This window comes from Nostoc sp. MS1 (genome assembly GCF_019976755.1).
Lineage (GTDB): Bacteria > Cyanobacteriota > Cyanobacteriia > Cyanobacteriales > Nostocaceae > Trichormus.
Window position 1 is genome coordinate 1,153,429 of sequence record NZ_AP023441.1, and the last position, 57,671, is coordinate 1,211,099.

Genomic DNA, 57,671 nt, shown 5'->3' on the forward strand with positions numbered 1-57,671 from the left:
GAAACTGCATTTATTACTTCACAAGTCTGTTCATTAGGTGGAGATTGTCAAAATGTTATAGGTAATGGTGGTAATATTATTCTGGAAACTGGACGGCTTTTACTAACAGATGGTGCAGGTATAGAAGTTTCTACATTTGGGGCAGGAAATACAGGAAATATCCTAATAAAAGCTACAGATTCCATCCATTTATTAGGAGAAAGTTTTGATGGTGATATTGCTAGTGGAATTGTTGCTCAAGTTACTAATGACGCTACGAACAATGCAGGTAATACCGGAACAATATCTTTAGAAACTAAACGATTGGAGATTCAAGGTGGCGCACAAATATTTAATGGGACTAGATATGGCGCACAAGGGGGCAATGTAAATATTAATGCCTCAGAAAGTATTCATGTAAGTGGTGCTTCTCAATTCGCTACAGCCTCACCTTTAGATATTTTTCGTAGTGGCATTTTTGTTAATACTCAACCAGGAACTACTAATAGTATCAATACACTAAATGTTGATACTAAATTATTAACTGTAGAAAATGGGGCAATAATTACAGCAGATAACTTAAATATTAGCGGCGATCGCCTAATTATTCAAAACGATGCAAAAGTTGCTGTCACCGGAGAGTCGGGTAACTTGGTAATTAACGCGCGATCGCTTAAACTTGATAATCAAGGTCAACTAATTACTCAAACCTACTCCGGTAATGGTGGTAACATCACCCTCAATCTCAAAGACACATTACAACTAAACCGCAATAGTCGAATTTCTACTTTTGTCGGTGGCAATGGTGGCAATATTGAAATTAACAGTCCTTTTATTGTTGCGACTCCTAACAAAAATAGCGATATCACCGCCAATGCTTTTACAGGCGTGGGGGGTAAAGTGAGAATTAATGCTAAAAGTGTATTGGGTTTTGTTGTCCGTAATCGAGCAGAACTAGAACAAATTCTCAACACTACTGATCCAAAAGAGCTTGACTCAGCACGCTTACCAAGCAACGATATCATTACTCTCTCACAGACCAACCCATCTTTAAAAGGAGTAATCACCTTTAACCCACCTGAAGTAAATTCAAGCCAAAGATTTGCCTTACTCCCCACCAACTCACTTAATACATCCAAGCAAATTACTCAAAATTGTAGTTCCGATAGTAGCCAAAAACCTATTCCTACTCCCCACCACTCTCATCATTTGTTACAAATAAGTAATTTTTCTGCTACTACTGTTGTGGAAAACGCTGATTCTCCTAAAATTGTGGAAGCACAGGGATGGATAATTGATAAAAATGGCAATATTACTTTAGTTGCTCAACCTCCTACTACGATTTATCAGCCTCCCTGGTATTCTTCCACCATCTGCCATGTTCATGAATAAAACTGCTAGGGACTGTTATCGTGATGTTATTAACAAAATGCCAAAGATAAAAAGTAAATTGGTCAAATTTTTACGTTTATCTTTGTGTTTTCTGTTGGCTTTGCTTTGCACAATTAATGTACCTGTGCTGGCTAAAGTTGCAACTTCAAATACACAAGTTACCTCCGCAGTCTCCTTAGTAGAACAGGGTAAAAGCTTGTATGATGCAGGCAGATTTGCCGAAGCAGTGCAGATATTACAGCAAGCGGTGCAAGAATATAGGCAAAATGGTGATAACCTGAGACTGGCTGCAACTTTGAGTAATTTGTCCTTAGCCTACCAGCAACTAGGCGCATGGAATCAAGCACAGCAAGCAATTACAGACAGTCTTAATTTACTTACAGGAAAAGAGCAGAACCCGCAAGTATTAGCCCCAGCTTTAGACATTCAAGGGCGTTTGCAACTGGCAATGGGTAAACCAGAGGCGGCTTTAAGCACTTGGGAACGTGCAGCAGAAATTTATCGGCAGACGAAAAATTATCATGGTGAAGTGCGATCGCAAATCAATCAAGCCCAAGCATGGCGCACACAAGGTTTTTATCGTCGGGCTGTGAAAATATTACTAGAAGTCGGGCAGAAATTGCAATCACAACCAGACTCATTAGAAAAAGCAGTAGGATTGCGATCGCTCGGTGATGCCTTGATGGTAGCAGGAAATTTAACCGACTCCAGGAAAACTTTAGAACAAAGTTTAGCAGTTGCCCAACGCTTACAAATACCCGCACAAATCGCCGCCAGCTTTTTCAGTTTGGGAAATAATGCACGCGCTAAACTGCAACTAACTCAAGCCATCAATTACTATCAACAAGCAGTAGCCATATCCCCCTCACCCCTAACAAAAATTCAAGCTCAACTTAACCACCTCAGCTTACTTTTAGAAAATCAACAATTAACCCCAGCACAAACTTTAATATCAGCAATTCCAGAGCAAATTAATCAACTCCCTCCCAGCCGTGCTACTATCTACGCCCAAATTAACTTTGCTCAAAGTCTCATCAAACTTTTCAATACTGATTACTTGGTGCTGAATAAAAATGTTCCCTCAATACCCAGCACTCAGGAATTAGCAAAGTTACTGGCAAAAACTATCCAACAAGCTCGGAGTTTGGGTGATAATCGCTCAGAGGCTTATGCAACATTAAGCTTAGGAAATTTGTATGAACAAAGTCAGCAATGGCAAGAAGCCAAAAGCCTGACACAACAAGCATTAGTATTAGCCCAAGGTAGTAATGCACCAGATATTATTTATCGCTTAGAGTGGCAATTAGGTAGATTGTTGTGGGCAGAAAAAGATATTTCTGGTGCGATCGCCGCTTATGATGCAGCAGTAGAAACCTTAAAATCTTTGCGCAGTGACTTAGTAGCCGTCAATCAAGATGTGCAGTTTAACTTCCGCGACAGTGTAGAACCAATCTATCGGCAATCAGTAGAATTGCTGTTACAATCCCAACCAGATAAGCTTGATGAAAAAACCCTCGATAAAGCCCGTCAACGGATTGAAGCCTTACAACTAGCAGAATTAGATAACTTCTTTCGGGAGGCTTGTCTGCAAGGCCAAGCTGTGCAACTCGATCAAGTAGTAGACCAAGACAACCCCACGGCTGCAATTTTATACCCGATTATTCTGCCGCAACAAATCCAGGTAATCGTCAAAATTCCTAACAAACCTTTGCAGTTACACAGCGTTAATATTGAACAACCAGAAGTAGACCAAGTTCTGAGCGAACTGAGAAGAAATCTCGTCAATCCCACAGCTAGTAAAGCCATCAAAGCACAGGCACAACAGGTTTATAACTGGCTGATTAAACCTATAGAATCAGAACTGGTAGCCAGTGGAGTTAACACTTTAGTATTTGTCCCAGATGGGTTGTTACGGAATTTACCACTAGGGGTATTATATGATGGCAAACAATATTTAGTAGAAAAATATGCGATCGCCCTCAGCGTCGGTTTGCAACTCCTCGACCCCAAACCCCTACAACGAGGACAACTCAGAGCCTTAACAGCCGGGTTAACTCAACCCCCACCAAACTTTCCCAACTTTTCCCCCTTACCCGCCATCAAGGCAGAAGTAGACTTAATTGCTAGTGCTGGAGTTGCTATTACCAGCTTATTAGACAAACAATTCACCCGCGAAGCCCTAGAAAAAGAGGTGAATAACGTCTCATTTAACGTAGTGCATTTAGCAACCCACGGTCAATTTAGTTCCCGTGCCGAAAATACCTTCATTTTGGCAGCCGACGGGCCAATCAACGTCATCCAATTCGACACACTACTCCGTGGTAGAGAGCAAATTAGACCCCGTGCAGTCGAACTATTAGTCTTAAGCGCTTGCCAAACCGCAGCCGGAGATAACCGCGCCGCCCTTGGTTTAGCAGGAGCAGCCGTCCGCGCTGGCGCACGTAGTACAGTCGCGTCCCTATGGCAAATTGATGATGAATCAACAGCTTTACTAGTCGGGGAATTTTATAAAGAACTCAAAGGTAGTAACATTTCCAAAGCCGAAGCTCTGCGCCGCGCCCAGCTAAAGTTATTAAACCATCCCAACTACAACGCCCCTAGTTATTGGTCAGCCTATGTCATGATTGGAAATTGGTTGTAATTTAGTTATGGGTCAACAGTACGCTTATGTTTAAGACACAACCAGTAGCTATTGATTTGTTTGCTGGGGCTGGCGGCTTTAGCTTAGGTTTTGAGATGGCAGGTTTTAATGTTCCTCTGTCAGTTGAGATTGATGTTTGGGCTTGTGATACACTGCGCTATAATCACCCAAAAATGACGGTTATTCAACAAGACATATGTGAATTTAACTGTGCAAGTAGTATTGAAGATATATGCAGTTTTCAACCAGATGTCATTATTGGTGGGCCTCCCTGTCAAGGTTTTAGCATTGCTGGCCCAGCCAAAAAAGATCCTAAAGATCCTAGAAATAGTCTATTCCTTAATTTTGCTCAGTGGATAGATGCTCTTGCGCCTAAAGCATTCGTTATAGAGAATGTTAAAGGTTTACTTTCACGCAAAAATACAGAAGGCATAAAGGTAATAGATATTATTAGAAAGACCTTTGAAAATATTGGTTATTTTGTAGAAATATGGGTGCTGAATGCTGCTGAATATGGCGTACCACAAATTAGGGAGCGTATCTTTATTGTAGGAAATAGAGCAGGAAGACAGTTAGGCATTCCTCCAAAAACACATTCATTAAATTTATTAGATGTTTCTTGCTCTCAACTATCAGTATTTGAAACTAAGGGTCTACTTTGTCCTCTTAGTTTGTGGGATGCAGTATCAGATTTACCACTATTAAATGCTTGTGAAGGTAAAGAAGAACAACCTTATGTCTTAGAACCTCAGAATAACTATCAAAGATGGAGTAGAAATGACAGCGCAATTCTTTATAACCATGTGGCAATGGAGCATTCTAGTAGGCTTGTAGAACGTTTTAAACATATAAAATGGGGTGAGTCAAGTTCAGATGCACCAAAGGAACATAGAGCTAGACGACGTAGTGGTAATGGGGAATTATCCGAGAAGAGTTACGATCAAAACAACCGCCGCTTAAATCCTTATAGACCATCACACACGATAGCAGCGTCATTTTATGCTAATTTTATTCATCCTTTTCAGCATCGTAATTTGACAGCGCGTGAGGGCGCACGCATCCAATCCTTTCCTGACACTTATCGTTTTTTAGGAAAAAAAACAGTTGTATCTCATAAGTTATTACATCGAGAGAAGAGATTTGACGAAAAATTCCTTTGTCAGTACAATCAAATCGGCAACGCCGTACCGCCTCTTCTTGCTAAGGCCATTGCATTGCATATTCAAGAAAAATTAGAACTATGTCCCCAATTAGTAGAAACCCTTTAGTGCATGGCTCTAATCTTGAGCAGAAGGAAAAGCACCGCACAAAATATAGAGACGCTGAAAGTAAGAACTATCTTATTGAGATTCGACGTGAATATGATAAGTGGCACGCAGCAAATATTGAATTGTTTGGGCCAACATCAAATTCTACAGATCAAGATAATACCATTATTACTAAAAGAGTAGAACTACTCGCCACATACAAAAATTTTATAGATCAGCAACAGTATGCTGAGAAGTTTGACTCTAGATCCAATCTTCACTCTAGTGTATTAGAAGAATTTCTTTATTATCTTTTTAGAGATTTAGCAAAAGATTTTGGAGAGAATGCTCTAATTGGCAAGTCACATACCTTTAAAGATATCTTCTTTGTACCGCCGAACTACTCGGAAATGCTCAAACGCCCATATGCTCGCATTGAGAGAAAAGATCATGATTTTGTCATTGGAGCAACTGTTCAAGCGTCATTAGAAGCATCAGTTCCTCCAGAACAAGATAAAAATCCCGGTGAAGTACTTTCATTATTTAAGGAAGAACCAGAACAATACTCAGAAGTTACAGTTACAGGTAATACCGAAACTCACATTTTCGATATTCCAGTTGTAGCAATTGAATGTAAGACTTATCTTGATAAAACTATGCTTGAAGGCTCATCAAGAGCAGCAGAGGATTTAAAAGCGAGGAATCCGAATAGTTTATATATTGTAGTTATGGAGTGGATTAAGCTGACTAGTGATGTCAATCTCCGCAAGTATAAGGTTGATCAAATTTATGTACTACGTCAGCAGAAAAATACTGATAGAGAATTTAGATATGAAGAAAGCTATATCAAAAATCCAATTAATTCAACCGTGATTCAACATTTATTCTATAAAGTACGAAAGCATCTTACAACGGACTGGACAGGCGGAATCGAGTACGGCATACAACGTGGATGGTTAATTGATGAGTAGAGATAGCTTTGAAGTATAAGCTTGGCTAGAGAGTTAATAGCTAGAACACGGCAGGAAATTAACACTCTAACCCAACAAAAACAGCTATTAGAATTGATAGAGACTATCTTGCTGTACAAATTCCCATCTATGAGTCGAGAGGAGATTGAAAGTATGTTTAGTTTAAGCGATTTGAAGCAGACGAAAGTTTATCAAGAAGCTAAACAGGAAGGTAAACAGGAAGGGATACAGCAAGGTGTGCGTCAAGAAAAGTTGAGGTTAATACCTTTGCTGGTGAAATTAGGGCTGAGTGTAGAGCAAACAGCACAAGAATTAAATTTGCAGTTAGAGGAAGTGCAGCAAGAATTACACAAACAATCCTTAAATCAAGGTCAGTAAAGTTATGCTATGTTAAACGAACGCTAACAAGTTTAGGCGAAATATTTTACACATAGCCATCAGGTTTAAGCTGTAAATACAACTGTGGCGATCGCCAGTTCGGAAAATTTGGCGGAAATTTCTCAATTTTGTGGCATAAATTTAATCAATGCGGGCGATATGTACATAGCAGCATTGATTAACTTGGGATTCACTATGACTAACACCACCAACAAGCTAGACGATTTCGCTATTATCCTACCGATTTCTCAAGCAGCTCGTACTACTGCCCAGCAATTCGCTAACAATCAGCCTAATTCCCAAAAAGCCGAGCAAGTCAGGCTCAATACTTTGGCTGTGTCAGTAGTCAACGACTATCTGCAAATGATGGAAGTTCCCACTAATTTAACAGCTAGTGATAGTTGGAATCCAATCATGCAGCTTTGTGCGGATGTGGCTGATCTAGAAATTCCCTCACTTGGTCGTTTGGAGTGCCGTCCTGTAAAGTTACAAGAGCAAGTCTGTTCTGTTCCTCCAGAAACATGGGAGGAAAGAGTGGGTTATGTAATTGTGCAAGTTGATGAAAGCAACTCAGAAGCTAAGTTATTAGGTTTTATTAAAAAAGTTACAACCGAAACATTAAGCTTAAATCAACTACAACCGATAGAAGCATTAATTGATCGTCTAGAGCAACTCAAAAGTTCTCCTATTGATGCTTTGGTCAATTTGAGTCAGTGGTTTGTTGGTCAATGTGAAGCAGGTTGGCAAACTATAGAAGATTTGTGGAACTCTTTGGAAGCTAGACCAGCTTATGCTTTTCGTAGTCCGGTAAGTACTTCAGAAACAGCTTCTCAACAACAAACAGTTACCAGACGAGCCAAATTAATTGATTTGGGTATCCAAATTGTCAATCAACCAGTAATGTTGATTGTCGAAATTGCGCCTGAAACCAATGGAAAAACCAGCGTCCGCTTACAACTTCACGCTATAGGTAATCAAATATACCTACCAACAGGGGTAGAACTTAAGGTGTTAGATACATCTGGATCAGTATTTATAGAAGCTCAAGCTAGAAGCTCTGACAACTATCTCCAGTTACAATTCCGTGGGGAACTTGAGGAGCAATTTAGTGTTCAGGTATCATTGGATGATATGAATGTTACAGAAAACTTTGTAATTTAAGGTATCAAAATTTTTCATCATGTAATTGGTAATTGATACATCAAAATGGGTAATAAATTACAAGATGTACAAAATTCAAGCGATCGCTGGAATTGTGTATTTATCTTTAAATCTGAGTGACTCAGAACTCCAGTGATTGGGAAGCAAGGCGGGGCGACGGTCATGGCAAAGTTGGTGGTGCTAAAATTCGGAGATGGTGGTTTTGACCAAGGGTTTACCGTGACTCTCCAGATTGGCGAAGAAAGCGATCGCCCTTCGACAGAAATCACAGGTAAGCTCCCACCATGTCCTGATATGCTGCTGTATTACACTCGCTGGCAGTCCACCTATCTACAATTGGGTAACGGTTATCGCTTAGATGCTGACAAAATCCAAGTTACCAATGTATCAATTACCCAAGATTGCCACGAATTAGCTCATACCTTGCGGTTACGCTTTAATCATTGGTTACAAGCACAAGAGTTTCGCCCCTTACGAGAAAAATGGCTAGAAAAATTACAACCAACTGACGAAATTCGCGTAATTTTACAGTCAGAAAATAGCCACTTACAAAGATTACCTTGGCACATCTGGGACTTATTAGAACGCTATCCCAAAGCAGAAATCGCTCTGTCCTCACCAAGCTACGAGCTAATTCATAAGCGTCGCACCCCTAACCCCATTGTTAATATTCTGGCGATCGTTGGTAATAGTCAGGGAATTAATACCCAAGCTGACCAAGCAATGCTGCAAAATTTTCCTAATGCCGATGTCAGCCTTTTAGTAGAACCACAACGTAAAGAATTAACAGATTATCTTTGGGGTAAAAACTGCGATATTTTATTTTTCGCTGGACACAGTTCTAGTCAAGGACATGACGGTATAGGTAGAATCTACCTCAACAAAACTGATAGCCTCAGCATTGGTGAATTAAAGTATGCTCTCAAACAAGCCATAGAAAGAGGCTTACAGTTAGCAATTTTCAACTCCTGTGATGGACTGGGACTGGCAAAGGAACTGGCGGATTTAAACATTCCCCAAATCATTGTCATGCGCGAACCTGTTCCCGATCAGGTCGCTCAAGAATTTTTAAAGTATTTTATTCAAAGCTTTGCTAGTGGTGAATCTTTATACCAAGCAGTCCGACACGCCAGAGAACGCCTGCAAGGTTTAGAAGATAGATTTCCCTGTGCAACTTGGCTACCAGTAATTTGTCAAAATCCTGCCCAAAGACCGCTTACTTGGAACGAATTAGCCGAACCTGTAACACAACCTATATTTAATGATGTTCCAGCCGTTCCTAAACAACGTGGGTTAAAGAAGGTGGCTTTGTCAAGCTTGCTGGTAACGGCTGTAGTTTGTGGCTTAAGGTTTTTGGGAGTATTACAGACAGCCGAACTACTAGCCTATGACCAAATGATGCGATCGCGCCCCGACGAAGGCCCCGATCCCCGCATACTTGTAGTCACAATCGATGATGAAGATTTAGCTAATCAACGTCGTAACGGAGAGTCATTAAAAGGAACATCAGTTTCCGAAAAATCCCTTAGCCAACTATTAACAAAACTCTCCCAATATCAACCTAAAGCTATTGGTTTAGATATTTATCGTGACTTCCCCGCCGAACAACCAGACTTAATTTCTCGACTCAAACAGACTGACAATTTAATTGGTGTGTGTAAGGGAAGTGATACAACTGCCAATATCAAAGGCATTGAACCACCACCAGAAATCCCTAGAGAACGTCAAGGCTTTAGCGACTTCGTTCATGATGCTGATGGCGTAGTGCGGCGACATCTCCTATTTATGAATCAGGAAACCGCATCATTATGTTCTGCGCCCTATGCCTTCAGTACACAATTAGCATTTCTTTATCTCTCATCTTTAGGGATTGAATCAAAATTCACCTCAGAAGCAGCCACTAAGAATTTACAGATAGGCAATACAGTGCTTCATCGCCTCTCATCTCGCACAGGAGCTTACCAGGGTATTGATGCTAATGGTGGTCAAATTCTCCTCAATTACCGCGCTTCCCGAAAAATCGCTGAACAGGTGACACTCACCCAAATTTTAAATAGTCCCATTAATCCCAATGCCATTAAAGATCGGATTATACTGATTGGTGTAGTAGCGAAAGGAGACTTTCCCGACTATTGGGGAACACCTTACGGTAGTCGTTTAGACGAGCAAATGCCAGGAATAATGGTACAGGCTCACATGGTTAGCCAGATTATTAGTGCTGTTCTCGATAGGCGCTCATTGTTAACGGTGTGGATGCCTGGATTAGAAATACTCTGGATTGGCACTTGGGCTACTCTAGGCGGCTTCCTCGCTTGGCGATGGCGTTTATTCTCCAAGTTAGCATTAGCCGTTGGTGTAAGTTCTAGTGTTTTGTATTTGATGAGTCTCAGCCTACTAGTTTGGGGCTTTTGGGTTCCCTTTGTCCCAGCCGCCTTATCCTTAGTGTCAAGTGTGGCTGTAGTGACAATTCAAAATAGGGGAGTAGGGAGTAGGGAGTAGGGAGTAGGGAGTAAGGAGTGGGGGGAGCAGAGGTGCAGAGGTGCAGAGGAGAATAACTGTGGACTGTGGACTGTGGACTGTTGACTAATGACCAATGACCAATGACCAATGACCAATAAATAATATGTCTAATTTAAAACCTATTAAACTATTAGTTGCGATCGCTGTAGGCTATACCAGCTTATTAGGTGGAAATTCCTGGGTATTAGCAAGCAGGCCTAATGTTAGTGCTGCTAAACCAAATAACACAAATAACTTACCTTTAATTACTCCTACTAAAAAAACTCACTTTGCTCAAGTACCTCTACCAAGCTCAGAACGTCGTCCTGGAGGGCGTGTTCGTGGTGGTGCTAAACGGGGTTCTTGTCCCTCAGTGGAACCGCAATTAACTGCTTTAGTACCATTTACCCAAACTGCTCCCACCGTCACTGATGTTTGGGGATTTACAACACAGGCACATCCGACACTTTTATTCTATGTGCCGTACTCTAAAGATTCTGGCTATCCGATGGAATTTGTCTTGCAAGACCAGGATGCGAATATTATTTACCAAAAAGCGATCGCTCTCCCAGAAAAACCAGGAATCATCAGCGTTTCCCTACCTACTGACGCTGCTGCTTTAGCTCTAGATAAGCAATACCGTTGGTTTTTCACCGTAGAATGTGACCCACAAAAATCCTCACCCCCCATCTATGTTGAAGGAGTAATTCAGCGAGTCCAACTCAAACCCGCAACTATCAAGCAGTTAGAAACAAGCTCACCATTACAGAAAGTTGACATTTACACTGAAAATGGCATTTGGTTCGATTCTGCCGAAATCCTATTTCAACTCCGTCAACAAAATCCTCAAGATGCCACACTTGCCGAGAAATGGAGAAGTTTACTGACCAGCATCAAGTTAGACGACATTATACCCAAACCTCTAGTTTCTTCTAAACCATAATGAGTGCTGAGTGCTGAGTACTGAGTGTTGAGCAAAAGTATTTAACCTCCTGCCTCCTACTCCTTCAACCTGGAATGCTGAGGACGGCAAGGACTACCCCAGCAAACTTGCCCTGCCGGCATACTACTAAAAACGCTACTACGAGCGCCAATTACAGTATTAGCGCCAATTTGTACCCCTGGCGCTATAAAACAATCTGTAGCTACCCAAGCACCATTACCGACGGTGATACCTGCTATTTTTAACCCAAATGCTGGGTCTTGGATATCATGGCTACCAGTACATAGATAACTTTTCTGTGAAATTACGCAATGCTGACCGATGTTAATTTCATCTAAGCTATAGAGAACTACATCGTCACCAATCCAACTGTAATCTCCGATAGTAACTTTCCAAGGAAATGTAAAACGGGCAGTAGGACGGACAACCACGCCTTTACCAATTCGCGCCCCGAATAGACGTAATATCCAACAACGTATGTTACTAAAAGGATGAGGAGTGAGAGGAAAGGCGATCGCTTGCACTAACCACCATAACAAAATATACCAATTTGCCCGTCCTCGATTAAACCAAGATTGGTTGTACTGGCGTAAATCTACAAAAGGTTTGTCGTTAGTCATTGGTCATTGGTCATTGGTCATTGGTCATTAGTCATTAGTCATTAGTCATTAGTCATTAGTCCATAGTCATTAGTCCATAGTCAACAGTCAACAGTTTTTCTCCTCTGTCCTCTGCTTCCCCACTCCCCAATTTTTAGGTTGTAGACTTTTCGACTTCTTGAACTAGAGATGGTGGGAGGGAGGGAGAAGTATTTGCAGTGTTCAATTGACCGCCACAATTGCTTAATTCGTAGAGTTTAACGCCAATTTGATATTCGTATTGACTTAACAACCGCCCATAAATATATCCAGCTTTGCCATCGAGAAAGCCTAGCCGAATAATGTAGAACAAAATAAACCTTAAAAGCGGTTTAAATGGCAGGCGTACCCAGACTTTTTTGAGAAAGCGTTTGCGTTGTACGGCTTCACCAAATAAATTAGCTCCAATGGTATCGCTTTGATCTTCACCTGTAATCAGGTTGTAATAAACGCGGGCTTCCCAATTAGAATAACGATTGTGTCTTTCTAGCCAGTGGTAAATATCACGGAAATCTTCATGGAGCATATCCTGTTTGAGATACCCGACTTTACCCTGCAAGACAACGTGTTCATGAACTTCGTTATCGCCTGTGTTTGGTACGTCTTCGGTATGTAAATTTTCGTAGCGTCCTAACTTATGCTTAAATAAGCGCAAGTTCCAATCGGGATATTTGCCACCGTAGCGAATCCATTTACCCAAGAAAAATACGCGACGGTTGAGATAGTAGCCTGTATATTCTTCTTGTTTAATAACTTGAGCGATTTCATCCCACAATTCATTAGGAATGCGTTCATCACAATCTACAATCAGTACCCACTCGTTACGAAATGGTAGGTTATCTAAAGACCAATTCTTCTTTTTCGGCCAACGTCCATTAAAGTGAAACTGAACTAGATTTACACCGTAATTTTTGGCAATCTCAGGACTTCTATCTGTACTTTGAGAATCTACAATAAATATTTCATCTGCTCTTTGTAGGCTGTCCAAGCAGGCTGGTAGATTTGCCTCTTCATTTTTGGCGGGGATGAGTACAGAAACGGGAACTTTAGATGACATACTATATAAATTACTTTAAAGGACTATTGACTACTTTTATTATTAGCTGTAAACAGTAAACCTTGAAGCACTGCATTTAAGTAACCTATTTGGCCATAGGCATATACAAGGTTATCAAAACGCACGGCTGGATTGGAAAAATATCGGGCAGCTTTATACAAACCACGCGCTAACCTCTCGCCACCCCTGGATAATTGCCCAATTCCTGCCCTCCCTGCTACTTGTTCTCGATAGCACTCACTGATTCCTTGCCACCATCCCCGGTTTAAAAACCAGGAGCGATTGAGGCGTTCTGGGGCAACGTTATGAGCAACTAAGGCTTCTGGTAGATAGGCAACTTGCCAACCCCCTTTGAGTGCGAGTTCTGTCATTTGTAGTTCCTCATTAGATAGGAGGTTTTTTCCTACACGACCAAGATGAGGGTCAAAACCACCGATTTCTGCTAAAAAAGTGCGGCGGATAGAATAATTCAAGCCTCTTGGTGTTAACCCTGGTTGCTGAATATAAACCACATCCTCACCTAAATCATAGGCTCCCAAATTTCCTGCTAACTCAGAGGATAGCCAAGCTGGTGCTTCGATGTTTGGAGGCCAAAGGAGGGTGACTTTACCGCCAGCGATCGCTAGTTGCGGATTTTGTTGATAAGCAGCATACAATACCTGTAGCCAATGCTTACTAGCGACTGCATCATCATCTAAATAAGCCAGAATTTCGGCATTAGCGATTTTAGCACCAGTATTTCGCGCTACAGATAAACCAATGGTGGGTTCAAATACATATTTTAAACGTGAATCACTAGCCCTCTGCTCAACAACTTCACGGGTGCGATCGCTAGATCCGTTATCTACTACCACAACTTCAAACTCACCAGTGAAATCTTGCCCTAATAGGCTATCAATCGCCGCACCTAAATAGGTATCCCGATTATGAGTACAGATAATGGCAGAGATTTGAGTATCTGGCATAATACCAATTTTGGATTTTGGATTTTGGATTAACCATCTTAACCATGAGACAATTTTAGAAATCCCAAACAATACAAACCATCATAATTTGGCAATATCATTAATTGGGAATTTCCTGTTCAGCTTGTAATCCGTAATTCATTTTGAATTTTACATTTATTCGCTGAGATTTAATCTATACTTTGATTTACCTCCTAACCATCAGCGTTTTTGCGGAAATCGTGCTAATATTTTACGATTGTTGAATGTGACTATGTAAAACTACGAGGCTTTCGGCTAGTTGGCTAAGGCGAGTTTCTAGATATTGTTTACGCCCCAACAATTGACGTAGTTTTTGGTAACGCGCGATCGCCATACTCACACTGACTAACTGATCAGGTGGACAAGGGCGTGACCAAACTTTACCAGAATTATCTAGTCCACAGAGATTATAACCAGTACGATAAGTTTGACCAGGAACTTTACCATCGTTAGCACAAATTTCTTCTACATAATTCATTAGCTGGTCAACTTCTGCGTGCCGTAATGTGGCAGTACCATTTGTTTCCGGTTCGCTAGGATTGGACTCTAACCAACCATTGACAATAGGCCCTTCTAAATAAATATCCTGAACTTGTTGTAATATATGTTGCAGTTCTTTCTGCCAGCTAGCAACTGTTTGTTGAATATCTTGCAATATATTCATCGCTAGTGCTGGATTTGCACCGTGACGATGACTACTAAATGTAGGCGTTTTAAATTTAGGCAGGATTGGTGTTTTACCTACTCCTTCTTCGGTAGGGAAAGTTTGTACAGAACCATGATGAGGAAACAAATCCTGTGCCACAGAAGGCTCATCTTGGCTGTCTATCTCCAAGTCTTGTGTCTGTTCTAGACTTTGGTTTTCACTTTCAGTTTCTGTTGGCTCTTTTGCTGTAACACTGATTCTAAAAGATAAGGGACGTTTGGTAGCATCACTTACTTCTGTGGTAGCAGTGTCCTTATTCCCCAAATCATGTAAAGTTGCTTCGATGCGTTTTATGCCTGCTTTCATATATTTACCCTGAAATCTAGGTTCCCCAAAGTTGTTGATAATTCACGATGGGGGTATTAAGATTTTTTAGCTTGTGCCAATTTTGGCATAAATAATGCTGGTGTTAATTTTATCTCTTAAAAGTTATTTATTGTCACGAAAATTTTAAATAAAAGAGATAAGGGAGATAGGGGAGATAAGGAAGTGGGGGAGATGAGGGAGATGAGGGAGAACAACTATGGACTATTGACTATGGACTAATGACTAATGACTAATGACTAATGACTAATGACCAATAAAAATGAGGAGCCAGCTTTGGGACAAGTCATCTTAATTACGGGGCCTGCTAGGTCTGGAAAAAGTGAATGGGCGGAAACTTTGGCAAGACAGTCAGGGAAATCAGTTATCTATGTAGCTACAGCAACTACTATTCCTGATGATGCCGAATGGCAAGAACGCATTCAACAACATCAAAACCGCCGTCCTCCAGATTGGATAACCTTAGAAGTGCCAATTACACTGTCTGCAACTCTGGCAAATATCAAACCAAGCAATTGTGTTTTAGTGGACTCCTTGGGTACTTGGGTCGCTAATTTTTTAGAAGATGATGAAGTCAGTTGGGCAAATACTGTGACAGAATTTTTGGTTACGGTACAGCTAGTTGCTGCTGATATGCTATTTGTTGCCGAAGAAACAGGTTGGGGTGTAGTGCCAGCATATCCTTTAGGGCGCACATTCCGCGATCGCCTGGGGTCTTTAGTCCGTCAATTAGGGGGAATTTGCGAAACGGTTTATTTAGTTACTGGTGGATATGCCCTCAATCTCAGCACACTTGGGACAAGATTACCAGACTCAGCAGATTATGAATGATTAAGCAATGATTGAGAAATGTTGAGAGAACTTGATTATTATGCTGATGTGCAAAACTAGAGGTTTTCTTAAGAGAAAATTAATCCAATCGGTATATCAATTTCCCTAGTACCGATTGTAAGATCGTGCTATGGCAACTAAAGAAGAAGTTAAAAGATATCTTGCCTACTGGTTTCAGTTAGGTAAGAAAGTAGTGATCACTGATGAGGGAACACACTTGTTGCCTCAACCTATATTCCAAGGCGATCGCTATAGTCAAGAATTTGAAGCGTGTTGGCAAAAGATTCTATCATCATCTGATGAGTCTTATCTAGATGGAACGGAAGAAAGCATTGCCGAACTGTTAACACCACAATGGGATATGGTAGATTGCAGTCGTTGTGCCATGCCAGTTCCTCTGCGAAATGTTGGTATGCCTCCAGTATCATGTCCCTGTTCTAACTTACCAGGATGGCCAAATACTGAGTTACCAGGGCCAAGATGTCCAATTGATAACCAAGAGCAACTAAAAGCTATTCGTAATCGGCTTACAGGAAATTTAACTCCGGTTACTAATTCGTAATGGGCTAACCCCATTACGAATTATTTTGACTGTAGCGTGACTGATAGGTACAAGAGCGCTTACCAAATATGGTGTAACGGTTATCACGGATTTGGGTGTAAATGCGATCGCCTACCCATTTCGCACCCGGTAAAGTTCGATAAGCGTCTACAAAAATACTACCCAGTGGCAATAAACGACCGATTTCTTCGGCGGCATCGCTGCCTTGCCAGCGCCGTTGCGGTTCGTTGGCATCAATTAAAATCATCCCTAGTTCACAACCTTGAGGCGTAATCTCCCATTGAGCAATTGCCTGCTCATCCTGCATGGGAATATAACGGAAAATCTTGCCTTGGTCTAAGGTTTCCAGTAATTGTACTAGCGTGACGCAGAGATTACAATTACCATCATAAATAACGTAGTAATGTATTGAACTCATAATATTTCTGTATTTATCGATATACTTAGCACACAAAGTATTTTAAGATAGATGTATTCAGAAAATTTCAGTTAAATTACAAATTAGTTTTACCAACTCAATTCTACTCAACCTAGTTTGTCAAAAAATGAACTAAGATGTCTGAAATACTGAATATATTGTTACATCAAAACCCAAAACTTTGGGATAAGAATAATGTCGGAAGAGAAAATCTTAACCGTTGATTTTACTCAAGAAGATGCCTGTTTAGAAATTCTACCGCGATCGCCCCTAATTTCTAGTTATCATGCACAGTGGGAAGGATTGCGATTAGATGTTCACCAACAGCCTGCCCATGAAACGCCAGAACACACTCCTTCCCAACACGTTGTTACCGTTAGCTTAGAACCCCAAGTAGTGCAATCTGAGCGGATACTTGATGGACAATTGCAGCATGAGAACATAGCTAAGGGAGATGTAGCAATTATTCCTGCACATATTCATCACGTATCACGCTGGCAATCAGAAGCAAAGTTTCTCGTCTTGAGTATGGAACCGGCTTTTCTGACACGCATAGCGATAGAAGCTGGCAATTTAGACAAAATTGAAATAAAACCCCGTTTTGCAGCCCCAGATCCCTTGATTCAACAAATTGGATTGGCCTTGCAAACTGAACTGAGATCGGAGAATGGGGTTAGTAGTATTTATGTTGAATCTCTAACGACAACATTGTGTATTCACTTACTCAAACATTATTGTGTAACAAGTGACGCAAAACTTGACAAGCATGAGCATAAAGGACTGTCACAATGGAAGCTCAGACAAGCGATCGCTTACATTCATGAAAATCTCGACAAAGATTTGAGTTTGGTAGATATTTCTGCGATCGTGGGAATGAGTATGTATTACTTTTCTCGTCAATTTAAAGAATCAACTGGCATGGCTCCCCACCAATATGTCATGAGTTGCCGAATTGACAGAGCTAAAAAATTACTAAGTAGCACAAACCAAACTATAGAGCAAATTAGCTCCCAAGTCGGCTTCCAAAGCCAGAGCCATTTTACAAATGTCTTTCGTAAACTCACAGGAATAACGCCCAGAGTATACAGGGAACAGGTGAAGATTTAGTTGGGAATTGGGGGAGATGGGGGAGTGGGGGGAGATGAGGAAGACAACTGTCAACTGTCAACTGACTATAGCGTGTTCAGCCGTATTTGGCATCCATCGCTGGACTTCATGTAGAAAATATTGGCAATCTACCGTTGGAGAGTTACGCTCAAGTGGCGATTAATCCTACTATCTAAAGAGTTAATTCGTACAAGCCATTAGGTAGAATCATGAGTGATAATACTCTGTCATCACGCCTCTATCCCAGCCGTATTGATCTTCCTGCTGAAAAACGGGTGCAAATCATCGGTATCCTCAATCAAACTTTAGCCGCTACTTTGGACTTGAAAACTCAGACAAAACAAGCCCACTGGAATGTTAAAGGTATTGATTTTTATCAATTACACGAATTATTTGACGAACTAGCAGGGGAATTAGAAGAGTATGTTGACCTTGTTGCAGAAAGGGTAACTGCTTTGGGTGGGTACGCTGTAGGGACAGCACGCGCCGCCGCTCAAAATTCCATTCTTCCTGAATTTCCCTTTGATATTTTAGAGGGTAGAGAGTATGTAGCAGCTTTGGCCGATCGCTTTGCACCTTACGCTAAACACTTGCGGGAAGCGATCGCTAAAACTGATGATTTAGGTGATGCTGATACAGCAGACCTTTATACTGAAGTCTCTCGCACTATTGACAAGCGCCTGTGGTTCCTAGACGCGCATCTACAAGCCGCAGCCGTCAAGGGAGAAAATGGTACATCTGCTAGCAAAACTCAACAGCCAGCTAGTGTTAGATAAACTTTTTTAGGGAATCTCTATTGTTGTAATTTAATAGTATCTTTTTGGTAAGTACGCCACTTTTTAGTGCGTACTTTTCATTTTTATTGCCATACTTTACTATTTAGATAGTTGAAATTAATTCGTAATTCGTAGTTCGTAATTCGTAATTAAGAATTTAATAGAAGTAAGCATAATTGAACGCAGATAAACACAGATAAATTTGCAACTCAGCAAACTAGAAAATGCTATATAATTTTACATTTAATTATTATTGTGATTACAGATTTTACCTATAGATAGCAGTTTTAAAAGCTTATTTTTTTCTAATTGAATTAGATTTGTTCGCTTTCTTAATTACGAATTACGAACTACGAATTACAAATTATAAAATACAAGGAGTTGTCTTATGTCTCAAAATACAATTAATTATCTAGTTCATGACAGAAATGCACGCGGTCGTAGTCAAACTGGTTGGCTTGATAGTTATCACACATTTTCCTTCAGCAGCTTTTACGATCCTAATCGGATGGGATTTCGCGCGTTACGAGTAATTAACGACGATCGCATTGCCCCAGGCGCAGGATTCCCTACTCATGGGCATCGTGACATGGAAATTCTTACTTATGTACTCTCTGGTGCAGTAGAACATAAAGACAGCTTGGGTACAGGTTCGGTGATTCGTCCTGGTGATGTGCAGATTATGAGTGCTGGTACGGGGATTCAACATAGTGAATTTAATCACTCTGGTACTGAAGCACTGCATTTACTGCAAATCTGGATTTTACCTGATGAAGCAGGGTTAGCACCAAGGTATGAACAGAAAGCTTTCACAGCAGAAGAAAAGCGTGGTCAACTGCGGTTAGTTGCGGCTAAAGACGGGCGTGATGGTGCTGTGACTATTCACCAAAATGTTGATATATATGCTTCTGTTTTGGAAGCGGGTGATGTGGTTAATTATCAAGTAAAAGGCGATCGCTATGCTTGGTTGCAAATCGCTCACGGTGTCGCCATCTTAAATGGTGAGGAACTGAGAGCAGGCGACGGTGTACAAATCAATGGTGAAGAGAAACTACAAATTAGCTCTGAAATCGGTACAGAATTATTACTGTTTGATTTAGGTTAATTTGCTGATTTTGAGGGGCTTAGATTCATCAGCCCCAACTCCATCTTTTGGTGCTGTCAATAATAGAAAAACTTGAGTAGGGGTGTACAGTTAGCTGTGCGCCCCTATTCAGCCATTAGGTAGATTCAGAGAATGCAGAGTCGTTTCGTTAGTCAGAGGATATTTTATTTGAAAATTTTTACAATCAACTCAGCCACTAAAGCCTATTTGGAGGAATTATGCAGCACGATGAGTTTATCGCACAGGTGAGACATCGCGCCAATTTGAGAACAACTGGTGATGCTGAACTTGCAACTCGTGCTACTTTAGAAACACTAGCAGAACGTTTAGCTGGAAACGAAGCTAACAATGCTGCTGCACAATTGCCTAAAGGTATTGCTCAATATCTACAACATCAATATGCAGGTGCAGGCGTTCGTTTATCTTTGGATGAATTTTATCAGCGAATCAGTCTCCGAGAAGGCGTAGAATTACAGCAGGCAGTTAATCATGCCCATGCTGTAATTGAGGTATTGAGCGAGGCTATTAGCTCAGGAGAAATGGAGGATATTCGTACTCAACTGCCCCCAGAATATGAGCCATTATTTGGGTTAGCAAGACAAGGAAAGATGCACGTTAAGACTTAAAAAAGGATTTAAGTGAATTACCAGGAGTGTAACACCATGCTATTTAAAGATAGGACAGCAGCAGGCCAAATTTTGGCTAAAAAGTTAGCAGATTACGCCAATCGTCCTCATGTGCTGGTGTTAGCTTTACCTAGAGGTGGTGTTCCTGTCGGTTTTGAGGTAGCTAAAGCCTTAAATGCTCCCTTAGATGTGCTGATAGTACGCAAACTTGGTGTGCCTAAGAATGAAGAATTAGCGATGGGAGCCATAGCTTCTGGTGATGTACGTATCCTCAATCAAGGTATCATCAATCAGATTCAAATATCTGATGAGGTAATAGCCAAAGTTACTGCCCAAGAACAAAGGGAACTGGAAAGACGAGAAAGGATGTATCGGGGCGATCGCCCTTTTCCCGATTTAAAGGAAAAAATTGTAATTTTGGTGGATGATGGTTTAGCAACTGGTGCAACTATGTGGGCTGCTGTACTTGCTGTTAAACAGAAGCAACCCAAAGAAGTTGTCATTGCTGTACCAGTTGCTGCACCAGAAACCTATGAAGAGATGCACAACAATGTAGAAAAAATGATCTGTGCAAATACACCTACTCCATTTTGTAGTGTTGGTCTGTGGTATGAGAAGTTTCCCCAAACTACGGATGATGAAGTCCGTGAGTTATTAAAGAAAGCGAGTAATAACCATCAGCCATTACTGTTTGGGAAATAGAAAATATATAGGTTATATTAACCTACAGCAAAATCTGTAAACTGCCTTTTATAAGGTGAGTGAAATCCTAATACAATATCTTGTTTAGGAACACCTAAAGCAACTAACTCATCAGCAATATTGCCTTCTGTACCATTATGCTGAATCCAAATTTTCTCATTTTTAATATCTAAATGTAATACACAACCATAGACACGCCTTTGATTATTCCAGCCAACGTATACTAGCTGGTAATGGTCATTTTCACTATCAAATATAGTTTGTGCTTCTACTTCACTATCTGATTTGCTATACTGACTGTATAATTTCAATAGTTGCTTGATATACTGCCGATAATTATCTAATTTATCCATCTGACAATTACCTCATTAATAACATCATCTATCCCGATCGCGTTCTAAATCCTCGATTACTTTCTGCATATACCACTCCTCAGACATCCCCAGATAGTAATCTTTTTTCTGGTTAATTAATCTTTGGGCAAGTTCCCAATGTCCACCAACCAATCGTAGGAGTTTTTGACGTAATAAATTAGACTTCTGTTTTTTATATTCAGGAACAGATGTTTGAATTTGTTTGAGACTATCTTGCGTTTGTTGGTAATTTTCCCAATCTTGTTGTTCACAAAAAATACTAGCCGCTTTTTGATAGTCTTCTACGGCGTTTTGCATTTCTTCTAAGAAAGTATAAGCAAGACCGCGATTATAGTAAGCTTGGGCATCATTGGGGTTAAGTTGCAGTGCTTTACCATAGTCTTGAATTGCACCGAGATAATTACCCATTGCCCGGTAGGTATTACCTCTGGCAACATAGCCTAAGCTGTCTTCTGGCTTGATCTGGATGGCTTGGTTAAAATCGGCGATCGCACCTTGATAATCACCTAAAAAGGAACGTGCTTTTCCTCGGTTGCGATAAACGGCTGCATCGTGAAAATTTAATTGTAGTGCTTGGTTAAAATCGGCGATCGCTTCTCGATAATTCCCCATTTTGCAACGTACCACGCCCCGACAGCAATAGGCTTGTGCATCTTGGGGATCGGCTTGTAATATCCAGTTTAAATCAGCTATGGCTTCTCTTGTGTCTCCCTTTTCGGCTTTGTCTAGTAGCTGGGTGAAATATTCGTTAACGGATTTGATAGATGCAATAGGTGAGCTTTTTTGCTGTGTGGCAGGTTTTTCTGGTGGCTGTAACTGTTGAATTTTCTCCAGACACAGGCGACAGTTTTCTTTATCTTTCTGCTGTAAATATAATTCTGCGGCTTTTTTGAAACTAGCGATCGCATCTTGAATATATCCCTGTTTGCGTCGCACAGTACCCCGCAAGCTATGAGCCGCAGCATAATTAATATTAAGCCGAATAGCCTGTTCTACATCCTCCAGCGCCCCTGGTAAATTTTTCAACGCCAGCCGCGCCAATGCACGACAGTAATAAGCTTCTACGCTTTCCGGGTTCAGCTTGATGACTTCAGTGTAATCTGACACGGCCGGAAGTATTGCTCCTGAGTCATAATAGGCTAAACCCCTTTGTAGGTAAGCTTCAGCGAAGTAAGGAGTAGCTTTTAAAGCACGGCTAAATTCCTCAATGGCTCCAGCGTAATCTTTTTGTTGAGCTTTTTCTAGCCCCTGGTTGTAAAACTCGTTATTCATAGCATTTTATATATTTCCAGCTTGTGGAAGGCAGAACTATGAAAATTAGAACTATCACTACTGGTATATCACTTGATTCACCAAAAGAAACAGCAAAAATCAAAATGGCTGCTAATTTTAATAAAAAAGCACAAATGATTTTTGCAGAGCAAGGTTATGAAGTGCAAACAACGAGAATTTCTACAAATACTTGGGAAGAATATCTAGCCGGTTTATCTTTAGCTGCAATTATTCATGAGGTGCAAGTTTTAGAAGAATTATGCCAAAGTTTGGATGTTAGCTTTTTTAATATTGGCTATGCTAGTAGTCCTGAGACGATAGACATCATTCCTGAACTGAATAAAAATACATCTGTAATTTACTGCTCTAGTAAAATTGGTAGTAAATTGAAGAACGCAACTAAATCAGCACAAGCTATTAAACGCATTTCTGAGGAAAGCGATAATGGCTTTGGTAATTTTCGCTTTTGTGCCTGGGCTAACTGTCCTCCAAATATTCCATTTTTTCCTACATCTTATCACGTTGGTGCAATATCTTTCACTATTGGTTTAGAGCTTGGTGAGTTCGTAATGCAGGTATTTTCCCAAGCTCAAGATTTAGAAGATGCTGAAAGTAAGCTGCAAAATATTTTAACGTTAGAAGTTGGTAAAGTAGTAGCGATCGCTGAACAAATATCCACTCAATATGACATTAAATTTCATGGTGTAGATACCTCGCTAACGCCATCGCTAGATCAAGAAAACAGTATTGCTTTTGCCTATGAAAAATTGCTAAATGGTAAGTTCGGTAATCCTGGAACTCTGGCAATTTCTGGAATGTTAACGCGGGTGTTGAAAAACGTATCAAATAAAAATTGTGGCTATTCTGGACTGATGTTGCCAGTATGTGAAGATATTGGTTTAGCAACAAGAGCTAATGAGCAGACTTATGATATTACTAACCTATTATTATATTCAGCCGTGTGTGGTTGTGGATTAGATACTGTACCAATTCCCGGCGATATCAAAATCGAAAAGATTACCGCAATTTTAAACGATATGGCAACATTAGCCTTTAAACTCAATAAACCCCTATCAGCCAGATTATTTCCCATTCCTCATAAAAATGCTGGGGAAATGACATCATTTAATTCGCCTTATTTAGTAGATTGTCAAATATTTTCAGTTAATTAAATAATATCTGTTGTCATTTGGATCTAATGTTGTTCTTTTATTGATACGCTGATCCACAGCATTTGCAATGCTTAAGAAGCAAATGATTGTAGTGCTTACAAAAAAGTATATAAAAAATTTATAACTTTTTCTCTTTATGGCTATATTTCTAAAAATTAAATATTTTTGACAATTCATTTATTTTCAGAAAAATAAGTATTCATGTTATCTTATAGTGTAGTATTTAAAAGCTAGGTATAAATTAAATTAAGAAAAGTTAAATTTATATTAAGACATCTCTTACTCATATGCAGCAAGAAATTGATCAATACGAAAAGCTGTTTCAAGTTTTAGATCGAGTAGTCATACTCAGTAAACAACAGCAGGAAAATGTTCGTAAATTTTTCAAGTACCGGGAGTTCTCAAAAGACTATCAACTCCTGAAGCAAGGTGAAATATCAAACTATTTGTATTTTCTGGTTAAAGGGGTAGTTCGGCAATTTTACTGTGTTGAAGACAAGGAGATCACGTCAAGATTTGCATTTGAAGATGATTTTATTTACTCACCTCATAGCTTTATTTTGAGAAAACCAAGTAAAGAAAGTATTAAATCAGTTTCAAATTGCCAGTTTTTTGTGACAACTTATGAGGGGTTGCAATATCTTTACGACAACGATCCTGCATGGAATAAGATTGGACGATTATTGATAGAACATTATTATATTGAGTTAGCAGAATGGGCTTTTCTAATGAAAACTCAAACCGCTTTTGAACGATATGAGGATCTCGTTCAGAGACACCCTGATATTCTTGATCGCGTCAAGCTAGGACATCTTGCCTCCTATTTGGGAATAACCCAAGAAACCCTCAGTCGTATCCGCGCCAGATATCGAAATCAGCAACGCCGCCGTCATCTAGCCCAGGAAATTTGATATTGATCAAATTTGACTTATATCAAAAAAAGCTCCTGTTGCTTACCTGTGGAGTCACCGTAAGATGCAGTTGTCGAAAACAAAGAACGCACCGCGAGGTAACAATCATGGGATTCAAATATATCAACGAACTAGCAACTCCTGAAAATGTTGATAAACTGCTGTCTTTAGTTGACATGGTTGCTGGGGGGAGAGTTGACACGCAGAACATCTTCGATATTGAGGATGCTTTGACTGATAGTGAGCAAATGAAAAGATGTTTGCAGGTTGTCCGTCAAAATCCAGACTCAGCACAATTAGTTGATGAGCGTTATATGGGCCCAGAGTTTGATCTGGAAACTTTGCTGAAGCTGCCGGAAGGCTCATTGGGTTGGACTTATGCTCGTGTTCTCAGTGCCATGAACTATGATCCACGGTTCTATCGCCTCCGAAAAATTGAATCAGATGTCGATTACATTACCCATCGCGTTCGCAAAACTCATGATCTGCATCATATTTTGACGGGCTTTAGCTTTGATGACTACGGTGAACTGGGAGTGATTTCAGTGACGGTTGGGCAAATTAGCTATCCCGCGTTCACGTTCATTGATTTGGTTGGTTCGTTGCTAGCGTTCATGGCTAATCAGGCACGGGAAGGCATCGATTCTCCTCTGAGATATAATTTTGACCTAGTTTCTCAAGGCATCGGCATTGCACGGCAAGCAAAACCCTTGTTTCCGGTGAAGTTTGAAGAAGGACTGGAACGTCCTATAGACGAGTGGCGTGCCGAATTAAACATTGTGCCAGTGACCGAAGGACTCTGGAGTTGGTATAGCCGTCCTTATCTGCGGGATGCGATCGCCCTCCCAGTGCAGCGCCCATTGGTCGACTGTTGAGGACATCATCTCCCGTTGATCAGGCTTTGAAGGGTATCCAACAGGCTCAGATGCCCTTCAAGTTTGACGCAATTCTGATAAATCGATTGGAGACATAAATTGTATGATTGGCAATCAATTGGTAAATTGCGCTGTGCTATCACCAGATGAACTAGAGCGCGCGATCGCAAGACTAAATCATTGGAAGATTGTAGACGGTAAACTCTACCGCCACTTTGAATTCACCTCATTTATCGCAGCATTTGGCTTTATGACTCGCGTTGCACTGATTGCAGAAACCCAAGGCCATCATCCAGAGTGGTTCAATGTTTATAACCAGGTTACAGTTCAACTGACAACACACGATGCAGGTGGAATTACCATGAATGATGTTAATCTTGCCCAAAGCATTGATACGTTAACCTGAGTTCGGGATAAGAAAAGGGACAGGTAGTAAGCCCAAAAGTAACGAAAAATCCAGCAACCTGTCCTATGTATAGTTTAGAAGCTTTGTTCTTTGAGCCTTTGTTCTACCCTTTAGGCAAAAGGTTTAGTTTGATTTTAGCAAGAAAGGAAAAAACCGAAGGAATAATATTTCTTTCGGTTATTAGCCCTTATTAATTAGTGAATTAAGAGGTAGTAGTTGTTACTTACTACCTTTAATCAGTCAACAAACTAGGAGAAGTCAGTACAAAAACATCTCTAATTCCTTGAGCTTCAGTTTGTGGTTTTATGGGCGTAGTAAAGTGATAAAAGTCGTGATCATTAACTAATAATAACTCCCCAGGATGAAGGATTTTACTAAATACAGGCTTCTCTTTTTTGGCAGTATATAAGTGTGTCTCTCCACCTTGAATATTATCCCTATCTACAGAAAAGATACCGATAAAATCAGTACCATCTTGATGGATACCTTCAGGTGCAGGATTGCCAAAATTGTCTGGAGAACAAGTAGTTCTAATTTGATGTACTCCAATTTCTGCTTCTGGATGGAGTTTACAAGAATCGCTAAATGCTAGTACTAAATTTCTAAAGCTATTGAGTTTTATAAGTGCATCATCTAATTCTGCAAACTCTCTTTTAATATCTCCCAATAATGGATTGTAATCTTTACTTTGCAATAGATAACCATGAGGTAGTTTAATCAACTGATCCTCTGCAACTATAAACCGAGATAATCTTCTCGAACGATACTTGCCTTTAATATAGGGATCAACTGGTAAATTGTTAAAAAATGGCTTGAAATCTACTGTCTGAATTGAATTTACCTTTCTGAGTGTGAACAAAAAGGCATATTCTAACTCCGTCATTCCCCCGACTATTTGCATAGGATATTTCTCCTTGCAGGTTGCAACCCTCTCCATTTTTCTCTGTGGGAGGCTTATAACACCGAGTATATGCGTCTTTTTATTAAAATGTCGTCAATTTAACTACAAAAATTGACAAATTGTGATAAAGGCATGACAAAACTTTATTGACGGGATTTATTTGGTTCGCGCTTGGGTGTATAGTGTCTTAGTCATTAGTCATTAGTCATTAGTCATTAGTCATTAGTCCATAGTTATTCTCCTCTGCTTCCTTGTCTTCTCCCTCATCTCCCCCCACTTCCTCATCTCCCCCTACTCCCAACTCCCAACTCCCCACTCCCTCAAAAAATGATTGATTGGCTATACCGTTACCCATCCCTATACCCTGGTGTTCTGCTGAAGCGCTACAAGCGCTTTTTTGCTGATGTGCAATTGGCTTCTGGTGAAGTCGTGACAGCACATTGTCCTAATACGGGGCCGATGACTGGAGTATCAACTGTTGGTAGTGCGGTACAACTTTCTAAAAGTGCTAATCCGAAGCGCAAATTGGCTTATACTTTGGAACTGATTCAAGTTCACGATAATGAACCGACTTGGGTGGGGGTGAATACAGCTTTACCTAATCAGATAGTCAAGTTGGCTTTGGCAAAATACTTGTTTCCAGAATTGGGTAATTATAACCACATTAAAGGCGAGGTAGTTTACGGAGCGGATAAGAAAAGTCGAGTAGATTTCTTCTTGACAGGGAATGATATAGAACGCCCAATTTATTTAGAAGTGAAAAATACGACTTGGGCAAATGGTACTTTGGCCTTATTTCCTGATACGGAAACCACAAGAGGACAAAAGCATCTGCGCGAATTAATGGCACTATTGCCGCAAATGCGGGCGGTGATGTTGTATTTTATCAATCGAGGCGATTGTACAGAGTTTGCCCCTGGTGATAGTACAGATCCTATATATGGTAAGTTGTTACGAGAAGCGATCGCATTAGGTTTAGAAGTCCTACCTTGCCGTTTTGATGTTACCCCTGAAGGTATTCGTTATTTAGGTTTAGCAAAGTTGGCAATTTAATTAGGGGATAGGTAACAGGGAATTGGAGAGATGACTAATTACTTTCGGTCTAATGTTGAAGCAATGGCTAGTTATGTACCCGGTGAACAGCCACCACGGGGTACACAGGTAATTAAACTCAACAGTAATGAAAACCCTTACCCGCCTTCGTCTGCGGCGTTAGCAGCACTAAAAGATATTGATGGCGAATGGTTGCGGCGATATCCAGAACCATATGCAGGGGAGTTTAGACAAGCTGCAAGTAAAGTTTTAGGTGTTCCTAGTGATTGGATTATTGTTGGTAATGGTAGTGATGAAATCTTAAGTATAGTCATTCGCGCCTGCGCTGAACCGGGACGGAAGGTGGTTTATCCCATGCCTACCTATGTGCTATATCGTACATTAACCGAGATGCAGGCGGCGGATATTTTAGAAATTCCCTACAAAGAAGACAATGTTTTGCCTGTGGCGGAATTGCTGGCGGCTGATGGTTGTGTGACATTTATTGCCTCACCCAATAGTCCTTCTGGCCATGTTGTTCCCAGTGAAGACTTACGCAAATTAGCTAGTGAATTATCTGGGGTGTTAGTTATAGATGAGGCTTATGTAGACTTTGCCCAAGCCAGTGCCTTAGATTTAGTTCAGGAATATGAAAATGTGATTTTAATTCGCACCCTTTCTAAAGGTTATTCTTTGGCAGGGTTGCGTTTGGGGTTTGGGATAGGCAATCCTAAGTTACTAGACGGATTGTTTAAAGTGAAAGATAGCTATAACATTGATGCGATCGCCTGCAAAGTTGCCACAGCCGCCATCAATGATCAAGCCTATAAAAATGTTTGTGTAGCCAAGGTTAAGGCATCAAGGACTCAGCTTGCAACAGACTTAAAACAATTAGGCTTTCGTGTTTGGGACTCCCACGGCAATTTTCTACTCACCCAACCCCCTGCAGGAAACGCCGAATACCTCTATCAACAACTCAAAGAACAAAAAATTCTCATCCGCTACTTCAAGCAACCAGGACTAGAAGATAAGCTACGCATCACCGTAGGAACAGATGAGCAAAATCAAATTTTAGTAGAAGCATTAAGAAACTCAATTGCATCAGCTAAAATCTAAATCTTAGTTATCAATTGAAAATTGTCAATTGTTTCATTCAAGGTTTAAGACCTCTCCTTTCAAGGAGAAAAAATCAAAAAATAAATCCTTTTCTCCAATCCTCTCACTTCTAGGGAGAGGGAAAAAGTCAATTGTTAATTGTCCATTGTTGAACGGCGCTTGTCGTTTATATGGGCGGTTAATTTTTTCACTTTTACCGTAATATATAAGACAAGTAGCTGGTTTGCTTGTTTAATCCGACATTTGAGCAGAGTACTTGGCTACAGCAGGAACCATCACCTTTGTTGCCCATTGCCGTAAAGTCGTGGAAGTTGTCGTTTCTAATGTGCGAGGTTCAGCCTGGTAGATACCTTTTGCAACTTCTGCGAATAAATCAACCAAACCTTGAGCAAACGCTGGACTTGAACCGTGCTTCAGCATTAACTCATAGTAAACTTCAGGTGGGATTTGTTGAAACTGAATAGTTTTACCGAGAACATCACTGAAAACCTCGGCAGATTGATTTAGCGATAACTCTTCAGCACCATGTACTGCAACCCCCTGAACTCCTTTCCAATCCTGCTTCATAAGCCATTGAGCAGCAATTGTTCCAATGTCAAAGGTTGACACCATTGGAATTGAGTAGTCACCGGGTAGTGGATAAAAGAATTTTCCTTGATGCGCGATCGCGCCTGCTTGCCACAGAAAATTTTCCATAAAGCTACCACAGCGCAAATGCCGCATAGCTACACTTGTCTCATTCAGCAAATCTTCCATTGCATGTAAGGCAGAAATCGCACCTGCATTTTTAGCAAGGCCTTTACCACCACTAGAAACCGAAACAACACGGGGGATTTGAGTTTGATCAATGGCGATGGCGGCAGCTTTCGTAAATCGCATGTAATAGTCTAGTAAATTTTCCAGAGTATGGCTTTGCGGAACACACCAAAACATTGCCTCAGCCCCATCAAATGCTCGAATAAGTACTTCAGCATCATCAGTTGATCCTTGAATTACCTCAGCTTGAGCGCGAACAGCATCGGTCAACTTGTCAGGATGACGGGTAATGACACGTAGAAACTTCCCGGCATCTAACAATTCGCGCACGACCTGATGGCCAATGTTTCCAGTTGGAGTTGTGACAACAATCGGCATAAGTTTGGCTTTCTCTGAACGTAATGAAGTTGCTCAAAAACTAGAATAACCAGAGACCCTCTGGATAGAGAATGGCTAAAAATCCAGATTTCATAATCAATCGTCCAACTTGAAGCAATGCTAATTCCAGATTTGTTGACCGATATTTTACAAACGATGCGCCTAGAACACACGATTTTGTGTCGCTGTGAGCTAAATGCACCTTGGGGAATCCGCTTTCCCGTACAAGTAGGACAAGCGGCGTTTCACATTGTTACACAAGGGCAATGCTGGCTTCGGATTAACGACCATGCAAAACCTCTATTTCTAGCCACTGGGGATTTTGTCATGTTTCCCCACGGACATGAACATATCATTTGCGATACGCTCTCTAGCCCGATTACCGATTTTGAAGATACGTCGATCATGCGACCGAATCATGGCTATAAAAGCATTTGTTTTGGTGGAAATGGCTTACCGATTGAGCTGCTAGCAGGTTGTTTTCAAGTCAAAGGCGATCGCCGTAATCCCTTGTTGGCCTCGCTGCCTAGTGTGATTCACGTCCGTAGCGATCATGGACAGCTAGTTCCTTGGTTAGAAACAACGTTGCACTACATTACAGCCGAACTTGCTATAAGTCACCTTGGCTTTCAAACTGTAATTGCACGACTCGTTGATGTCCTTTTCATACAAGCTGTTCGTGCCTATGTTGCCAGCACTTCTAATGATCAGCCCAACTTGTTACACGCCCTAACAGATGCACAGATGGTAATTGCTTTATCGTTAATACATCGATCCCCTGAAAAGCCTTGGACTGTGGCATCCCTGGCAGAACAATTACCAATGTCTCGATCTGCGTTTTCAGCTCGTTTTACTCAACTGGTTGGACAACCGCCAATGCAATATCTCACAACTTGGCGCATGGTCAAAGCAACAGAATTATTGCGCGAAAGCCGATTAAGGCTAAAAGATGTGGCTACTCTGGTGGGTTATGAATCCGAAATATCTTTTAGCAAAGCATTTAAGCGGTGGTCTGGCGTTGCCCCCAGTTTTTATCGTCAGAATTACTCTGCATAAGAGCTTTCAGCATCATCTCTGGCTTGATGAGATTACTTAACTTGGGAAGTGTTGAGCATGGTTAAAAAGTAGGTTTCGTAAACAATTACACAATTGGGACAATTTACGTGATGCTATCGAATTGGTTCTCAAGCAAGTAGTGTCTAATACAAGTGGCTATAGCTATACTAGCAGATAAAAAAGTGGCTCTGTATAAAACAGAACCACCTAATAGTTTACGAAAATTTTAGAACTTAACGAGCTGCGCCTTGGGCAGAAACAGCATCAATTGGCTTCATGAAGTACAGGCGTAATAATTGCCAGCCAGTAGAAGCCAATACTGGTAATTTTTGGAATAATTGCAGGAATTTGGGTGTTTTGGAGTTAGCGATCGCTTCCAGCTTTTCGTTATTCTCAACACATTTATCCAAACGTTCGTAAAACTCTGGACTATCTACATCCAGCATTACGGGGAAGACTCTACCTGCGGTTTCATTGGTTTTCTTAATTACGTAGATGTCGTATTCCCGTGCATCTAGACCAAGGGTAGCGTAGAAGTCCTTACGTTGGATATCGTTGAGATACATGGTGGCAAACACCGACAACAAGAAGAAGCGACTCCATAGCTTCGCCTTCCAGTCATTCAGCATTTGCGGCTGGGATTTCATAATCGCATCAAAGAAATCGCCGTGACGGTTTTCATCCTGACACCAATTTTCAAAGAAACGGAAAATTGGATAAATTCTGTCTTCAGGATGCGCTTCTAAGTGGCGATAAATGGTGATATAGCGCCAGTAACCAATCTTTTCTGAAAGATAGGTCGCGTAGAAAATGAATTTTGGCTTAAAGAAGGTATAATTGCGGCTCTTGGTTAAAAATCCTAAATCAAGAGACAGGTTAAAATCTGACATCGCTTTGTTCAAGAAGCCAGCGTGGCGTGCTTCATCCCGTGACATCAGGTTAAAGCATTCAGCCAAAACGGGGCTTTTATCTTTTAAACGGCGACCGAGTTCCTTGTAGAGTAAAAAGCCGGAGAACTCTGCCGTACAAGACCGTTCTAAAAATTCTACGAACAAGCGGCGAGTATCCCCGTCAATGTGATCCCAGGATTGTTCAAACTCGGCATCCCGTACAAAGTGATGACGGTTATAGTCAACACGGAACTCTTCGAGAATGGCTCTCAACTCGTCTTCGTTGACGGATATGTCCATCCGTGCCATCTCATCAAAATCAGTGGTATAAAACCGGGGTGTTAATAGAGTTTCCTTGGCCGGGACTTTAATTCCGGGCCGTATTTCTTCAAAGCCTGGCTTTTTTAGGGAATCTACCATGTCCTAACTGCTCTTTTGTTTTTATTATCTTGACTACGCCCTGAAAGCTAAAGGTTATGCCCCCAAAAGGCGCAACAGCCGACAATATTGAATTTGTATAAATCTCAGTCTACCAAGGTGTAGAGGCAAACTGGTAGACAAAACGTTAAGAGTTGCAACAATTGGAGGCAGAAGGTAGTTGACAGTTGACAGTTGACAGTTGACAGTTGACAGTTAACAGGTTAGTCACTGTCCATTGTCCACTGTCCATTGTCAACTCAGTACTCCTTTAATTCCTACCTAACCATTTTTGACCATTCAAGCGGTAGACAAGACGAGATACCAACATATCAAGGGTAATTTTGCGCTCGTCGATTAAAAATGATTCTAGAGTGCTAGGTCTTCTGCCTTCATTGCAGGAAAAACCTTTTTTGCCCTGAATATCTTCATCGGGGAAATACACATTAAACTGGCGCTGGCCACCTTGCCAACTACCAATTACTTGCCAACATTCTTCAGAGGATGACAAACCAGCGACAGGAAGCTTCTGCTTGGCGAAAGAAAGCTGTAAATCTTTTACGCCCTCAGAGGCGATCGCTTTTTGCAAAGCTGGCAAATAATCTTGCTCCATGAACTCGACAAATGGCTTGTCTTCCACAGATGGGGCTTTCTCTTTCTTTGCGGCTTTGGCTGCGGCTGGGGCAGGTTTTTCTGCGGGTTTAGCCGCGTTGGGGTTAGTCTCCGGGTTCGCAGATGCCGGATCTGGCGTGTTGGCAGTAGGAATATTTGTCGCTACTGCTTCGCTAGTGCTGGGGGCGTTTTCTTCAGAGACAGAGGGCGCTTTCTGTTCAACGGTACTGGGGATCGCGTCTGCTTGATTTTGATTTGTTGGGTCTGCCATTGCTCAGGTCTATCCTTTGTCTAGCTTGAAAATAGGGGTTAGAGGTTAGAGCTAGAGACTGGGGAAGAGATACTTTTATCACTTCGTTGTGTATTTTATTACATGGTCATCTAGCTTGTAGAGCGCTTGCTTACCTCTAGATAATAAATTACCTTTATTTTGACATAGGTTTGGCAGTCAATAGTTAATCATCAAATTTCTCACAAAGCTAGAAAAAAGATGATTTAAAAGCTGTTAAAAAATATATACAAACTAATGGTAATTATAGGAAAGATAAGGTGTATTTATATGCCAAATACTTACCTATCTGATATTCGGCAAGTATCTTGCAAAAGTACCTAAAGCATCTGAGACTAAATTCTGGAACTAAATATAAAATTCCCAGTAGGGATTTATTCATGACTGATAATAACGATATTTTATTGCTAAAGGCTGCGAAAAGCGGTGATATCAAAGGTTTGGGTGTACTGCTGGCGGGTGGCGCTAAGGTAGATGCGTGCGATCGCGATGGTACTACAGCATTAATGTTTGCTGCTAATCTAGGGTACACAGAAATAGTGCGATCGCTTCTAGATGCTGGGGCAAGTGTAAATTTATCCAGAAAGCGCTATGGTTTAACAGCTTTGATGTTGGCTGCTAGTGCAAATCAAGTTGATATTGTGCAACTTTTAATATCTAGGGGTGCTGATGTCAATGCTACCAATGAAGATGGTAGTACAGCTTTAATGGCCGCAGCCCTAAAAGGTTATGTAGAAGTGGTGCGGCTTTTGTTAGCTGCTAGTGCTGATGTCAATATTACAGATAAAGATGATGATACTGCTTTAAAACTGGCACTGAAGCAAGGACAGGGGGCTGTGGTGCAGTTAATTTTACAAAGCGGTGCAGATGCTAGTACCCCAGACGAAGCAGGAGATACGCTGTTGATGTTAGCAGCAGATTTAGGACATTTGCATGTGGTACAAGTGTTACTGGAAGCGGGAGTTGATGTTAATCAAGCAAATAAAGACGGTAGTACAGCATTATTAGCAGCTGTAGCCGCAGGTAATCAAGCGATCGTAGAAACTTTACTAGATAGAGGCGCACAGATAAATCATCAAGACCAAGATGGAGAAACCGCCCTACATATTGCCACAGTAGAGGGGTATAGTGATGTGCTACAAATGTTACTCAACAGAGGTGCAAATATCCAAATTAAAAACAACTTGGGCGATACACCATTATTAGTAGCAGCATTGCAGGGACATCATGAGATAGTCGAAACACTACTAAATTCTGGCGCAAGTTTAAATGACAAAAATCTAGGTGAAACATCTTTAACCTTAGCCGTATCTCAAGGTCACACCGAGACAGTGAGGATATTGTTAAACTACGGTGCTGATGCCAATATTCCCGCAGGTGATGGTAAAAGCCCTTTAATTAAAGCTACAGAACGAAATCATCCAGGAATCATTCAGTTATTACTGGCGAAAGGTGCTAATATCAATTACCAAGACACTGTGGGCGCTACCGCTTTAATTTGGGCTGCTGCTGGTGGTTACAACAAAGCGGTGCAAATCTTGCTAGAAAGTGGGGCTGATACAAATTTAAAAAATCGTGGTGGCTATACAGCTTTGATGATTGCCGAATTTAATGGCTTTAGGAGTATAGTCCAAAGTTTAAAGCAAGCTGGAGCGCAGGAGTGAGACTAATTATTAGCTATGCCTGATGTGGCTAAAAAAGAAGATGCAGGCTGTGTAAAGCAGCCCTAATACTATTAAAAAAGGGCTTGAAAGCCCTGTAATACTTGTGTTTTCTAAAGGCGGCACCCAGATTTGAACTGGGGAGTGGAGGTTTTGCAGACCTCTGCCTTACCACTTGGCTATGCCGCCATGCCTGCTTTCTGGCGTTTTCCTTATCGACAACTGAACAACAGGAGCCAGATAGGAGCCAAAACACTAGCTTAACTAATATAACCCAACGAAAGTCTAATGACAACAACAGTAAAAGAAAACCTAAGTTGTGTTCTAACGTGGCTATTGTAGGCTAGTAGTGGTGAAAATTGGGAATACTGAGTAATTAGACACAACCACTACAAACAACCGATGAGCAACGACACGAAAAAGTCTACACCATTGTGGGCAAAGGTTTTGGTAGCTTGGATATTTACACCGATTGGTTTTCAGGTGTTACTGGTAGTTACTGGTGTTTCCTTAGACAACAACCTAGAGAACAACATCTCTGCTGGTCTTACGCTGGCAGCAATAACAGGTGTAGTCGTAGAACACGATATAAGACGCAGAGGTGAGAAGTAATCTGTGAACATCGATGAGAAAGCGTTTGTAATCTTTATAGTTGTCAACCTACTGATATCTATCTTCTTCCCCAGTTGTGAGGCAGACTTAGACAACAGAAACCCAGATAATGACTATAACTATCAGCCGCACCAATCACAACCAACAATAGTCCCTACAAAAGTAAAGTGATGTTAGCTGTAAGTTGGGTGTCCTAATGTGGACTCACATAGAAAACTAGGATAGGTATGTCCACTAAGGTATGTCCACCCTAGAAAGCTTACCATGCTTACGCTCTAACCCAAGTGTACATACCTGACATACCTGGACATACTATTTATAAGATTATTTTGGGGTATTAGTAACGTTAGTCAGTTTGCAACAGCACACAGATATTTTAATAGATTTCTGCAAAATAGAGTGTCAGGTGTGTCCAGGTGTGTACTTTCCTTGTGAGGCAAGGCTTTCAGGTGTGTCACACCCTAGTAGACATAGGTGTGTCCAGGGTAAAGGTGTGTCCATCTAAGCAAAAGAAAAACTCAGCTAACACAGGCAAGTTAGCTGAGGTTAGTCTAGTTCTATTAGACTTAGTACACTTCTTCGTAAGTCTCAGTGGTCTTTACGTCTTCACTGGTTAGCATGTCAAGTGTTGGCAGTGACCAGTAGGTAACTTTCTTCTGACCTACCCTTCGTTTTGTTGCTCCCAGTTTAGACAACACCGCGCCGACTTCCATTTGTGCTTTCTTATCGTTTAGTCTGCTAGTGTCGAAACCTAAAGCATTTTCCATAATGTCAGCAAGGGTACATGGGTTATGGTGTGTTATGTAGGTTGCTATACGTTCAGTCCAGGGATTCTCTTGTTCATATTGGGCTGTGTCTTCAGCAGACATTAGTTTTTCAGCGTTGGTTAGCTCCCATTGTTCACCGTCTAAGTACAGCTTTAGAATCGCGCTCCATAAGTCGTCTCTCATCTCTTGTACTGCTTTCCTGTCTACTTGCTGAGTTATGTTAACTACCCAGAACCGTCTGTTGCCTGTAGTGTCCTTAAGAAACTCAGTCTTATTTGTTGTACCAGCGACTACAAAAGAGCGTGAATAACGTTGGCTTGCTTTACCGTATGGTCGTCTAAAGAGGTCGTCTTCTTTACTTAGGAATGCTTTAATGCTGGCGATATCTTTCTGGCTTAATGCGTTCTCTATCTCTCCGTACTCACAGCACCAACTATTGTGCATACTCAGGATTTCGTCTACTTGGCTCTTATGTTCGCCTACGGTTTGGAAGAATTGTTTACCGAAGATGTCTTGTAGTAGTGTTGTCTTACCAATGCCTTGTCCACCTTGTAACACCAAAGCATTATCAGCCTTACAACCTGGAGACAACGCACGTGCAACAGCAGAAATTAGCCAACGTCGCCAGTAGATTCTGTGTAGCTTTTTGTCAACTCCGATAGCTTGGAAGAAAGCACTAAGGATAGGTTCAGCATCGTTGGCAACAGTTAAGCTCTGCAAGTAAGCACGAACTGGGTGATATGAGCGTTGTTCAGCGTAAACTACAGAGAATCTCTCGAACTTGCTGTCAGGGTAGTCTCTGTCTAGTTCTTGCTCTGCCAACTCTTGTAGTCTTTCGATGCTCATGTGAACACCGCGAAACCTTAATTGGTTTTCCATCTCGTCCCATTGCAAATCTTCTCCAAAGAACTCAGAAAGCTCTTGTCTCATCTGATTGCCTTTGCTTCTGCTGCCACCATTGTTCATTAGTGTAATCGGCTTTTCTGTCCCTTTGCTGGCACTGGCTAACGTGCATCTAGTTTCTTCTTCAGACAGACCTAAGTAGTCGGTAGCGATAGTAAACAGACACTCGTCGATAGCTTCTAGTTTGTCTGGGAACAAGCCAGCTAAGGTGTACTTGCTTATGTTCAGTGTGCTGTTACGTTCGCCTTCCTTCGCTTGCTTTAGTTTGTTGGCGAAGTTTTCTAATGTCTCTCTGAAGTTGGTGTTAGCGGGAACATCAGAGTAGTTGGGCTTGCTTACCTCTGCTTTGGTTTGCTTAGGTTTGGCTGGTGTTAGCTCTGGTAGTCCTTCTAGTATTTGGTCTACTGTGTAACGTATGCCTGAAGCTTCGCTGATAGATACCAGAGTAGGCGTTTGTTTGTTGTGCAGTAGTCCTGGCAGTCTCATCACTCGCGCCAAGTCTTTAATAGCCTTATCAGATTCATAGTGAGTAATTAGTCTCTCCTGACAACTTCTGAACACTTCAGCCGACATGATTACAGGTTCACTCAGGAGCCAATAAGCATGACATTTGTTAGTGCTGGTGTTTACTATGATGGATGGCTGCAAGTGCCAACTGTCAGGAATACCGTTGTCACAGTCGATAAAGAGAGCGCGAACGCGAGTAATGTTATCTGTTGTACGCTTGCCTGTGCCGTCTGTCTCCTGAATAGTGACAAACACGCCTGCGCCTTGGTCATTTAGTCGCTGTAGTTTGTTCCAAGAACTTACTAAGGTATCATGCCAGCATTGGGTTAACGCTTTGTCTTTGTTCTCGCTATCGTCGAAGGTCTGCCAAGTGACAGCAGAACCACCCACAATTGCATTTATGAAGGCTTCAGCTTGCGAGTAGTCAGAGGTTTGGGTTAGAATAGGGTTAATAGATTTCATTAGTTAGACCCTCCACGGTCTGCTTATGTTTGGTTTACTAGAGCCGTCATGTGTTCGCTGCACTGGCGGCTCTTTGGTTTGCGGTCGGTTTACTTGGACTCAGACATTGTTTGGTGCAGAAGGATAAGTTTGTCTATCGTGTCTGAAACCACTGTTAACGCTTGCGCTTTGGTTAGTTCATTCCACTGAATACACCAGCCCAACCATTGCACATATGCTTCGGTTGCTGTCGTAGGCTTTGGATTTGCAGCGAGTAGATAGGTTAGTTCTAGGCGTGCGACTTCAGTTAACTGTGGGTTGGTCTTTTGTTTACGCTGCATACTCGTTTACCTCAGCAACTAAGTCAGCAATAGTTCTCATGTATCGGCGTGGACACTGGAAAGCGTTGTATCGAGTGCGTTTGTAGGGGTTGTAAGCTTCGTCTATGTTCCAGTGTTGTCTAAGGTTGGCTGGTAGGTAGATTGCGCCGTAAACCGTCTCATGCTCGTCAGACCAATTGCCAATAGGAGCTAACACAACACACCCGATTAACTGTTGTTCTCGTTGTCTGTGGGTTCTTTCTTTGGCTCTCCAGGCTTTCACACTGTCAACCCACAACCACCGAGGTAAACTATCGAACCCGTTAGCACCTGCTATTGTGTCGTCTATTGGTTCGCCCAAGATAGCCCCTCTATACTTAGCTGTTTTCACTTCTAGAGCCAACATACTACCAGCAGTAGATATTAAGATGTCAGCTTCCTTGTCGTTTGTATACCCGTCAGCGACGTTTGGAATCACTGATGCAGTCAACCCAAGGGAACACAACGCAGTAGTAACATAGGATTCCATGCGGTGAGTCTTTATGCTGCTGTTGGCTATTTTCTGAATGTACTTGTAAGTCATGTAATCTGGGAGTTCCAGTTTGTCTTGTCTGTACTGCTGTCTAGAAACAATGCTGCTGTGGGTGTTAGACCACAGAATTTCAGGTAACGGGGTTTCATTAGTTTTCATTGGTTTTCATCCTTCGTTTTGTTTACTTGCCTGCCTTCTTCGCACGTTGGCAGGTGTTTTGTTTGGGTGAGTTCTGTTGTCTTTAGATATGAGAGCGACAACAGAAGATTACAGAACAAGAGTGTGCTAACTAGCGTTGTCATTGGTCTTTCTCCAGTCGGCTAACGCTAGCTTGCACAACGTTGGAATGCTCATTTCTCGTTTGTTGGCAAGCTGTTGTAGGTCAGCGTAGAACTCATTAGAAATGTAGAATTGTATTTTGGTTGTCTTTCTCGGTTTACTCACGTTAAGGTTCCTTTGTCTTTGGTTTACGTTGGAGGCTCTTTTGTCCTCTTACTCTTTCAGTTGTGGTCGAATATTTGGTAGCTTGGTACAAAATGAATACCTCTGAAAATATCTATCTTTAGACGTAGACGCTAGGTTTTCTTTAGACCATCTAATAACTGCTGAACCTCATCGATAGCCAACTTAAAGCGTTCATGTCTGGGGCTAGTTGGGTGTAGTTCTGTTTTCCAAGCGTCAACCAACGAGCGCAAGTCTTCAGTTAGCTGAACAAGAGCATCAGCGTCTACATCTTCAGGCACTCTGACAACCTTTGTTTTCTTCCCGTTGTACTTACTTCTGCGATCGCCGCCCCAAGACTTCTTTAGACTTCCCATGTCGTTCTCACTTGTTTGTTACGACCAAGTTCTGTTAACTCTCCAGTAGCCTCTCCAACCACTCACGCTTTCTAGCCCAACTTCCGCCCCTCTTTTGTCCGAGCTTGCCTTCTAGAATCGCTGGCACACTCCAACCGTTGTTGTACAGTTCTCTTAAGGCTTCCACTTGTTCAGCAGTCACATAGACACCAGTTAACGGCTGATTCTCCAGTAAAACTGTTGTTTCCGATGGTTCGTGAACGGCTGAACATTGGCTTTCTGCAAGGTTTTCGGCTGTTTCTGAGGCTGAACTTAAGCTGAACTGTGAGTCATAAGCGTTCACTCTCACAGACTTATGTGCAGTCGGTCTGGTTTGCATTTGTACACTGGTCGGTCTTAGTGCTGGCTTATCGTCTACTAGACACACTTGCTTACCTCCAGACACCAACCAGCGTTCTAACTCGGTGTTCTTCAGTGCTTGCGCCCTCTCTACTGCTGACTGACCTAAGTAAACTCTCACAAAACAACTGTCTCTAAGCTTGCTGTCTCCTTCCAGTCCTAAGTTTTTCACTGTGTCATTCTGGACAACAGCAGCAACAAACCGCTTAACCCTGCGCCCTCTTTTAGCGTGCCTAGATAACCACTGACCAGCGTGTTCTATCTCATCTACCAACACTGGTAATTCTTCAGCAACTATCAGCGTGTTGTCAGTTGTCCACTTGTTCCCAGCCTGCTTACGTTCCACTGTGCGCTGTTCGATAACTTCTAAGTCTTCCTGCATTTGTTCGCTGATGCTGCTGAAGCTTTCGTACATCTGACAGTTAGGTAAGCTTCTGATGTATAGCCAGTCATCACAAGTGCAGTCTGTATCGTATAGTTTGTAATGCCAACCAGCGCCCAACACAGAAGCAAACGACTGGATAAATGTAGACTTCCCTGCGCCTGTGCCTCCAACGACTAACAAATGCTTGTCCTGCTGTAGCCAATAGCTAACTACATCCGAGATGACATCAGCATCCACAGGTACAGACTGGGTTAAGGTTAGCTCTTGTTTGCGACTGAGTAGGCTGTTGTACCAAGCTATAGATTGTTTACGTTCTATCAGTCCTAAGTCTTCACCTAGCGCGGTTAGCTTGCGGTTATCTACGTAAGACCTGTAACCTACAGCAACAACACCCAAGCCCACCACAGATGACAGCAGTTTACTTAGTCCTCTGTTCTGAAGACCAACCACAGGCAACAGGAGACAACCCGCAAGCCCTAAGCTAACTGTGCTGATAGCTGTGTGCTGGGTTAGCTGCATCAGTGTACGTGTGAATGAGACTGGGTAATCTTGGTTACTCACGGTATGTTTTCCACTGTTTACAAATGTTGCAAAAGACTAGATAATACTGATATCTCTCGCTGAACCAGCACGGAAGCTAGAGTTAACTTCCTAAGACAACTCCAGCGATAACTGCTGAGGCACTGATAATAGTTGTTGGTTGTAACCGCTTGCTTACGCTCCACTGCAAGCCAACACCAAAGACAGCACACCCAACTACAGCTAACAGCAAGCGTTCACTAGATAAGATAGGTACACAAAAGTAAACTGTCTGAGTCACAAGCGCACTAGCAAAAGCACACAACAGAGAACTAAAGATAATCTCACCTAAAGCTGTCTTTGCTGTTGTTGGCTCTGGCAGTTGTTCTCTTTTGCTGTCTAGGCTTATAGTAATCGTGTTGTCTTTGGTAGTCGTTGTTATTTGGTCTTTAGTTATTGTTGTCTCATTCACTTCTGTTTACCTCTGGTCTATTGGTCTGATGTGTGTCTGCACAAAGAATGCAGATGTTAATTACTGTTGTCTTGCTACTAATGCTCGTTGTAGTAAGCAAAAGCAGCAGACCTAGTAATGCTAGAAAACCTGCTGCCAACCTATCCACTGTTTACTCCTGTGTTTAGACTGTTGTGTTTTCTTCGTAGGCTTTGGCTCTAGTAAACGCTAAAGATAGAACCTGTTGTTTACTGTGCGCTCCTGCTAACGCTGAGTAGTAGGTCTGAGCTTGTTTACCTTCTAGCTTTCTGCATTCCTGTCTGCCCTCTAGACTTCTGTAAACATAGAGAACGCTAACAAACTCGCTACCTCTATAGACTGAACTGAAACTTGCTGAATACATAAGTTGTTTCCCTACGCTAGATTTACTAAATACCCAACAACACCAGCCGTAGAGAACCTTTGCTGGCTGAGGAGACTAACAACCTCGTGCTTACTCAGCTTCACAAACAGTTCGCTACTCTCTGGAGAAGTCACAAAGGGAGTGAGCAAAGGAAACTTATTGTTAGCTACCTCCTGAGCGTTTGCTGAGACACTGCCAGTCAGCTTAAGCATTTTGCGCTCTTGCTGTCCTGTTGCGATCAGTGTAGGTAGCTTTCGCTCTCGTTTACGTTTGGGTTTGCTACTGCTTTCTGATGCGGTCTTACCGTTGCTTGTCATAGTCTCTACCATAATTTCACCTGCTTTTGTTTACTGTTAAAGACTGCTCTTGTTTGTGTGAAATTGTACAAGAGCGAACTAAGCTCTTGTGTCTGTCTCCTACTTACTTGTGTTCACGTTAGTTACTATGTCTTCCACTACCGCTTGGATAGCCAGAGAATCAGCGTAGTCATTGGTAGGTGTGCTGTAGACTTCTGTTGTGTCTCCGTTGGCTACAACAAAGCTCACTTCTGAGTCACTGATAGTTAGTCTTGTGTCTTCTATCAGACTGTTGTCGCTTGTGTACATAGGGTTAAGTCTCCTGTAGTTGGTAAACTAAAGTGACCATGTTCTCTTTAGTCGGACTTGTTATTACAAGTATAACTCACTATGTCTTACTTGTCCGACAAGTTTATACAAGCCGGGCAGGAACTTAGATGGCACAAGACAAATGGACAATCAGAAACGTTAGTGAAGAAGTACAGAGAGAAGTTAGAGTCTTAGCAGCAGCAGAAAACATTAGTATTGCTGAAGCTTTGGAACGCATTGTAAACGAGTGGAAACATTTGAAAGCTATAGACAAGGCAGGCAAACTAGGAGAGAACACAAAAGCGGACTAACTATGGCGTAGCTTTCTAACGCCCGTTAGAAGTTGACAAATGCTAATCACTTGGGTTAACTTGTTCTCATAAGCAAGTTAACTGAGGTGTGAACATGAAGACTACTAAGAAAGTAAAAGCCAACCCAAACGCTGTTGTTATCTACCTAAGAGTCAGCACAGACGAGCAAGGGAAATCAGGCTTAGGTCTGGACGCTCAGTTAGACGCTTGTAAACGACTGTGCGAACAACGACAGCTAACCATAGTTGGCGTGTTCAGTGAAATCATTAGTGGTAAGGTAGACCCAAGAGAACGCCCAGTGTTCATGCAAGCTCTCACCGAGGCACAGAAACATGGGGCTAGTCTATTGGTGAGCAAACAGGATAGATTCAGCCGTGAGGTTTTCCATGTGTCAGGCTACGTTAACAACTACTTCTTCGGTTCACAAACTCCAGCCCTCATAGCTGCTGACAGTCCTAACGCTTCTCCTATGGAAATCTACCTGAAAGCTATGGTGAGTGAACAAGAGAGACAAGCCATTAGCCAACGCACCAAAGACGCACTAGCCCAACTGAAGAAACAAGGTAAACAACTGGGTAAGGCTGGTAGACAAGCGCACTCAGAGAAGGCACAGCAAGCCACTGAAGCTGCAATACAGAGAGCATTAGAACTAAGACAACTAGGTAAGTCTTTGGAAGCTGTAGCCGACACACTGAACACTGAAGGCTTCACAACTAGCAGGGGTACACACTGGACAAAACAAGCCCTCAGCAAAAGATTAAGTAAGTCAGCTTAACTTGTGTTATAATGACAAAAGACATAACACACGTTAACAACATAAACAAAAGCTGACTCTCGCAAAGGTAAGAGTCAGCTTTTGTTTTGTCTAGGGTGTTTGGCTAAAGTGAACGGGGGGGAAGGCGGCTGGCTGAGGTGTGTCGGGAAGCTTTCTGAGGAAATATACAGCAGTTTTCGCACCACACGCGCAACTAGAGCCAACAAACACCACAGTAGCCTCGCTTTAGTCTACTAGTGCTGTTAACACTGGGTCTTAAGGTGTTCTCGTGCTGTGGTCGTGTTTTCTAAGGTTTGCATTTGGCAATCATTAGTTTTACTTATAGCTAACTTCTGTCTAATAACCTTATCTTGTCGTCTTCTTGTAAGTCCAACTCGGTTATCTCTTGTGATACTTGTTGGCTGTGGCGAGTGAGACTATAAGCTACTAATGCTCTCTTAGCGTGTCTTAGTGAACAGGCTATCTGGTGATGTTCGTTGCTGTCTATTGGTAGTTCTCTTTTGTACTGTTCCAAGTGAGCGATCGCAAGCCACAGATGACCAGAAATACCAGTTAGCTTAATATGACTATCGTTGTTCCACTTCTGAATGTCGCTCACTGTAGGGTTACTCCTAAGTATAAAGACAAGTATACTACATCACAAGTTATCATTAGTAAGTGCAGGTCAGAATGTTTGCTTGTGCCTTACCTGAACTACATCACAGGCACTTCTAGACTACTGACAACACCAGCATAGTGTCTCATGAGTATCTCTGGACTGTTGCCAACCCATCTAGCTATCTGAGGAATGGGTACACCAGCCTCTACACAATGACTGATGAACGTGTGCCTAGTGTTATACGGACATCTGTAACGCTGTACTTTGCCCTCGTCCACGAGCGTAGCGAGTATGCCCTTGTAAACCTTCCTACCACTCCTACACCCGCGCCATACCTGATTAGTAAACTTACCGTTATCTATGGGTAGACCGTTAGGGCTAGGGAACACAAGAGAATCAGGACTAGGACTAGCTGGTCTAATGCTTATCAGCAGTTCTCTTAACACCTGATTACAAGGGAATTTCCTAGACTTACCTGTTTTCGTGGATTTTCTAATGTTCAGCCTACTGTCATAGGACTCGCAGAAAGTTATCTGAGAGCAATCTAGACTAATGTGTTTCCACTGGAGAGCGATAGCTTCACCAGTTCGGCAACCAGTGAGGAACAAGAACTGAACGAAGGCTGTGTAGTGCGGTCGTTTGTCAGCGAAAGCTTGTATGATTGCGTCACGTTCTGCTGTAGTAAACGGGTCTATAGTCGTGTTAATCGTGGGTTGTCTAATCTTCCCAGCCATGCCCACAAATGGATTCTTCTCCAGTAAACCTGAGTCTACAGCCCAATTACAGCAGGCTGCTAAATGGGTAAGCACTCGTTTGGCTGTGTCTGCGCTGAGTGTTTGCAGCAGGTAATCTCTGATAGCTACAGCATCTCTTGGGTCTTTTGTTGGTAGCTGTCGGATGTGATGAGCGTACTTTCTTATGTAATCTCGTTGGTAAGTGGTAGGTGCTAGCTGAGGTCGTTTGTATTCGCAGTAGCTAGCCCACAACTCTAACAAGTCTACCTTCTTAACTACTGTTATCTTGGGTCTGAACTGCTGCTTATAGCTTTCGAGTGTTGGGTCTAGTTGTCCTGTTCTAATGTCTTCTTCTAACTGCCAAGCGACTATCTGAGCTTTCTTTCTGTTCTCTGGTGTGTCTGCTAACCCAGTGTAAATATAACGAAGGCTACCGTCTACAATTAGTCTCGGTAGCCTTAACCTTAGTTTTCCTTGCTTGTTTTCTATACCAATCTCACCAGTGTTTGCTTTCTTTAAGCCTACATCAGTTTTCGATTGGTTTGCTGATGTGTTCTTTTGTGTGCCAATCTCAGGAGCCATACAGGAGCCAACTAGCATTTTTCTCAGAGTTGCTAGTGTCTGAAAGGCTCATTCTGGCGTTGTCAGTGGAGCTTGTCTACCTTTTGCAGACCTCTGCCTTACCACTTGGCTATGCCGCCATGCTCTACAGTCTACTATTATAACCTATTTATCTGCAATATTGCATCCCCAGACAGCAAAAACTTTGTGATTTCTGTGCAGGTTTACAGATAACAGGCTAGAGTGATGCACATCATATAGATGAAGAGTGTTGTAAGTTATCTACTGAGCTTACACAAGATTAACATCTGAATTTATATATATGGGTGGCATAAGATACAAAAAAGTTATAATCTACTTCTTAAGATAGATGCAAATATCAAATAGAGTATAGAAGTATAAACCAAAACAAAAATATTTCTAAATTTATTTACTTAGATGTAGTAACAAGCCAGCATTTATATACCTTTTATGAAGTAGTTTATTTCCTCACTGATGAGTTAAAACATAAATTTATTACCTAATACATGCTATTCAGGAGAATTAAATATTAATACGCACGAGTTGCTAAACCAAACAATGAATGAAAAGTCTCTCATCTCAATTGCTCAAGTCACAGATACGCATTTATTAGCCTCAGAAAATAAAAGGCTAGAAGGAATACCTACTACAGAATCTTTCTTAGCTGTGATTGAGCGGTTAGAAAAACTTAAACCAGAACTAGACTTGCTGTTGATGACGGGAGATTTATCTGGAGATGCTACACAAGAATCTTATGAAAATCTACAACACTATTTGAACTCACTACAAATAGCTACTTACTGGCTACCAGGAAATCATGATAATGCGATCGCTATGGATACTATATTAAATCTAGGCATGGTTTCCCGACGTAAGTCTTTTCAGCGTGGCAATTGGCATTTTGTTCTGCTCAATTCTAGTGTTCCTGAGTGTGTACATGGTTATCTATCGGCTAGTACCTTAGACTGGTTAGACTCTGAGTTACAAACATCAGGTAGCAACCCGACCTTAATAGCACTGCATCATACACCACTAACAGTAAATTCTGCGTGGTTGGATGCTAGTTGTTTGCAAAATTCTTCTGAGTTTTTTGCTATCGTTGATCGTCATCCACAAGTCAAAATAGTTTTATTTGGTCACATTCACCAGGAATTTCACCAGCAACGCCATAGTATTAATTACTTGGGTACTCCCTCAACTTGTTATCAGTTCCAGCAGGAAAGTCCTACCTATGTTATTAGTGATGAATTGCCTGGGTTTCGTGTGTTAAATCTCTACTCTGATGGTACATGGGAGACTAAAATTGAGCGTGTTGCCTATCCTCTACCTATAGAGTTAGTAGTTACAGCATCATACTAGGTTGTTATTTTTTTAACGCAAAGAAACGCTGAGTGTGATTAAGGAGACTTATCACTCATTACTGATTTTCACTTCATCAGCGAAACTCTGCCAACGCACAAAATAAAATGGGCCAGCAACAGAACCCCAGATGTGTTCATCGGTTTCTAAGTCTCTACCTCTGTCAAGACTGATAAACTTCTCTTCGTTAATCTCAAATTCGCTATCTAGATAAGTCTTTTGTCCTTTGCGGAAAACAATACAACCTTTACCTGGTTCTACCTTACCTTTAAAGCTGTTACCAGTCCACTCAACAATCATGTTACAGCCTGGTAATTTTTCTAAAGATTCGTTAGTTAAGGTTTTGAGGAGATTAAGGTTACGAGATGCACCGTAAAAGTTTTCTTCTTGCTTAACTGTATAATTTTCAATATGAATGCGATCGCCTACAGTCATCAGTTTGAGTACGCGCAAACGATAGGGATCATTCAGACTATAATCATAAGATTGTTCTACAAAAAAGCCTACTCCCGATAGAACTTCCCACGGTAGGGGACGCATACACACCCGAATATGGGCATAAAAAGGCGGATTTTCAAAGGCTTGCGCTTGATTGCTAAAATCGGCAGCCATCCAGCGTGCTAAAGTTGCTATGTCTGTAGAATGAGTCATTACATCAGATTTATCAAAAAATATCTAAAAATATTTTAAAGCTTAACGGTGACAGGGAGTTGGGGATATTTGTTGCGGATGAATACGTCAAGGGAAATTGCCGTTAAAGTTATTAAGCAGATGATAGTTAACGCTCAACTGTTAAGCGTCAACAAACCTGAATAACTAGTAACTGACTTTAATATCTACAAATTTGTAAAATTCCTTATGGTACGCCGCTTAAGTGTCATCATTACAACTGCTATTCTCTGGCAAATTATCAGTTATCCTACTTTAGCCAGAAGTAGCGATCCTCTACAAGCGGATAGCTTTCCCCCTAGTCCGTTAGAAATTACTACACCTGATCCACTTTTACCACCTTCACAGGGTAAACAGCCTTTAACACCCATAGAACAGCTAAAGTTAGAGTCGGCGCTGGATGAGTTAAATCAACAGGCTTCCGCAAAATTGCAAGCTGGGGATAGTGTAACGGCGTTTGAAATTTGGAACCGTGAGTTACGCTTGCGGCGGTATTTGGGTGCTGTGGCTGAGGTAAAAGCACTCGCACGGGTGGGTGATATTGCTTGGAATCAAAGCGATCGCCAGGAGATATTCTACATTACCCAAAGATTACAAGCAATTCAACAGCAAGCCCAACCTAAAAACAAAAATGCTCAAAACAATATTGATTTACAATTGTGGCAAGGGTTAGGTGATGCTTATCAAAAAGTGCGATCGCTAAAACCTGCGATTGAGGTTTACAATCAAATCTTAGCCACATTCCGACAGCAAAAAAATTCAGTTGGAGAAATAGACACCTTAAAAACTTTGGGGGAATTACACCTGGGTTGGTTTGATTATCCCCAAGCTGCTAGTACCTACGAGGAATTGTTAACGCTGGCTACTACTAGGGGTGAGCAGCAGGATGAGTTAATATACTTGCAAAGGTTAGCTTATATTTACGAACAGTCGAAACAAGCAGCCAAGTCAATTGATGTGCTGACTAAGCTAAAAACTATTTACACCCAAGATAATAATCTCATTCAATTGCCAAGTTTACAAATAGCGATCGCTGCTAATTACGAAAGCCTAGCCAAAGAAAATCCTGCTTTACTACAGCAAGCCTTTGACAACTATCAAGAAGCTTACACCACCGCTTGGCAATTACAACAATATACCCGCGCGGCTGACGCGCTACAAAAGATAATTTCGTTATACCGTTCTCAAGGACAAATAGAAGAAGCCTTACAAACTAGCCAAATTCTGATAGAAACGCAAGAACTCGCTTCTAACTATTATGGCATGATGCAGGCTTATGACCAAGTTGGACAGTTACATTTAGAACGCAAAGAGTATCCACAAGCACTAACAGCTTTTCAAAATGGTTTAGAATTAGCCAAACGATTAAAACATGAAGAAGCTTACTTTAATCAGAAGATTGAAAGCATTTCCAAACTAAATCCCTAATACCTCAACACCAAATTTACCAATAAGGATTGAAACTATATATCATCCATATCTTCAATCCTTAATTTTGAAGTTATCTTTTTCAAAAGAAAGTCAAAGATTACATCAGAAGCATAGATACATCAGTTTGTTAGTCAGTGAGGTACAAAAAGAAAGATTGAATTGGCATTTCAATTCTTATTTTTGCATACTAAGTAAGTCGGTGGGAAAAAACAAAGCTAAGTTAAGAAAGGTAAACAAGGCTATAACCCTCCTGCCTCCTGCCTTGCCATAGCGATAATTTTTAACACTGAGCTACTTATCTACTGAAGACCTACTAAAGAACAAGTCTGCTGATAAGTTTTCACTTCAGCAGACTAGGGAAAATCTATAGTTTCGTTGATAACTAAACAGGAGTTACTGTTTGTTTTTTTGATGCTTGAACTAACTCATAAAGTTTACTTTCAAACTTTTCTGTACAAGCTGACCAATCATATTGCAGGATAAAAGCACGCGCTTGTTCACCCATACTTATTTTGAGTTCGGGGTTTTGTAAAATTTCTACTATCTTCTCAGCAAAATCTTTCGGGTTGTTGGGTTCTGCTAAAAAGCCATTATGACCGGGGATGACTTGTTCTGATACTGATACTGCATTTGCTGCAACTACGGGAGTACCAGAAGCTAACGCTTCGTTATTTGTGGTGCAGAAATGTTCTGTCACAGAGGGATTTACAAATACATCGGCACGGGCAAACCAGCCTAAAAGTTCTGTACCATGAGATTCACCCCAAATGGTAATACCAGAAACAAACTTTTGTGCGCGTTTGCGGATTTCTTCGTCTAGGGGGCCACTACCAATAATTACCAAATGAGCATCAGGAATTTTGGCGGCAATGTATGGGTAAATATCTATAAGTTGAGTAACGTTCTTTTCTGCGGTAATGCGTCCTACAAATAAGATGGTTGGTCGATTATCTTCAGGGATGGGGTTGTGAGTAATATTGCGTGGATGAAATTTCTCACAATCAATCCCTTGATAGGGTAAATATTCACCACGTTGGCATTTCAAATTTTCATACTTTTCTAGCTGTTCTCGTGAAGAAAATACAGTCAGGTCATATTCTTCACTAAACTGCTTCACTATATGAGGCACAATTGGACGTATTAAGTTATAGAAAACATCCCCTAAGTAATATTTGATATAGGCAACAATGTCTGTGTGGAATACAGATATTATTGGTGTATGAGTGCGTTTAGCATACTCTACACCTATAGGACGACCATAACCTTGTAAGAAAGCTGAGTATGTACCTCGTATTTGTGCAGCTTCCTCAACAACGATGATGTCTGGCTGAAACTCTGTGAGTAGTTGAGTATCACTCCAATAGCGATAATTTAAAGGTTGAGGCAGAGATTTATAAAATATCAGTGGTTCTGTAGGAAATGCGTAATGAGAAAAGTTAGGGAAAGTTATTAATTCATCTAACCCCGCCATAGGGCGATCGCCTACATTTTTAGGAAACTTATCATTAATTTGGGGATGGACGAGAAAAACTTCATGCCCTTGTTGTAATAACCAGTGTACCCTTTGATGTACCGCAACAGAAACTCCGGTTAAAAAAGGAGCGTACAATCCGGTAAAAAGCGCAATCCGCAGCTTTGGCTTGTGCATATTTTTAGTAATTTGCGTATTTTTTAGAGAAAATTTACAAAGAAATCTGGCGATCGCCCGGTTGGTTTATTGTTTCGTAAGGACGATATTCGAGTAACTGAATATTCCAAGGCCCATTGACTTCGTAAGTAACACCCCGCCAATTAACAGCCTGCATCTTCAAAGAAGCCACCATTGCCCACCCATAAATCCAGTGTGTAAGGGGCATTCCTACCCACATCTTCAAAATCAAAGGCAATGACAACTGGGTTACAGGTTTACCTTGGGAACTGATAATTGGTTGCACAACTAATTCTAAAAACAGCATCAGCATCACTAACGCTGTCATGTAGATGACGTACCAAGTTAAAGCAAAAATAGCTGTATCCCCTTGCCCACCCAAAAAGCCAAAAAACCAAACTACAAGTAGGGTTTGAGGTATTAATATTGTGAAAACAGCATCAGTAACTACCGCCCACCACCAAGGATGGTAGAGACGAGAAGCCAACAGTTGACGCTGAAACCAGTATTTTAAACTTGGTAAATCACACTCCTCACGATTGAGCATAATTAAAGAAGGAACAAACTTTACCTTGAGGTTATATTTAGCCAAGACACTACGTATCATCGTATCTTCGCCAAAAGCTTGCCCCCACCTTTCTAACAGTCCTGTTTGGTGCAGAACTTCTCTTTTTATAGCCAAAGTCCCGCCCCAAGGAATGCCATATAGGTACATCTGCACGATCGCCGAAACATTCCAGATATAGCGTACCAAAGTACCCCAATACCTACCTGTAGGAACATACCAACGATTACCCGTAGTTGCACCCACACTAGGATGAGTCAGAGGACTAACTAACTCTCGCAACCAATTTGGATGGACGACAGCATCAGCATCTACCAAAGCCACGATCTTATAGGAATCGTCTAATTCTGAAACAGCTTGCACTAAAGAACTGCATTTAAGGCTACAACTTCGACGTACAGACCGTAAACGACTCATCGAAATGTTAGTTGCACCCACTTCATGGATGATATTTTGCGCCACTTCCCAAGCTGGGTCTTCTTCACTATCTATAATCAGTTTTAAGTCATACTGGGGATAATTTTGTTTAAGGAGCGATCGCAAACAATCCCCTAAAAAGGGATCTGCCCCCCTTAGACACAATAAAACTGCGGTTTTCGGTAAAAGTTCATCAGGGAAATTTTGTGAACCTGAGTTCAAATACCACATAAATAGTAATACTGAACTCACCTGAACAACTAACCAAATCACCAAAAGTTTAGATATCAAAATGACCAAATCATCCATTTTTGATTTAAGAGTATAGAGGTGTAGGGGATGAGGGTGTTACTTCGACTACGCTCAGTAACCGGAGTGTAGGGGTGTAGAGATTAACCCACCCCTAGCCCCTCCCAAGAGGGGAACAGGAGGTGAGTGACAATAACTATTGACTATGGACTAATGACTAATGACCAATGACTAAAGCGACATTTTCCTATCAACAGGCTGATCCAAAAAATCGTAGGGATGATACTCAACTAGCCTGACGTTCCAAGGGCTATAAATTCGATAGACAATACCCCGCCATTTAACTGTGGATATCCACAAAGAAGATATCATCGCTAAACCATACACCCACTGCGTTAGGGGAATTGCCAGTATCATCTTACCGATAGTTGCAATTGGTAACTTCGTCCTTGGCTGACCTTGGGCGCGGAGTATAGGTTGTATTCCCAACTCCATCATCAGCATCAGTACAAGTAATCCCAGAGTGTAGATACTGTATGATTGCAGCAATAGACCTGCTACTTCCCATTGAGCATCACCCAAAGAAAACAGAAATAAGAAAATTGCTAAAGTGGGGAACAAAATACTAGAAACAGATTCACTAACTATAGCTAGCCAACGGGGATGGTAAAGCCGAGAATAGAGAATAAGGCGTTGGAGATATTCAAGGATACCTAGTAAATCGCAATCTTCACGATTGACCATAATCAGTGAAGGCACAAATTTGACTCGTAAACCGTGCTTTTTCAGCACATTGTGCATCATTAAATCTTCGCCAAAGGCTTGCGCCCACTTCTCAAGTAACCCTGTTTGCCGCAATACATCTGTTTTTATCGCTAAAGTACCACCCCAAGGAATCCCGAATAGGTACATCTGCACAACCGCAGATATGTTACCCGTGTAACGTACCAACGAACCCCAATAACTGCCATTTGGCACATACCAACGATTACCCGTAGTTACGCCAATTTTGGCATCAGCTAAAGGACTAACTAATTCACGCAACCAGTCGGGATGAACGATTGTATCCGCATCTACTAAAGCAACAACCTGATAAGATTCATCTAAATCAGAAATAGCCTGGATTAAAGAACTGCATTTAAGGCTACAGTTGTGGCGAATAATCCGTAAATGGCTGATTTCAACGTTAGTTTTGCCCAATTTGTTGATAGTATAATGGGCAATATGCCAAGCTGGGTCATCTTGACTATCAACAATTATTTTTAAATCGTACTCCGGGTAGTTTTGTTGTAATAGCGCCTCTAGACATCTAGGTAAAAAAGGATCGGCTCCTCGCAGGCAAAGAATTACCGCAGCTTTGGGTAGTTGGTCATCAGGTGATTTTTTGAGGCGTGATGTCCGCACATATAACAAAAATATCAAAGACAGACATACCTGAATTACTAACCACCCCAGCAAAGATTTAGACAAAAATATTGCCAACTCTTTCATGACATTTATGTCTCCGGCAAATTTCGCCTTATGTAATTAGGGAGTGGGGAGTACCAGTGAACAGTGAACAGTGGGAATAACCTGTCAACTGTCCACTGTCAACTGACTCTATCTAGGGATCAAGTGAGTATTTAACGGAAATGTTAATGGTTGTATCCTTGGTAAATGTAAAACTTGACTTATTGAATTTTGGGTTTCCTGTTTGAATAGATACTGTGGGGTTATTAGAAATTCCAAAACCTTCTTTGGGAATACCAAAGAAGTCTGTATCTAGTTTATGATTACCGTTTTGATCATCTACGATCGCCACAGCATATTTACCAGGTTTCAAGCCATAGAAACGCTTAGTTACGGATTTGCCTGTGATTTTTGTACAGCCACTTTGGGCTTCACTAGTATTGCTCATAGGAAATCCTTTCTCACTGGCATATACTCGGAAGCAAATTTCTCCTTTTTGATGGCGGATACCGTTAACTACAACAGTTAATTTAGTTGTAGTTTCTGCATTGACTACACTGATACAGCCTAAGCTCAATAAAGAAGCTAATAAAAGATGACGCAACCGAGAAATTTTCATCATAAATGAGACTCCTTAAGGGGTAATTTAACCACAGAGACACGGAGACACAGAGAAAAGAGAGATTTTGTACTCTGTGTCTCTGAGTCTCTGTGGTTACAAAAACGTGAAACTAAGGCACAAAAAGTCTAACTATTTAACTAACTTTTGCAAGTCAGTTTTCTGCACCCATGCTTTTGTTTGGCGTAGCCCTTCTTCCAAGTCTATTTTTGGTTTGTAATCTAATAAACTTTGAGCTTTGACAATCGAATAAGCATAAGGACGAGTCATAAAATCTACTGATTCTGGGAGAATATCAGCTTTTTTACGAAACAGTTTTTGTCCTTGATTGCGTAGTTTCAAGAACAATTTCATTTCATCTTTGGGGATAGACATTGGCGCAGGTAAACCTTCCATTGCTGCTAGGCGCATGAAGTATTCTTTCCAGGTAGTTTCCTCGCCATCGGTGACATTAAAGATTTCACCATAAGCCTCTTTTTCCATAGCTAAAAAGATGGCATCGATGAGGTTATCTAGATAAAGATGATTGAAAATTCCTTGTCCGTCGTTGGCGTAAGCGAATAACTTTTGCCGCATCATTAATAGTGGACGAACTATCCAAGGGATGCTTCCTGGCCCGTAAATGTCACCTGCACGAATGATAATTACACCAAAATCTGAGGGAGAGTTTAAGGGTAAAAGTTCGGCTTCAGCTTCGATTTTAGTTTGGCAGTAGGGATTATTATCGGCGGAAAGTGTTCCAGTTTCGGTGATGCGATCGCTATAATTAAACCCATACACCATAACGCTGGAAAGATGCACAAAGCTTTTCACACCAGCACTTTTGGCAGCCTTCGCCATATTCACCGCGCCAGCCACATTGATTTCTCGAAATTTCTCAATAGGGCCAGCTTCTTCTGTTAATTGTGCAGTGTGAAGAACAATATCTACACCTTGACAAGCCTTTTGGGCGATCGCTGCATCGGTAATGCTACCAACAATCACTTCAGCACCCAATTTCTGGGCTTTTTCCTTATTGGTAGAACTTTGCAACCCACGAACTTTCATGCCTTGGGCGATCGCTAACTCCGCCGCACGCAAGCCAACAAATTCATCAATTCCAGTAATCAGCAGAGTCTTATTTTGCAAATTCATCATGCAGCGTTATTTTTTTACTAAAGTTTAAGAGCCAGTTGACAATTGACAATTGACATTTATTTTTTCTTCCCCTACTCCCCACTCCCTAGAAAATATCAGCAGGGTCTGCGGAGCGTAATTTGTTAATAGCCAATGCACCAGAAGTTATACACATTAATACCGCCGAAATAAAGACAATTAAGGCGTTATTTGCTGTCATCATAATTGGTAATTTTGTGGCTTCCATTGCAAAATCATACAAGCCTATAGATACTATAAACCCTGGAATATAAGCGAGTAATGCTAATATTAAAGCTTGTTGGAAAACCACATTTAGTAAATAAGTATTGGGATAGCCAATAGCTTTTAGTGTGGCATAAGCAATAAATTGAGTAGCAATGTTACTGTAGAGAATTTGATATACAATTACCACACCCACAACCGAAGCCATTGTTAACATTAGGTTCAAGATAAAACCAATTGGGGTTCTATCCGACCAATATTTCTTTTCAAAGTCAATAAAACCTTGCCGAGTAAAAACCCTCACATCATCAGGTAAATTGGCTTCCAAATTAGCAGCAACTTTTTCTTTATCAGCCCCAGGTTTGAGCCTAATTGCACCAACATCGATTTTTTCAGATGGGCGAGTATTAGGATTGATGCGGAGGAAAGTTGAGTCACTTACAATTAGGTTGCCATCCACACCAAAGGAAGGGCCTAAACTAAATAAACCTCCAACTCGGACTTTGTAGCCAATAGGAGCATCAAAGGGGAAAATTTCAATTGTCTGCTCTTTATCTCCTTTGTCAAAATTGGCAGCGATAGGGCCAAATTCTGGGCGCGAAGCTCTGTCAAAAAGCATGACATCAGGAATTTTTAGTTTATCTAAATTCTCCTCAATTTCAGGGATATTCATTACTGATTGTCCTGGGTCAAAACCTATAACATAGATTGAATATTTTTCCCCAGTTTCAGGATTTTTTAATTTAGCAAATTGTAAATACATGGGGCTAACAGAGTCTACCCCATCAAAACCTAAAGCTTGGTATAATCGAGTTCGAGAAAAGCTTTGATTGGAAGTCAAAGATTTATACTGAGAACTGACTAAAAATAAGTCACCGCGTAGATTTTGATGTACTGCGGTTGCACTAGAGTAAAGCGCATCTTGAAACCCAAGTTGCACAAACATCAGCAAGACAATAAAAGCAATGCCAGCTACAGCTATAAGAAAACGTATTCTTTGCTGGGCTAACTGTAGCCAGGCCAAAGGAATTTTAAAATTCATATTAACAATTGACAATTGACAATTGACAGTTGACAGTTGACCCTTCTCCTTTGGAGACGCTAACGCGTAGCTTGCTTCCACGGAGTGGTACGGCTGCGCTCAGGGTTAACTATGGACTATGGACTATGGACTAATGACCAATGACTAAATTTGAATCGCTACATCAACTTGTAGGTTGGTCAAACGTGCTACTCGTTCGCTATCTGCGGGGTTATCGATGGAAACTTTAACCTCAACGATGCGGCGGTCTGTGTCTGATCTAGGGTTGAGGCTGAAGATGCTTTGTTTATCGACTTGCCAACCAATGCTTCTGACAGTTCCTTGCAATTTGCCAGAAAATGCTGTGCTGGTAATAGTGGCTTTTTGCCCTACACGCACATTTTGAATATCAGTTTGGTAGACTTCGGCAATTACATACATCTGCGATGTTTTACCGATGTCAACAAATCCATTACTGGGGATAACTTCGCCTGCTCTGGCGTGAATTTTCAAAATTCTGCCATCTCTAGGAGCTTTAATGTAAGTAAGTTCGAGGTCGGCTTTGGCTTGTTTGACGGCAGTTACAGCACTTTTAACTTCCGTTTGTGCTAAATCTACATCTACAGACCGCACTTCCTTGACGCTGTTAAGTCTGGCTTCGCCTTCTTTAATCTGGTCAGCGAGGGTGTTTTGAGTACGGCTGAGGGTGGCTTTAGCTTCTGTTAATTGCTGTTCTACAGTTTTGGCTTGGAGAGCTTTAGAATCAGCTACAGAGGCGGAAATAGCACCTTCTTTAAATAGTTTCTGATAGCGCTCATTTTCAGTTTGAGCATTATTCAGTTCGGCTTGGATACGGTTAATTGTTGCTTGTTGAGTAGCAATTTCTCCCTTTAATTGTGACTGTAAATTAGCAACTGAAGCTTTTTGAGCGTCAATGTCTCCGGGTTTAGCGCCAGCTTTGACTTGAGCTAATTTAACTTTGGCAATTTGCAGTTTATCTAAAGATTGTTCTAGTGCGGAAGTCGCACGGTTATAATCTTCTAGATACGCTAATACTTGTCCTGCTTGAACTTCCTC

Annotated in this window: 59 protein-coding genes and 1 tRNA gene (2 of these 60 only partly in view); 28 read left to right on the forward strand and 32 right to left on the reverse strand. The window is 41.3% G+C overall.

What is annotated here, in order from left to right:
- The 8 genes from NSMS1_RS05005 to NSMS1_RS05040 form a co-directional block, all read left to right on the forward strand.
- Positions 1-1,371, forward strand: partial view of a filamentous hemagglutinin N-terminal domain-containing protein gene (locus NSMS1_RS05005; RefSeq protein WP_224091662.1) — the 3' portion only. 1,035 nt of this gene lie to the left of the window's left edge; 1,371 of the gene's 2,406 nt are visible here — the last part of the coding sequence; its start codon lies beyond the left edge, outside the window; it ends in the stop codon at positions 1,369-1,371.
- 37 nt (positions 1,372-1,408) lie between these two features.
- Complete coding sequence (locus NSMS1_RS05010) at positions 1,409-4,012, forward strand: CHAT domain-containing protein (protein ID WP_224091663.1); 2,604 nt, start codon at positions 1,409-1,411, stop codon at positions 4,010-4,012.
- A gap of 26 nt (positions 4,013-4,038) precedes the next feature.
- Positions 4,039-5,280, forward strand: a complete 1,242-nt coding sequence (locus NSMS1_RS05015) for a DNA cytosine methyltransferase (protein WP_224091664.1) — start codon at positions 4,039-4,041, stop codon at positions 5,278-5,280.
- On the forward strand, positions 5,253-6,230 hold the full coding sequence (locus tag NSMS1_RS05020) for a Bpu10I family restriction endonuclease (protein WP_224091665.1): 978 nt from the start codon (positions 5,253-5,255) through the stop codon (positions 6,228-6,230). Before NSMS1_RS05015 ends, NSMS1_RS05020 begins: the two co-directional genes overlap by 28 nt.
- A 21-nt stretch (positions 6,231-6,251) precedes the next feature.
- On the forward strand, positions 6,252-6,608 hold the full coding sequence (locus tag NSMS1_RS05025) for an Rpn family recombination-promoting nuclease/putative transposase (RefSeq protein ID WP_317986580.1): 357 nt from the start codon (positions 6,252-6,254) through the stop codon (positions 6,606-6,608).
- 195 nt (positions 6,609-6,803) lie between these two features.
- Positions 6,804-7,769 carry a DUF1822 family protein gene (locus tag NSMS1_RS05030; protein WP_224095109.1) on the forward strand — a complete coding sequence of 322 codons (966 nt, stop codon included), beginning with the start codon at positions 6,804-6,806 and terminating at the stop codon, positions 7,767-7,769.
- A 162-nt stretch (positions 7,770-7,931) separates the two neighbouring features.
- Positions 7,932-10,268: a CHASE2 domain-containing protein gene (locus NSMS1_RS05035; protein ID WP_224095111.1), complete on the forward strand. Its 2,337-nt coding sequence runs from the start codon at positions 7,932-7,934 to the stop codon at positions 10,266-10,268.
- Positions 10,269-10,392: 124 nt separating this feature from the next.
- On the forward strand, positions 10,393-11,211 hold the full coding sequence (locus NSMS1_RS05040) for a DUF928 domain-containing protein (protein WP_224091666.1): 819 nt from the start codon (positions 10,393-10,395) through the stop codon (positions 11,209-11,211).
- A 56-nt stretch (positions 11,212-11,267) separates the two neighbouring features.
- On the opposite strand, the gene hpsU is transcribed toward NSMS1_RS05040, so the two are convergent.
- From hpsU to NSMS1_RS05060, 4 genes are all read right to left on the reverse strand, one after another.
- Entirely contained in the window at positions 11,268-11,831 is a 564-nt protein-coding gene (gene hpsU / locus NSMS1_RS05045) for a hormogonium polysaccharide biosynthesis acetyltransferase HpsU (RefSeq protein WP_224091668.1), read from the reverse strand.
- Positions 11,832-11,964: 133 nt separating this feature from the next.
- A complete protein-coding gene (locus NSMS1_RS05050; protein ID WP_224091670.1) occupies positions 11,965-12,906 on the reverse strand; it encodes a glycosyltransferase family 2 protein in 942 nt (313 codons plus the stop codon).
- Positions 12,907-12,929: 23 nt separating this feature from the next.
- The gene (locus NSMS1_RS05055; RefSeq protein WP_224091672.1) at positions 12,930-13,871 is read right to left on the reverse strand and encodes a glycosyltransferase; all 942 of its coding nucleotides are present in this window, start codon (positions 13,869-13,871) and stop codon (positions 12,930-12,932) included.
- A 232-nt stretch (positions 13,872-14,103) separates the two neighbouring features.
- The gene (locus tag NSMS1_RS05060) at positions 14,104-14,904 is read right to left on the reverse strand and encodes a hypothetical protein (RefSeq protein WP_224091673.1); all 801 of its coding nucleotides are present in this window, start codon (positions 14,902-14,904) and stop codon (positions 14,104-14,106) included.
- 294 nt (positions 14,905-15,198) lie between these two features.
- Between NSMS1_RS05060 and cobU the strand changes: the two genes are divergently transcribed.
- Positions 15,199-15,753, forward strand: a complete 555-nt coding sequence (cobU, locus tag NSMS1_RS05065; protein ID WP_224095112.1) for a bifunctional adenosylcobinamide kinase/adenosylcobinamide-phosphate guanylyltransferase — start codon at positions 15,199-15,201, stop codon at positions 15,751-15,753.
- A 130-nt stretch (positions 15,754-15,883) separates the two neighbouring features.
- Entirely contained in the window at positions 15,884-16,315 is a 432-nt protein-coding gene (locus NSMS1_RS05070; protein WP_224091674.1) for a hypothetical protein, read from the forward strand.
- A 13-nt stretch (positions 16,316-16,328) separates the two neighbouring features.
- On the opposite strand, the gene NSMS1_RS05075 is transcribed toward NSMS1_RS05070, so the two are convergent.
- Complete coding sequence (locus NSMS1_RS05075; RefSeq protein ID WP_224095114.1) at positions 16,329-16,724, reverse strand: thiol-disulfide oxidoreductase DCC family protein; 396 nt, start codon at positions 16,722-16,724, stop codon at positions 16,329-16,331.
- A gap of 204 nt (positions 16,725-16,928) precedes the next feature.
- Between NSMS1_RS05075 and NSMS1_RS05080 the strand changes: the two genes are divergently transcribed.
- From NSMS1_RS05080 to NSMS1_RS05100, 5 genes are all read left to right on the forward strand, one after another.
- On the forward strand, positions 16,929-17,840 hold the full coding sequence (locus tag NSMS1_RS05080) for a helix-turn-helix domain-containing protein (protein ID WP_224091675.1): 912 nt from the start codon (positions 16,929-16,931) through the stop codon (positions 17,838-17,840).
- A 209-nt stretch (positions 17,841-18,049) separates the two neighbouring features.
- The gene (gene dps / locus NSMS1_RS05085; protein ID WP_224091676.1) at positions 18,050-18,616 is read left to right on the forward strand and encodes a DNA starvation/stationary phase protection protein Dps; all 567 of its coding nucleotides are present in this window, start codon (positions 18,050-18,052) and stop codon (positions 18,614-18,616) included.
- Positions 18,617-19,004: 388 nt separating this feature from the next.
- Complete coding sequence (locus tag NSMS1_RS05090) at positions 19,005-19,721, forward strand: pirin family protein (protein ID WP_224091677.1); 717 nt, start codon at positions 19,005-19,007, stop codon at positions 19,719-19,721.
- 218 nt (positions 19,722-19,939) lie between these two features.
- Complete coding sequence (locus tag NSMS1_RS05095) at positions 19,940-20,347, forward strand: DUF2267 domain-containing protein (RefSeq protein WP_224091678.1); 408 nt, start codon at positions 19,940-19,942, stop codon at positions 20,345-20,347.
- 36 nt (positions 20,348-20,383) lie between these two features.
- On the forward strand, positions 20,384-21,049 hold the full coding sequence (locus NSMS1_RS05100) for a phosphoribosyltransferase (protein ID WP_224091679.1): 666 nt from the start codon (positions 20,384-20,386) through the stop codon (positions 21,047-21,049).
- Between the two features lie 17 nt (positions 21,050-21,066).
- On the opposite strand, the gene NSMS1_RS05105 is transcribed toward NSMS1_RS05100, so the two are convergent.
- Both NSMS1_RS05105 and NSMS1_RS05110 read right to left on the reverse strand, forming a co-directional pair.
- Positions 21,067-21,402, reverse strand: a complete 336-nt coding sequence (locus tag NSMS1_RS05105) for a XisI protein (protein WP_224091680.1) — start codon at positions 21,400-21,402, stop codon at positions 21,067-21,069.
- Between the two features lie 24 nt (positions 21,403-21,426).
- A complete protein-coding gene (locus NSMS1_RS05110; protein WP_224091682.1) occupies positions 21,427-22,695 on the reverse strand; it encodes a tetratricopeptide repeat protein in 1,269 nt (422 codons plus the stop codon).
- 23 nt (positions 22,696-22,718) lie between these two features.
- Between NSMS1_RS05110 and NSMS1_RS05115 the strand changes: the two genes are divergently transcribed.
- The 4 genes from NSMS1_RS05115 (at position 22,719) to NSMS1_RS05130 (ending at position 26,059) form a co-directional block, all read left to right on the forward strand.
- Positions 22,719-23,867: a DUF711 family protein gene (locus tag NSMS1_RS05115; RefSeq protein WP_411908664.1), complete on the forward strand. Its 1,149-nt coding sequence runs from the start codon at positions 22,719-22,721 to the stop codon at positions 23,865-23,867.
- Positions 23,868-24,154: 287 nt separating this feature from the next.
- Entirely contained in the window at positions 24,155-24,778 is a 624-nt protein-coding gene (locus NSMS1_RS05120) for a Crp/Fnr family transcriptional regulator (protein ID WP_224091684.1), read from the forward strand.
- Between the two features lie 107 nt (positions 24,779-24,885).
- Positions 24,886-25,653, forward strand: coding sequence for a Coq4 family protein (locus NSMS1_RS05125; RefSeq protein ID WP_224091685.1), 768 nt, complete (start codon positions 24,886-24,888; stop codon positions 25,651-25,653).
- Positions 25,654-25,771: 118 nt separating this feature from the next.
- Positions 25,772-26,059: a 4a-hydroxytetrahydrobiopterin dehydratase gene (locus NSMS1_RS05130; RefSeq protein ID WP_224091686.1), complete on the forward strand. Its 288-nt coding sequence runs from the start codon at positions 25,772-25,774 to the stop codon at positions 26,057-26,059.
- 232 nt (positions 26,060-26,291) lie between these two features.
- Here the strand turns inward: NSMS1_RS05130 and NSMS1_RS05135 are convergent, their stop codons facing one another.
- Both NSMS1_RS05135 and NSMS1_RS05140 read right to left on the reverse strand, forming a co-directional pair.
- Complete coding sequence (locus tag NSMS1_RS05135; protein ID WP_224091687.1) at positions 26,292-26,960, reverse strand: 2OG-Fe dioxygenase family protein; 669 nt, start codon at positions 26,958-26,960, stop codon at positions 26,292-26,294.
- A gap of 208 nt (positions 26,961-27,168) precedes the next feature.
- Positions 27,169-27,315 carry a hypothetical protein gene (locus NSMS1_RS05140; RefSeq protein WP_224091688.1) on the reverse strand — a complete coding sequence of 49 codons (147 nt, stop codon included), beginning with the start codon at positions 27,313-27,315 and terminating at the stop codon, positions 27,169-27,171.
- On the opposite strand from NSMS1_RS05140, the gene sfsA reads away from it, so the two are divergent.
- Both sfsA and hisC read left to right on the forward strand, forming a co-directional pair.
- Positions 27,288-28,013 carry a DNA/RNA nuclease SfsA gene (gene sfsA / locus NSMS1_RS05145; RefSeq protein WP_224091689.1) on the forward strand — a complete coding sequence of 242 codons (726 nt, stop codon included), beginning with the start codon at positions 27,288-27,290 and terminating at the stop codon, positions 28,011-28,013. The two genes, NSMS1_RS05140 and sfsA, sit on opposite strands and share 28 nt — an antisense overlap.
- 30 nt (positions 28,014-28,043) lie before the next feature.
- Positions 28,044-29,108, forward strand: coding sequence for a histidinol-phosphate transaminase (gene hisC / locus NSMS1_RS05150; RefSeq protein WP_224091691.1), 1,065 nt, complete (start codon positions 28,044-28,046; stop codon positions 29,106-29,108).
- 231 nt (positions 29,109-29,339) lie between these two features.
- On the opposite strand, the gene NSMS1_RS05155 is transcribed toward hisC, so the two are convergent.
- Positions 29,340-30,242 (reverse strand): NmrA family NAD(P)-binding protein, encoded by a 903-nt coding sequence (locus NSMS1_RS05155; protein ID WP_224091694.1) that lies wholly within the window; start codon positions 30,240-30,242, stop codon positions 29,340-29,342.
- Positions 30,243-30,359: 117 nt separating this feature from the next.
- Between NSMS1_RS05155 and NSMS1_RS05160 the strand changes: the two genes are divergently transcribed.
- Positions 30,360-31,298: an AraC family transcriptional regulator gene (locus tag NSMS1_RS05160; RefSeq protein WP_224091695.1), complete on the forward strand. Its 939-nt coding sequence runs from the start codon at positions 30,360-30,362 to the stop codon at positions 31,296-31,298.
- 233 nt (positions 31,299-31,531) lie between these two features.
- Here the strand turns inward: NSMS1_RS05160 and acsF are convergent, their stop codons facing one another.
- On the reverse strand, positions 31,532-32,608 hold the full coding sequence (gene acsF, locus NSMS1_RS05165) for a magnesium-protoporphyrin IX monomethyl ester (oxidative) cyclase (RefSeq protein ID WP_224091696.1): 1,077 nt from the start codon (positions 32,606-32,608) through the stop codon (positions 31,532-31,534).
- Between the two features lie 268 nt (positions 32,609-32,876).
- Positions 32,877-33,488: a DUF2996 domain-containing protein gene (locus tag NSMS1_RS05170; protein WP_224091697.1), complete on the reverse strand. Its 612-nt coding sequence runs from the start codon at positions 33,486-33,488 to the stop codon at positions 32,877-32,879.
- 398 nt (positions 33,489-33,886) lie between these two features.
- On the opposite strand from NSMS1_RS05170, the gene NSMS1_RS05175 reads away from it, so the two are divergent.
- Positions 33,887-35,170: an ankyrin repeat domain-containing protein gene (locus NSMS1_RS05175; RefSeq protein ID WP_224091698.1), complete on the forward strand. Its 1,284-nt coding sequence runs from the start codon at positions 33,887-33,889 to the stop codon at positions 35,168-35,170.
- A gap of 114 nt (positions 35,171-35,284) precedes the next feature.
- On the opposite strand, the gene NSMS1_RS05180 is transcribed toward NSMS1_RS05175, so the two are convergent.
- A tRNA-Cys gene (locus NSMS1_RS05180) sits at positions 35,285-35,356 on the reverse strand.
- A gap of 213 nt (positions 35,357-35,569) precedes the next feature.
- Here NSMS1_RS05180 and NSMS1_RS05185 point away from each other — a divergent pair.
- Positions 35,570-35,779 carry a hypothetical protein gene (locus NSMS1_RS05185; RefSeq protein ID WP_224091699.1) on the forward strand — a complete coding sequence of 70 codons (210 nt, stop codon included), beginning with the start codon at positions 35,570-35,572 and terminating at the stop codon, positions 35,777-35,779.
- A 566-nt stretch (positions 35,780-36,345) separates the two neighbouring features.
- Here the strand turns inward: NSMS1_RS05185 and NSMS1_RS05190 are convergent.
- From NSMS1_RS05190 to NSMS1_RS05230, 9 genes are all read right to left on the reverse strand, one after another.
- Positions 36,346-38,418 (reverse strand): virulence-associated E family protein, encoded by a 2,073-nt coding sequence (locus tag NSMS1_RS05190; protein WP_224091700.1) that lies wholly within the window; start codon positions 38,416-38,418, stop codon positions 36,346-36,348.
- 89 nt (positions 38,419-38,507) lie between these two features.
- Entirely contained in the window at positions 38,508-38,738 is a 231-nt protein-coding gene (locus NSMS1_RS05195; RefSeq protein WP_224091701.1) for a hypothetical protein, read from the reverse strand.
- A complete protein-coding gene (locus NSMS1_RS05200; RefSeq protein ID WP_224091702.1) occupies positions 38,728-39,408 on the reverse strand; it encodes a hypothetical protein in 681 nt (226 codons plus the stop codon). The genes NSMS1_RS05195 and NSMS1_RS05200 overlap by 11 nt, the downstream gene beginning before the upstream one ends.
- Positions 39,409-39,824: 416 nt before the next feature.
- Positions 39,825-40,067 carry a hypothetical protein gene (locus NSMS1_RS05205; RefSeq protein ID WP_224091704.1) on the reverse strand — a complete coding sequence of 81 codons (243 nt, stop codon included), beginning with the start codon at positions 40,065-40,067 and terminating at the stop codon, positions 39,825-39,827.
- A 34-nt stretch (positions 40,068-40,101) separates the two neighbouring features.
- The gene (locus NSMS1_RS05210; RefSeq protein WP_224091706.1) at positions 40,102-41,349 is read right to left on the reverse strand and encodes a hypothetical protein; all 1,248 of its coding nucleotides are present in this window, start codon (positions 41,347-41,349) and stop codon (positions 40,102-40,104) included.
- A gap of 124 nt (positions 41,350-41,473) precedes the next feature.
- Positions 41,474-41,821 (reverse strand): hypothetical protein, encoded by a 348-nt coding sequence (locus NSMS1_RS05215; RefSeq protein WP_224091708.1) that lies wholly within the window; start codon positions 41,819-41,821, stop codon positions 41,474-41,476.
- 163 nt (positions 41,822-41,984) lie between these two features.
- Positions 41,985-42,203: a hypothetical protein gene (locus NSMS1_RS05220; protein WP_224091709.1), complete on the reverse strand. Its 219-nt coding sequence runs from the start codon at positions 42,201-42,203 to the stop codon at positions 41,985-41,987.
- Between the two features lie 11 nt (positions 42,204-42,214).
- Complete coding sequence (locus NSMS1_RS05225; RefSeq protein ID WP_224091710.1) at positions 42,215-42,532, reverse strand: hypothetical protein; 318 nt, start codon at positions 42,530-42,532, stop codon at positions 42,215-42,217.
- Positions 42,533-42,619: 87 nt separating this feature from the next.
- Complete coding sequence (locus NSMS1_RS05230) at positions 42,620-42,808, reverse strand: hypothetical protein (protein WP_224091711.1); 189 nt, start codon at positions 42,806-42,808, stop codon at positions 42,620-42,622.
- A 128-nt stretch (positions 42,809-42,936) separates the two neighbouring features.
- Here NSMS1_RS05230 and NSMS1_RS05235 point away from each other — a divergent pair, with 128 nt between their 5' ends.
- Positions 42,937-43,119, forward strand: coding sequence for a hypothetical protein (locus NSMS1_RS05235; protein WP_224091712.1), 183 nt, complete (start codon positions 42,937-42,939; stop codon positions 43,117-43,119).
- A gap of 94 nt (positions 43,120-43,213) precedes the next feature.
- On the forward strand, positions 43,214-43,894 hold the full coding sequence (locus NSMS1_RS05240; RefSeq protein WP_224091713.1) for a recombinase family protein: 681 nt from the start codon (positions 43,214-43,216) through the stop codon (positions 43,892-43,894).
- A gap of 325 nt (positions 43,895-44,219) precedes the next feature.
- On the opposite strand, the gene NSMS1_RS05245 is transcribed toward NSMS1_RS05240, so the two are convergent.
- Both NSMS1_RS05245 and NSMS1_RS05250 read right to left on the reverse strand, forming a co-directional pair.
- Positions 44,220-44,492, reverse strand: coding sequence for a hypothetical protein (locus NSMS1_RS05245; protein WP_224091714.1), 273 nt, complete (start codon positions 44,490-44,492; stop codon positions 44,220-44,222).
- Positions 44,493-44,587: 95 nt separating this feature from the next.
- Positions 44,588-45,826, reverse strand: a complete 1,239-nt coding sequence (locus tag NSMS1_RS05250; protein WP_224091715.1) for a tyrosine-type recombinase/integrase — start codon at positions 45,824-45,826, stop codon at positions 44,588-44,590.
- Between the two features lie 525 nt (positions 45,827-46,351).
- Here NSMS1_RS05250 and cpdA point away from each other — a divergent pair.
- Positions 46,352-47,167 carry a 3',5'-cyclic-AMP phosphodiesterase gene (cpdA, locus tag NSMS1_RS05255; protein ID WP_263432561.1) on the forward strand — a complete coding sequence of 272 codons (816 nt, stop codon included), beginning with the start codon at positions 46,352-46,354 and terminating at the stop codon, positions 47,165-47,167.
- Between the two features lie 51 nt (positions 47,168-47,218).
- Here the strand turns inward: cpdA and NSMS1_RS05260 are convergent, their stop codons facing one another.
- Positions 47,219-47,818 (reverse strand): chromophore lyase CpcT/CpeT, encoded by a 600-nt coding sequence (locus tag NSMS1_RS05260; RefSeq protein ID WP_224091718.1) that lies wholly within the window; start codon positions 47,816-47,818, stop codon positions 47,219-47,221.
- A gap of 207 nt (positions 47,819-48,025) precedes the next feature.
- Between NSMS1_RS05260 and NSMS1_RS05265 the strand changes: the two genes are divergently transcribed.
- On the forward strand, positions 48,026-49,264 hold the full coding sequence (locus NSMS1_RS05265) for a tetratricopeptide repeat protein (RefSeq protein WP_224091719.1): 1,239 nt from the start codon (positions 48,026-48,028) through the stop codon (positions 49,262-49,264).
- A gap of 385 nt (positions 49,265-49,649) precedes the next feature.
- Here the strand turns inward: NSMS1_RS05265 and NSMS1_RS05270 are convergent, their stop codons facing one another.
- The 7 genes from NSMS1_RS05270 to NSMS1_RS05300 form a co-directional block, all read right to left on the reverse strand.
- Positions 49,650-50,915 carry a glycosyltransferase gene (locus NSMS1_RS05270; RefSeq protein ID WP_224091720.1) on the reverse strand — a complete coding sequence of 422 codons (1,266 nt, stop codon included), beginning with the start codon at positions 50,913-50,915 and terminating at the stop codon, positions 49,650-49,652.
- A 34-nt stretch (positions 50,916-50,949) separates the two neighbouring features.
- Positions 50,950-52,206: a glycosyltransferase gene (locus NSMS1_RS05275; RefSeq protein WP_224091721.1), complete on the reverse strand. Its 1,257-nt coding sequence runs from the start codon at positions 52,204-52,206 to the stop codon at positions 50,950-50,952.
- Positions 52,207-52,377: 171 nt separating this feature from the next.
- Positions 52,378-53,637, reverse strand: coding sequence for a glycosyltransferase (locus NSMS1_RS05280; RefSeq protein WP_224091722.1), 1,260 nt, complete (start codon positions 53,635-53,637; stop codon positions 52,378-52,380).
- A gap of 112 nt (positions 53,638-53,749) precedes the next feature.
- The gene (locus NSMS1_RS05285; protein WP_224091723.1) at positions 53,750-54,217 is read right to left on the reverse strand and encodes a DUF2141 domain-containing protein; all 468 of its coding nucleotides are present in this window, start codon (positions 54,215-54,217) and stop codon (positions 53,750-53,752) included.
- 129 nt (positions 54,218-54,346) lie between these two features.
- On the reverse strand, positions 54,347-55,348 hold the full coding sequence (locus NSMS1_RS05290; protein WP_224095116.1) for an NAD-dependent epimerase/dehydratase family protein: 1,002 nt from the start codon (positions 55,346-55,348) through the stop codon (positions 54,347-54,349).
- A gap of 88 nt (positions 55,349-55,436) precedes the next feature.
- Complete coding sequence (gene devC / locus NSMS1_RS05295) at positions 55,437-56,615, reverse strand: ABC transporter permease DevC (protein ID WP_224091724.1); 1,179 nt, start codon at positions 56,613-56,615, stop codon at positions 55,437-55,439.
- 144 nt (positions 56,616-56,759) lie between these two features.
- On the reverse strand, positions 56,760-57,671 hold the 3' portion of the coding sequence (locus NSMS1_RS05300; RefSeq protein WP_224091725.1) for an ABC exporter membrane fusion protein. The gene runs 291 nt beyond the window's last position; 912 of the gene's 1,203 nt are visible here — the last part of the coding sequence; its start codon lies beyond the right edge, outside the window; it ends in the stop codon at positions 56,760-56,762.

Bases quoted from the DNA above. Each gene is read 5' to 3' on its own strand.
- NSMS1_RS05010 (WP_224091663.1), top strand. From the start codon at position 1,409: ATGCCAAAGATAAAAAGTAAATTGGTCAAATTTTTACGTTTATCTTTG.
- NSMS1_RS05015 (WP_224091664.1), top strand. From the start codon at position 4,039: ATGTTTAAGACACAACCAGTAGCTATTGATTTGTTTGCTGGGGCTGGC.
- NSMS1_RS05020 (WP_224091665.1), top strand. From the start codon at position 5,253: ATGTCCCCAATTAGTAGAAACCCTTTAGTGCATGGCTCTAATCTTGAG.
- NSMS1_RS05030 (WP_224095109.1), top strand. From the start codon at position 6,804: ATGACTAACACCACCAACAAGCTAGACGATTTCGCTATTATCCTACCG.
- NSMS1_RS05035 (WP_224095111.1), top strand. From the start codon at position 7,932: ATGGCAAAGTTGGTGGTGCTAAAATTCGGAGATGGTGGTTTTGACCAA.
- NSMS1_RS05040 (WP_224091666.1), top strand. From the start codon at position 10,393: ATGTCTAATTTAAAACCTATTAAACTATTAGTTGCGATCGCTGTAGGC.
- hpsU (WP_224091668.1), bottom strand. From the start codon at position 11,831: ATGACTAACGACAAACCTTTTGTAGATTTACGCCAGTACAACCAATCT.
- NSMS1_RS05050 (WP_224091670.1), bottom strand. From the start codon at position 12,906: ATGTCATCTAAAGTTCCCGTTTCTGTACTCATCCCCGCCAAAAATGAA.
- NSMS1_RS05055 (WP_224091672.1), bottom strand. From the start codon at position 13,871: ATGCCAGATACTCAAATCTCTGCCATTATCTGTACTCATAATCGGGAT.
- NSMS1_RS05060 (WP_224091673.1), bottom strand. From the start codon at position 14,904: ATGAAAGCAGGCATAAAACGCATCGAAGCAACTTTACATGATTTGGGG.
- NSMS1_RS05070 (WP_224091674.1), top strand. From the start codon at position 15,884: ATGGCAACTAAAGAAGAAGTTAAAAGATATCTTGCCTACTGGTTTCAG.
- NSMS1_RS05080 (WP_224091675.1), top strand. From the start codon at position 16,929: ATGTCGGAAGAGAAAATCTTAACCGTTGATTTTACTCAAGAAGATGCC.
- dps (WP_224091676.1), top strand. From the start codon at position 18,050: ATGAGTGATAATACTCTGTCATCACGCCTCTATCCCAGCCGTATTGAT.
- NSMS1_RS05090 (WP_224091677.1), top strand. From the start codon at position 19,005: ATGTCTCAAAATACAATTAATTATCTAGTTCATGACAGAAATGCACGC.
- NSMS1_RS05095 (WP_224091678.1), top strand. From the start codon at position 19,940: ATGCAGCACGATGAGTTTATCGCACAGGTGAGACATCGCGCCAATTTG.
- NSMS1_RS05100 (WP_224091679.1), top strand. From the start codon at position 20,384: ATGCTATTTAAAGATAGGACAGCAGCAGGCCAAATTTTGGCTAAAAAG.
- NSMS1_RS05105 (WP_224091680.1), bottom strand. From the start codon at position 21,402: ATGGATAAATTAGATAATTATCGGCAGTATATCAAGCAACTATTGAAA.
- NSMS1_RS05110 (WP_224091682.1), bottom strand. From the start codon at position 22,695: ATGAATAACGAGTTTTACAACCAGGGGCTAGAAAAAGCTCAACAAAAA.
- NSMS1_RS05120 (WP_224091684.1), top strand. From the start codon at position 24,155: ATGCAGCAAGAAATTGATCAATACGAAAAGCTGTTTCAAGTTTTAGAT.
- NSMS1_RS05125 (WP_224091685.1), top strand. From the start codon at position 24,886: ATGGGATTCAAATATATCAACGAACTAGCAACTCCTGAAAATGTTGAT.
- NSMS1_RS05135 (WP_224091687.1), bottom strand. From the start codon at position 26,960: ATGCAAATAGTCGGGGGAATGACGGAGTTAGAATATGCCTTTTTGTTC.
- sfsA (WP_224091689.1), top strand. From the start codon at position 27,288: ATGATTGATTGGCTATACCGTTACCCATCCCTATACCCTGGTGTTCTG.
- NSMS1_RS05140 (WP_224091688.1), bottom strand. From the start codon at position 27,315: ATGGGTAACGGTATAGCCAATCAATCATTTTTTGAGGGAGTGGGGAGT.
- hisC (WP_224091691.1), top strand. From the start codon at position 28,044: ATGACTAATTACTTTCGGTCTAATGTTGAAGCAATGGCTAGTTATGTA.
- NSMS1_RS05155 (WP_224091694.1), bottom strand. From the start codon at position 30,242: ATGCCGATTGTTGTCACAACTCCAACTGGAAACATTGGCCATCAGGTC.
- NSMS1_RS05160 (WP_224091695.1), top strand. From the start codon at position 30,360: ATGCTAATTCCAGATTTGTTGACCGATATTTTACAAACGATGCGCCTA.
- acsF (WP_224091696.1), bottom strand. From the start codon at position 32,608: ATGGTAGATTCCCTAAAAAAGCCAGGCTTTGAAGAAATACGGCCCGGA.
- NSMS1_RS05170 (WP_224091697.1), bottom strand. From the start codon at position 33,488: ATGGCAGACCCAACAAATCAAAATCAAGCAGACGCGATCCCCAGTACC.
- NSMS1_RS05175 (WP_224091698.1), top strand. From the start codon at position 33,887: ATGACTGATAATAACGATATTTTATTGCTAAAGGCTGCGAAAAGCGGT.
- NSMS1_RS05185 (WP_224091699.1), top strand. From the start codon at position 35,570: ATGAGCAACGACACGAAAAAGTCTACACCATTGTGGGCAAAGGTTTTG.
- NSMS1_RS05190 (WP_224091700.1), bottom strand. From the start codon at position 38,418: ATGAAATCTATTAACCCTATTCTAACCCAAACCTCTGACTACTCGCAA.
- NSMS1_RS05195 (WP_224091701.1), bottom strand. From the start codon at position 38,738: ATGCAGCGTAAACAAAAGACCAACCCACAGTTAACTGAAGTCGCACGC.
- NSMS1_RS05200 (WP_224091702.1), bottom strand. From the start codon at position 39,408: ATGAAAACTAATGAAACCCCGTTACCTGAAATTCTGTGGTCTAACACC.
- NSMS1_RS05205 (WP_224091704.1), bottom strand. From the start codon at position 40,067: ATGGGAAGTCTAAAGAAGTCTTGGGGCGGCGATCGCAGAAGTAAGTAC.
- NSMS1_RS05210 (WP_224091706.1), bottom strand. From the start codon at position 41,349: ATGCAGCTAACCCAGCACACAGCTATCAGCACAGTTAGCTTAGGGCTT.
- NSMS1_RS05220 (WP_224091709.1), bottom strand. From the start codon at position 42,203: ATGTATTCAGCAAGTTTCAGTTCAGTCTATAGAGGTAGCGAGTTTGTT.
- NSMS1_RS05225 (WP_224091710.1), bottom strand. From the start codon at position 42,532: ATGGTAGAGACTATGACAAGCAACGGTAAGACCGCATCAGAAAGCAGT.
- NSMS1_RS05230 (WP_224091711.1), bottom strand. From the start codon at position 42,808: ATGTACACAAGCGACAACAGTCTGATAGAAGACACAAGACTAACTATC.
- NSMS1_RS05235 (WP_224091712.1), top strand. From the start codon at position 42,937: ATGGCACAAGACAAATGGACAATCAGAAACGTTAGTGAAGAAGTACAG.
- NSMS1_RS05240 (WP_224091713.1), top strand. From the start codon at position 43,214: ATGAAGACTACTAAGAAAGTAAAAGCCAACCCAAACGCTGTTGTTATC.
- NSMS1_RS05250 (WP_224091715.1), bottom strand. From the start codon at position 45,826: ATGCTAGTTGGCTCCTGTATGGCTCCTGAGATTGGCACACAAAAGAAC.
- NSMS1_RS05260 (WP_224091718.1), bottom strand. From the start codon at position 47,818: ATGACTCATTCTACAGACATAGCAACTTTAGCACGCTGGATGGCTGCC.
- NSMS1_RS05265 (WP_224091719.1), top strand. From the start codon at position 48,026: ATGGTACGCCGCTTAAGTGTCATCATTACAACTGCTATTCTCTGGCAA.
- NSMS1_RS05270 (WP_224091720.1), bottom strand. From the start codon at position 50,915: ATGCACAAGCCAAAGCTGCGGATTGCGCTTTTTACCGGATTGTACGCT.
- NSMS1_RS05275 (WP_224091721.1), bottom strand. From the start codon at position 52,206: ATGGATGATTTGGTCATTTTGATATCTAAACTTTTGGTGATTTGGTTA.
- NSMS1_RS05280 (WP_224091722.1), bottom strand. From the start codon at position 53,637: ATGAAAGAGTTGGCAATATTTTTGTCTAAATCTTTGCTGGGGTGGTTA.
- NSMS1_RS05285 (WP_224091723.1), bottom strand. From the start codon at position 54,217: ATGATGAAAATTTCTCGGTTGCGTCATCTTTTATTAGCTTCTTTATTG.
- NSMS1_RS05290 (WP_224095116.1), bottom strand. From the start codon at position 55,348: ATGAATTTGCAAAATAAGACTCTGCTGATTACTGGAATTGATGAATTT.
- devC (WP_224091724.1), bottom strand. From the start codon at position 56,615: ATGAATTTTAAAATTCCTTTGGCCTGGCTACAGTTAGCCCAGCAAAGA.